The organism is Pseudomonas brassicacearum, from assembly GCF_003732265.1.
Classification (GTDB): Bacteria; Pseudomonadota; Gammaproteobacteria; order Pseudomonadales; family Pseudomonadaceae; genus Aquipseudomonas; species Aquipseudomonas brassicacearum_D.
In genome coordinates this window covers 282,891-339,238 of the sequence record NZ_MOBK01000007.1, presented here as the reverse complement: position 1 = coordinate 339,238, position 56,348 = coordinate 282,891, and the positions used below count along the sequence as shown (strand labels likewise).

The following is a 56,348-nucleotide window of genomic DNA, read 5'->3' as shown; positions in this document are numbered from 1 at the left end:
GGCGCGGGAGGAGGGGCTCAAGCCTTTCTGGAGGATCTGATTTTTGTGGTGTTCTTTAAACCGATTCGCGAGCAAGCCCGCTCCCACATTTAATTGCATTCTCATGGGCGACTCGGTCAAATGTGGGAGCGGGCTTGCTCGCGAAGGCGCCCGAAAGAGCGACATCAACCCCTCAGACCAACTCCTTAAGCCGATGCCACAACATCCCCAACGCCAACAACGGCGAGCGCAAATGCTTCCCGCCCGGAAAGGTGATATGCGGCACCTTCGCAAACAGATCAAACCCACCACTGTGCTGCCCGCTGATCGCCTCAGCCAACAACCTGCCCGCCAGATGCGTGGCATTCACCCCATGACCGGAATAGGCTTGGGCGTAATACACATTCGGCTGGTCTTTAAGCTGGCCAATCTGCGGCAGGCGGTTGGCGCCGATGCCGATCATCCCGCCCCATTGATAGTCGATCTTCACCGAGCCCAGTTGCGGGAACACTTCCAGCATCTTCGGTCGCATGTACGCGGCGATGTCTTTCGGATCGCGACCTGAATAGTGGCAGGCGCCCCCAAACAACAAGCGCCGGTCCGCCGAGAGCCGGTAGTAATCCAGAGCTACGCGCTGATCGCAGACCGCCATGTTCTGCGGCAGCAGTGAATGGGCCAGTTCTTCGCTCAACGGTTCGGTGGCGATGATGTAGCTGCCGGCCGGCAGCACTTTCCCGCTGAGTTCGGGGTTGAGCTGGTTAAGGTAGGCGTTGCAGCCCAGCACCAGCGTCTTCGCGCGGACCGAGCCTTGGGCGGTGTGGACCTTGATCTCGGGGCCGTAATCGATGCGGGTGACCGTCGAGTGTTCAAACAGTACCGCCCCCATTTCCTCGGCCGCCGCTGCTTCGCCCAGCGCCAGGTTCAGCGGATGCAGATGCCCGGAGCCCATGTCGATCAGGCCGCCGACGTAACGCTCGGAACCCACCACCGAGTGCATTTCATTGGCCTGCAGCAGTCGCGTTTCATAACGGTAACCGAGGCTGCGCAGTTCTTCGGCATCTTCGGCGAAACCTTCGAGATCGCGGGGTTTGTTGGCCAGGTCGCAGTAACCCCAGGTCAGGTCGCAAGGAATCTGAAAACGCGCGACGCGCTGGCGGACGATTTCCACCGCCTCCAGGCCCATGAGTTTCATCTGGCGCACGCCGTCGGTGCCGATCACGTTGGCGAATTGATCAAGGCCATGACCGACGCCGCGAATCAACTGTCCGCCGTTGCGCCCGCTGGCGCCCCAGCCGATCTTGTGGGCTTCGAGCAGGATGACATTCAAGCCATGTTCAGCCAGTTCCAGCGCAGTGTTCAGCCCGGAAAACCCGCCACCAACCACGCACACATCCGCCACCAGATCACCCCTGAGCGCCGGATAATCGGGCTGCGGAAGGCTGCTGGCGGCGTAATAAGAGGCAATGTGCTGGTGACTTTGAGCGGATGGCTGAGCACCGGCGTTCATGGGCGTGTTCCCGATTCTGGCGTCTTGAAAAGTTGACGGAGCATAAGCCGGACCTTCTGGCGCGGGCAACATTGGTCGGCTGCTGCTGTATGGATCGGCGCCTTTGCTGCAGAATCGCGCTCTATTCCGCTTTTGGTCACTGCTTCAAATGAGCTGCAACAGTCAGAAAATCCGTACGCTTCGACAGCAGATCCCCTCGTTCGAGTGCGTGCCCGGCTGCCATGACTGCTGTGGGCCTGTGACCACCTCGCCGGAAGAAATGTCTCGCCTGCCGCGCAAGACCCGCGCCGAGCAGGACGCGGCGATGGATGAACTCAATTGCGTGCACCTGGGGCCGAACGGTTGCACGGTGTATGACGAGCGCCCGTTGATTTGCCGATTGTTCGGCACCACCAAGACCTTGCCATGCCCGAATGGGCGGGGGCCGGTGGAGTTGATTCATCCGCGGGTGGAGAAGCAGATTCATGAGTACATGGCGTCTACTCGGCAAGTGTTGGTCTAGATGGTCCGAGTCGCCTGCATTCGCGAGCAAGTCGAAGGGGCCAGATCAGGCACCACAAACCCTCAATCCGGAATCGGCAAACTCAAGCTCTCTTTCACCTCTTCCATCACGATATAGCTCTTTGACTCGCGCACATGCGGCAGCTTGAGCAGGATGTCCCCCAGCAGCTTGCGGTACGAGGCCATCTCGGAAATCCGCGCCTTCACCAGGTAGTCGAAATCCCCTGACACCAAGTGGCACTCCAGCACATGGGGCAGTTTCAGCACCGCGCGTCGGAACTCTTCGAAGGTATCCCCGGATTTGTAGTCCAGGCTGATCTCGACGAACACCAGCAGACTACCCTTCAAATGCTGCGGATTGAGCCGGGCGTTGTAGCCCATGATGATCCCTTCCCGCTCCAGGCGCCGCACCCGCTCAGTGCAAGGCGTGGTGGAGAGCCCGACCTTTTCCCCCAGCTCCGTGAACGAGATGCGTCCGTCCGCTTGCAGGATCCGCAGGATGTTGCGGTCGATCTTGTCCAGCTCTCGTTTGGTCTGAGTGTTGGTACGCATAGGGGATGCGCCTCCGTGAAAAGGGTTTTTGCCGAGAATTGTCGCCAAATATAGCTGCTTATATAGTGAAAAACACTGGCAAATCTTTTTTACACTGCGCACATCACTGCTTGAATACAACACACGTCAGCGGTCAGCCGCGATGAGGGATATGAAAATGCGCGTTATGGTCTTGGGTAGCGGCGTCATCGGTACCGCCAGTGCTTACTATCTGGCTCGTGCCGGGTTTGAAGTGGTGGTGGTGGACCGTCAGCCGGCCGCTGCCATGGAGACCAGTTTCGCCAACGCAGGCCAGGTCTCGCCAGGCTATGCCTCGCCGTGGGCCGCGCCGGGCGTGCCGCTCAAAGCCATGAAGTGGCTGTTGCAGCGCCACGCACCGCTGGCGATCAAGGCCACGGCCGACATCGACCAATACCTGTGGATGGCGCAGATGCTGCGCAACTGCACCGCCAGCCGTTACGCGGTGAACAAGGAGCGCATGGTCCGCCTGTCCGAGTACAGCCGTGACTGCCTCGACGAATTGCGCGCCGAAACCGGCATCGCCTACGAAGGCCGCAGCCTCGGCACGACCCAATTGTTCCGCACCCAGGCTCAGCTGGACGGCGCTGCGAAAGACATCGCCGTGCTCAAAGAGTCCGGCGTACCGTTCGAACTGCTCGACCGCGCCGGCATTGCCCGCGTTGAGCCAGCGCTGGCCAGCGTCACCGACATCCTCGCCGGCGCCCTGCGCCTGCCGAACGACCAGACGGGCGACTGCCAGATCTTCACCACCCGCCTGGCCGAAATGGCTGTGAAACTGGGTGTGGAATTCCGCTTCGGCCAGGACATTCAGAAACTCGACTACGCCGGTGATCGCATCAACGGTGTGTGGATCGACGGCAAGCTGGAAACCGCGGACCGCTACGTGCTGGCGCTCGGCAGCTACTCGCCGCAATTGCTCAAGCCGCTGGGGATCAAGGCGCCGGTGTACCCGCTCAAGGGTTACTCGCTGACCGTGCCGATCACCAACCCGGCGATGGCCCCGACCTCGACCATTCTCGACGAGACCTACAAGGTCGCGATCACCCGTTTCGACAACCGCATCCGCGTCGGCGGCATGGCGGAGATCGCCGGTTTTGACCTGTCGCTGAACCCGCGCCGGCGCGAAACCCTGGAGATGATCGTCAACGACCTTTATCCTCAGGGCGGCAATTTGGCCGAGGCGAGTTTCTGGACCGGTCTGCGTCCGACTACGCCGGACGGCACGCCGATCGTTGGCGCGACCCCGTTCAAGAACCTGTTCCTGAACACCGGTCACGGCACGCTCGGCTGGACCATGGCCTGTGGCTCCGGTCGCTTGCTGGCCGACCTGATGGCCAAGAAAACGCCGCAGATCAGCGCCGAAGGCCTCGATATTTCCCGTTATGGCAGCAAGACCCAGGAGTCCGCAAAACATGGCAATCCAGCGCCAGCTCACCAATGAGCGCATGAGTCAGATCGTCAGCCACAACGGCACCGTGTATCTGGCGGGGCAGGTCGGCGATGACTTTGACGCCGGGATTGAACAGCAGACCCGCGATGTCCTCGGCAATATCGAGCGTTTGCTGGATTTGGCCGGGACTGACAAGCAGCATCTGCTGTCGGCGACAATCTACCTGAACGACATCGAGGCGCACTTTGCCGGGATGAACTCGGTGTGGGACCAGTGGCTGCCCAAAGGCGCCGCACCGGCCCGAGCCACCGTCGAAGCGAAGATGGCCAAGCCGAGCATCCTGGTTGAGATCTCCATCGTAGCCGCGTTGCCGTAACCGTTTCAAAGATCCCTCTGCCGGTGCTGTTGGCGGTTCACGCCGCCAGCCAGCGCCGGTTTTTTTATTCCCATGACCGCCTAGAAGTCTGCCGCCATGCGCCCAGCCCGTGCCCTGATCGACCTTCAAGCCCTGCGTCACAACTTCCGTATCGCCCGTGAACTCACCGGGGCCAAAGCCCTCGCGGTGATCAAGGCTGATGCCTACGGCCATGGCGCGGTGCGTTGCGCCCAGGCGCTGGAAGCCGAGGCCGACGGTTTTGCCGTGGCCTGCATCGAAGAGGCGTTGGAACTGCGCGCGGCGGGTATTCGGGCGCCGGTGTTGCTGCTGGAAGGGTTCTTCGAAGCCGATGAGTTGGCGCTGATCGTCGAGCATGATTTCTGGTGCGTGGTGCATTCGCTGTGGCAGCTCGAAGCCATCGAGAAAGCCGCCCTGAGCAAGCCGATTACTGTGTGGCTCAAGCTTGATTCGGGCATGCACCGCGTCGGCCTGCACCCAAAGGATTATCAGGACGCCTATCAACGGCTGCTGGCCAGCGGCAAGGTCGCGAAAGTGGTGCTGATGAGCCACTTCGCCCGGGCCGATGAGCTGCACGAACAGGCCAGTGTCGAGCAAGTCGCCGTATTTGAAGCCGCGCGTAAAGGCTTGTCGGCGGAAGTCAGCTTGCGCAATTCGCCGGCCGTGTTGGGCTGGCCGCAGATCCCGAGTGACTGGGTTCGCCCCGGCATCATGATGTACGGCGCGACACCGTTCGAAGAAGCCAACACCGTGGCCGCACGCCTGCAACCGGTGATGACCCTCGAATCCAAAGTGATTTGCGTGCGTGAACTGCCGGCCGGCGAGCCGATTGGTTACGGCGCCAAATTCATTACGCCCAAGCCGATGCGCGTTGGCGTGGTCGCCATGGGCTATGCCGACGGTTACCCGCGTCATGCACCAACCGGCACGCCGGTCTTGGTCGCCGGGCAGCGCAGCCAGTTGATCGGCCGGGTGTCGATGGACATGCTCTGCATCGACCTGACCGATGTACCGCAAGCCGGCCTAGGTTCGACCGTCGAGTTGTGGGGTAAAAACATCCTTGCCAGCGATGTTGCGGCGGCGGCGGACACAATTCCTTATCAGATCTTCTGCAACCTGCGCCGGGTGCCACTGCTCTATTCCGAGGGCTGACAGTCAGCGGGCCACACCGAAAGTCGCCTCGCCCCACGGGATTCAGGTCCAAGTGTTGTAAATACTGAACGCTGTCGCCATGATAACGCTCAATATTCCAACAACCTGAATCCTTGGAGGCGCAAGCATTGGACGTCGGTGAACGACTGCAATCCATCCGTAAGCTCAAAGGCCTTTCGCAGCGTGAGCTCGCCAAGCGCGCGGGTGTCACCAACAGCACGATTTCGATGATCGAGAAGAACAGCGTCAGCCCCTCGATCAGTTCGCTGCGCAAAGTACTGGGCGGGATTCCCATGTCCATGGTCGAGTTCTTTTCTGAAGAAATCCTGCAGGAAAAGCCGACGCAGATCGTCTACAAAGCCAACGAGCTGATCGATATTTCCGATGGCGCCGTGACCATGAAACTGGTCGGTCGGGCACACCCGAGCCGGGCTATCGCCTTTCTCAATGAAATCTACCCGCCAGGCGCCGACACCGGTGACGAGATGCTCACCCATGAGGGCGAGGAAACCGGCATTTTGGTGGAAGGTCGACTGGAGCTGGTGGTCGGGCTGGAAACTTTTGTGCTCGAAGCCGGCGATAGCTACTACTTTGAAAGTACCAAGCCGCACCGTTTCCGAAATCCGTTCGATGCGCCGGCGCGACTAATCAGCGCAGCGACACCGGCGAATTTCTAAGTAAAGAAGGCGCCCTGCCTATCAGGTCGAGGCACCCAGGCTGTTTTTCCGTCACCGTGTAAGACCCCTTCGACTTTGGGGTTGTTTCAGTGTGGCGGGCTTACCGCTATACTTGCGCCCGCCTGCGAACCGTGGCCGTAGGCGTGACTAGCCACCATTGAGGGTGAACGCGTGAATCTAATTATGAAAATGCTGGCTGTACCAGCAACCGTATTGGCCCTATGGGCTGTCAGCGCTCAAGCTGCGACGAACGACGATATTGCCAAACGCCTTGAACCGGTCGGTCAGGTCTGTGTACAGGGCAAAGAGTGCAAGGGGATGGAAGTTGCTGCCTCTGCTGGCGGTGGCGGCGGTGCCAAGACCCCGGACGAAGTGATTGCCAAACATTGCAACGCTTGTCATGGCACTGGCCTGTTGGGCGCGCCGAAAATCGGTGATGCAGCCGCTTGGGGCGAGCGTGCCAAGAAAGAAGGTGGTGTGGACGGGCTGCTCGCGAAGGCGATCTCTGGTATCAACTCTATGCCGCCAAAAGGCACCTGCGCCGATTGTGCGGACGCCGAGCTCAAAGGCGCGATCCAGAAGATGTCCGGCCTGAAATAAGCCCGCACCTTCAGCGAAAAAACCGCTTTCGAGCGGTTTTTTTGTGCCTGCGATTTGTGCGGGAGGCTATTCATTGCAGCAAAGACCCGGCAAGCTCGGTCCAACCCCGATTCACGGAATGTAAGGGAGGATCAGATGGTGCAGCTGTGTTCTATCGAGCAAGCGGTCGATGACGTGTTGGCGCGGTTGCCGGCGCACATTCACATGGGCTTGCCCCTTGGCCTGGGCAAACCCAACCATTTCGTCAACGCGCTGTACCGGCGCATCGCGCAACTGCCGCAGCGGCAGCTGACGATCTACACCGCCCTGTGCCTGGGCCGTCCGTCATTGGGCGACGGTTTGCAGAAGCGCTTTCTCGAACCCTTCATCGAACGCGTGTTTGGCGACTACCCGGAACTGGCTTTCCTCGCCGAACTGCAACGTGACAACCTGCCGCCGAACATCCACATCCAGCAGTTCTTCATGCAGCCGGGCAGCTTGCTGCATAGCGCATCGGCCCAGCAGGATTACGTCAGCAGCAACTACAGCCATGCCGCGCGGGATATCAATGCCGCCGGTTTGAACCTGGTCGCGCAATTGGTAGCGAGCCACTCCGAACATCCCGATCGCCTGAGCCTGAGTTGCAACCCGGACATCACCCTCGACCTGTTCCCGATGATCGCCAAACGCCGGGCGGCGGGGGAGACGATCCTGTTGGTGGGTCAGGTACACAACGACTTGCCCTACATGCCGGGCGATGCGGAAATCGGCATCGACACCTTCGATTTGCTGATCGATGAAAAGGACGACAGCACATTGTTCTCGACGCCGAACATGCCGGTCGGTTTCCAGGATCACTTCATCGGCCTGCACGCCAGCACGCTGGTCCGCGACGGCGGTACGTTGCAGATCGGCATCGGCTCCATGGGCGATGCGCTGACGGCGGCGTTGCTGGCGCGGCAAGCCGACAATGGCGGTTACAAGGCTTTGCTGGCGGACGTGAATTTGAGCCAGTGGGCACAGTTGATTGACCGCGAAGGCGGTGTCGAGCCGTTCGCCAAAGGCCTGTACGGTTGCAGCGAAATGTTCGTCAACGGCTTGCTGGTGCTGGCCGATGCCGGGATCGTGCGGCGCAAGGTTTATCCCGATGTACCGACTCAACAACAGGCGAATGCCGGCACCCTCGACGAAGCCGCGCAAACCGACGGCATCTCGGTGCACGGCGGTTTCTTCCTCGGGCCGCGCAGTTTCTACGAGCGTCTGCGCGAGTTGCCGCAAAGCAAGCGTCTTGAATTCAACATGACCCGCATCAGCTACATCAACGAGCTGTACGGGCAGGAAGAGCTCAAGCGTTTGCAGCGTCTGGATGCGCGGTTCATCAACACCGTGTTCACCATGACCCTGCTCGGTGCCGGTGTGGCCGATCAGCTCGAAGACGGACGCGTGCTGAGCGGCGTGGGCGGGCAATACAACTTCGTTGCCCAGGGCCATGCGCTGGAGGGCGCGCGTTCGGTGCTGCTGCTGCGCAGCTGGCGCGAGGCGGGCGGGGAGGTCAACTCGAACATCGTCTGGCAGTACGGTCACTGCACGATCCCACGGCATTTGCGCGACATCGTGGTCACCGAATACGGCATCGCCGACTTGCGCGGCAAGACCGATGCGGCCGTCATCGAGGCGTTGCTGAACATCAGCGATTCGCGGTTCCAGTCCGGGTTGATCCAGCAGGCACAGAGCGTGGGCAAGCTGCCGAAAGACTTCCGCATCGACCCACGCTTCGCCGACAACAGCCCGGAACGATTACAGGCGATTCAGGCGCGGCATCCGAACCTGTTTCCGGAATATCCGCTGGGCTGCGATTTCACCGAGGTGGAGCGCGACGTGTTGCGGGCGCTGAACTGGCTGAAGAGCAAGTTCAAGCTGACGGAGATTCTGGAATTGGGCAAAGCAGCGCTGGATGCGCCCGAGGCATCGATGTTTCCCGAGCATCTGGAGCGGATGCAACTGATCAGCACGGACGGGTTGAAGGAAGACTTGTTCCAGCGCCTGCTACTCACCGGCCTGAAAGCCACCACACAATAACAGCCCGCCCCAAAACAACTGTGGGAGCCAGCCTGCTGGCGATGGCTGTCTGTCAGTCATGAAGATTTTGACTGACACGACGCCATCGCCAGCAGGCTGGCTCCCACAGGGGAAATGCGATGCTGCTGGCTATTCGATGAAGGTGACAACGCCATCCTTCAGCGATTGCACGCGAGCGAGGGATTCCACGCGATAACCCTGTGCATCCAGTTCGGCACGACCACCCTGGAACGACTTCTCGATCACGATCCCCAGGCCCGCCACGGTGGCGCCGGCCTGTTTGATGATCGAGATCAGCGCTTGCGAGGCCTTACCGTTGGCCAGGAAGTCATCGATGATCAGCACGCGGTCGCTGCTGGTCAGGTGGCGCGGGGAGATCGCCACGGTGCTTTCGGTCTTCTTGGTGAACGAGTAAACGGTCGCCGACAGCAGGTTTTCGGTCAGGGTCAGGGACTGTTGCTTGCGGGCGAAGATCACCGGCACGCCGAGGTTCAGACCGGTCATGATCGCCGGGGCGATGCCCGAGGCTTCGATGGTGACGATCTTGGTGATGCCCGAATCCTTGAACAGTGCGGCGAATTCGTCGCCGATCAGCTTCATCAGGGCCGGGTCGATCTGGTGGTTCAAGAAGGCGTCGACCTTCAGGACCTGATCGGAAAGCACGATGCCTTGTTCGCGGATTTTCTGGTGCAGTGCTTCCATGAAGCTTTCCTCTACTGGCGCCAAATGCGCCTAGTTTGTAAAAAGTGTTTGGTTAAAAAGTAGGCAATTCTAGCGCTTTAACATCGCGCGTATATCCGCCAATGCGGTATTTCCGCGAACGGCTTTTACTTCAACCGGCGTGTCGTCGTTGCCTTCCCACGCCAGATCGTCCGGCGGCAGCTCATCGAGGAAGCGGCTCGGCGCGCAATCGATGATCTCGCCGTACTGCTTGCGCTTGGCGGCGAAGGTGAAGGCCAGGGTCTGGCGCGCGCGGGTAATGCCGACGTAGGCCAGGCGGCGTTCTTCTTCGATGGTGTCGGCTTCGATGCTGGAACGGTGCGGGAGGATTTCCTCTTCCATGCCCATGATGAACACGTAAGGGAATTCCAGGCCTTTGGAGGCGTGCAGCGTCATCATCTGCACACCTTCAGCGCCGTCTTCCTCTTCCTGCTGACGTTCCAGCATGTCGCGCAGCACGAGTTTGCCGATGGCATCCTCGACGGTCATCTCGCCTTCTTCGTCTTTCTCCAGCGTATTTTTCAACGCCTCGATCAAGAACCAGACGTTGCCCATGCGGTAATCGGCGGCCTTGTCACTGGAGCTGTTGGTGCGCAGCCAGTTCTCGTAGTCGATGTCCATGACCATGCTGCGCAGCGCCGAGATCGGGTCTTCGCCAGAGCACTGCTCGCGCACCTTGTCCATGAAGCGCTTGAAGCGCGACAGGCGATCGGTGAAGCGCGTGTCCAGATGCTCGCCCAAACCGATTTCGTCGGTCGCGGCGTACATCGAGATTTTGCGTTCGGTGGCGTAGTTGCCAAGCTTTTCCAGGGTGGTCGAGCCGATTTCCCGGCGCGGAACGTTGATCACCCGCAGGAAGGCGTTGTCGTCGTCCGGGTTCACGATCAGGCGGAAGTAGGCCATCAGGTCTTTCACTTCCTGACGCCCGAAAAAGCTGTTGCCGCCGGACAGGCGATACGGAATCTGGTGGTGTTGCAGCTTCAGCTCGATCAGCTTGGCCTGATAGTTACCGCGATACAGGATCGCGAAATCGCTGTACGGCCGGTCAGTGCGCAGGTGCAGGGTCAGCAATTCGACGGCCACGCGCTCGGCTTCGGCGTCTTCGTTGCGGCAGCGGATCACGCGGATCTCGTCGCCGTGGCCCATCTCGCTCCACAGCTGCTTTTCGAATTCGTGCGGGTTGTTCGAGATCAGCACGTTGGCGCAACGCAGGATGCGGCTGGTGGAGCGGTAGTTCTGCTCCAGCATCACCACTTTCAAGGACGGGTAATCATCCTTGAGCAACATCAGGTTTTCCGGGCGCGCACCGCGCCAGGCGTAGATCGACTGGTCATCGTCGCCAACCACGGTGAACTGGTTGCGCGTGCCGATCAGCAGTTTCACCAGCAAATACTGGCTGGCGTTGGTGTCCTGGTATTCGTCCACCAGCAGGTAGCGGACTTTGTTCTGCCACTTTTCAAGGATGTCGGCGTGTTCCTGGAACAGCTTCACCGGCAGCAGGATCAGGTCGTCAAAGTCCACCGCGTTGAACGCCTTGAGCGTGCGCTGGTAGTGGGTGTAGACGATGGCGGCGGTCTGTTCCTTGGGGTTGCGCGCGTTTTCCAGGGCTTCGGCGGGCAGGATCAGGTCGTTTTTCCACGAGCCGATCATGTTCTTGATCTCGTCGACGCCGTCGTCGCCCGCGTATTCCTTCTGCATGATGTCGGTCATCAAGGCTTTGACGTCGGTCTCGTCAAAAATCGAGAAGCCCGGTTTGTAGCCCAGCCGCACGTGTTCCTTGCGGATGATGTTCAGCCCCAGGTTGTGGAAGGTGCACACCGTCAGGCCACGGCCTTCACCGCCCTTGAGCAGGGTGCCGACCCGTTCCTTCATCTCGCGCGCGGCCTTGTTGGTAAAGGTCATGGCGACGATGTACTGGGCGCGGATGCCGCAATTCTGGATCAGGTGCGCGATCTTTCGCGTGATCACACTGGTCTTGCCGGAGCCTGCGCCGGCGAGCACCAGAAGAGGGCCGCCGACGTAGCTCACGGCTTCTTGCTGCCGGGGATTGAGTCGGGACATACGGAATTCAGGGAGTCATTTATGAAATGGGCCGGCATTTTAACAGGCTCAGCGAATTGTGCTGCTCTGTCCGACTTGTGACGTAACACGCTTTCTCCAATTGCCGGTTTTGTTACTTTCAAGCAGGATGCGCGGTGAATGTGCGGCTAATGTTCGTATTCCTGACACAAAGTCACGTTTGACAACTGATGTCATTTGGTCATTGGTGACTGGCGCGGCATAATGCCTGCCGCCTCCATCTTTGCAGAGTCTAGGGAGCTAGCTTGTCTACGCCTGTCGAACCCTTGCGTTTGCTGCTACTGGCCGAAGAGCCAGCGTGGGCAGCGTTGTTGCGCGAGTGTCTGGCTCCGATGGGGAGCTCGGCCGTGCTCATCAGCGCGCCGAGCTGGGAGTCGGTCAGCAGTCTGTTCGATGACAACCGCAACGCGGTGTTGTTGACTGTTCCTGCACTTCAGCCGCTACCAGGCCGTTGCAGCTTGCCGACGGTGCTTTTGCTTGAACACGAGCCACTGATGCCGCCCGATGGTGTGAGTGACTGGCTGGTGCGCGACCTGCTCGATGCCGGGATGCTGCGTCGTTGCCTTCGACATGTGCGCGAGCGCGGCCTGCTGGAAAACACCCTGCAACGGCTGGCTGAGCAAGATCCGCTGACCGGCATCGCCAACCGCCAGGGTTTCCAGACCCTGCTGGCTGCGCGTCTGGCGGAAAACGACGGCCGCGGCCTGGCCCTCGGTCACCTTGACCTCGACAACTTCCGTCACGCCAACGATGCCCTTGGCCACCAGGCTGGCGACCGCTTGATCCTGCAAGTGGTCGCGCGGCTGAAAAGCCAGCTTGAGGCCGGCGATCAACTGGCGCGCCTGGGCAGCGATGAATTCGCCTTGCTGATCGATACCCGCCGCGCGCCGCAGCGCGCCGAATGGATGGCCGAGCGCATCACTGAAGCATTGGCCGAACCTTACTGGGTCGACGGCGAAAGCCTGCTGATCGGTTCCAGCCTGGGCATCGCCCACGCCCGGGCCCAGGCCGGTGCCGACCCGCTGATGTGGCACGCACACATCGCCATGCAGCAAGCCAAAAGCACCCAAGGCTGCACCTTTCACATCTTCAACGAACGCATCAACCGCAACGCCCGAAGCATGGCCGACCTTGAAAGCGAGCTGCGCCGGGCTTTGCGCCGTGACGAGCTGGAACTGCATTACCAGCCGCGCCTGAACATGGCTGACGGCCAGATCGTCGGCCTGGAAGCCCTGGTGCGCTGGCGTCATGCCGAGCGCGGCCTGCTGCCGCCGAGCGAATTCGTGCCGCTGGCCGAGCAAAGCGGTCTGATCGTGCCGCTCGGTTACTGGGTGATTTCCCGGGCGTTGCGGGACATGCAAGCCTTGCGCGAACAGGGTTTGCCGGCGCTGCACATGGCGATCAACCTGTCATTCCGGCAGTTCCAGGACAGCCAATTGCTCTCGACGCTGAGCCGGTTGATTGCCGAACGCGGCGTCGAAGCGCAGTGGCTGGAGTTCGAACTGACCGAAACCGCCGTGATGCGCCGCAGCGATCTGGTCAAGCAAACCATGGACGCCCTCGGACGTTTGGGCGTGCGCTTCTCGCTGGATGACTTCGGCACCGGGTTCTCGTCCTTCGTGCACCTCAACAGCCTGCCGATCGCCTTGCTCAAGGTCGACAAGAGCTTTGTCGGCGGTATGGAAGAACGTGAAGAGAACCGCAAACTGGTTCACGCGATGATCAACCTGGCGCACAACCTAAATCTTGAGGTGGTTGCCGAAGGGTTGGAAACAGTGGAACAGCTCGATTTGTTGCGCGGGTTTGGTTGCGATCAGGTGCAGGGGTATCTGATCAGCAAGCCGTTGCCGTTGGCGGAATTGGTTGAGTACCTGACCTACGGCAGCAGCCAACAGTCGATGATGGAAGTCGTGAACTAACCACAATCTAAATGTGGGAGCGGGCTTGCTCGCGAAGGCGGCGTGTCAGTCGATATTTTTGTTGACTGACACGCCGCCTTCGCGAGCAAGCCCGCTCCCACATGGATTTCACTCAGCCTGAGCGATCTTGAAGCCTTGGGATTGAGGCTCCTGCCGAATCATCCGTTTCATCTTCCATTCAAACGCCAACGTCAAACTCACCGCCGCGCACGCCAGCCCCAGCGCCAACCCCCACCAGACGCCCGTCGGCCCCCAGTGCAGATGGAACGCCATCCACCACGCGGCCGGTGCGCCAATCAGCCAATAGCAACCCAACCCGACCAGGAACGTGGTCTTGGCGTCCTTGAGCCCGCGTATGCAGCCCATGGCGATGGTTTGCGTGCCGTCGAACAGCTCGAACCACGCCGCCACCGCCAGCAGGCTCACAGCCAGTTCAATCACCGGGCGGAACGCCGGATCGTTGTGGTCCAGGAACAGGCCGATCAACTGATTCGGCAGGAACCAGAAGACCATCGCAAACCCCAGCATTGCCGCCGCGCCGAAGGCAATACCGACCCGACCGGCCAACCGCGCATCCAGTAACTGCCCGGCGCCGTAATGTTGGCCGATGCGCATGGTGATCGCATAAGACATCCCCGCCGGAATCATGAACGCCACCGAAACGATCTGCAGGGCGATCTGATGCGCCGCCAGTTGCGTGCTGCCCATGGTGCCCATGCACAACGCGGCGAACGCAAACAGCCCGACTTCCACCGCGTACGTGCCACCAATTGGCAGGCCAAGGCGCCACAGCTCTTTCAGGTATTGACGGTTCGGCCGCGACAGGCCCTGGCGCAACGGATAGGCGTCATACGCGGGATGCCGACGGATGTGCAGCGCCAGTGCCACCGCCATCAGGTTGGCGACAATCGCCGTCACCAGACCGATGCCGACCAGGCCCATTTTTGGCAGGCCGAACATGCCCGTGATCAACGCATAGTTGAGCAGGAAGTTGGCCACGGTGCCGCCGAGGCTGATGACCATCACCGGCGTCGCCCGGCCGATGGCGCTGGTGAAACCGCGCAACGCCATGAAGCTCAAGTAACCGGGCAGGGCGAACGGCAGGATCAGCAGAAACTGCCCGGCGGCGTGGACGTTGGTTTCGGTCTGGCCGAACAGCAGCAACACCGGTTTGAGGTTCCACAGCAGCAACCCGGCCACCAGCGCCATCAACCACGCCAGCCACAATCCGGCCTGGGTCAGTCGTGCCGCGCCGACAATGTCACCCGCGCCCTGACGAATCGCCACCAAGGTGCCGACCGCCGCAATCACGCCGATGCAGAAAATCGACACGAACGAGTACGTCGCCGCACCCAGACCGCCGCCGGCCAACGCTTCGGGGCTCAGGCGCGCCATCATCAAGGTGTCGGTGAGGACCATCAGCATGTGCGCCAACTGCGAGGCAATCAGCGGCCCCGCCAGCCGCAGGATGGCCCAGAGTTCAATACGCGCTGGATGCTTCATGGTCATCACGCTCGATTATCAAAGAGGACGGGAAAGCGTCGATTCTCGGCGCTTCACGGGGTTAACACAAAGGGATAAAAAGGATGGGTAGCATGAGTCAGACTCATGCTGGACAGATTCTGCTACGGTAGCCGGATTGCGCTATAGGAGCTTTCCTCATGTCCCGTCGTCTTCCTCCCTTGTATGCCTTGCGCGCATTTGAAGCGGCGGCGCGGCACAGCTCGTTCACCCGCGCGGCGGAAGAACTGTCGATCACTCAAAGCGCGGTGAGCCGGCATATCCGGACCCTGGAAGAGCATTTCGCCTGTCGGCTGTTTCACCGCAGCGGGCGCAACTTGCAACTGACCGAGTCGGCGCGGTTGATCCTGCCGGGCATTCGTGACGGCTTCACCGCCCTTGAGCGCGCCTGCAATACCTTGCGCGCCGAAGACGACATCCTGCGCATGAAAGCCCCGTCGACCTTGACCATGCGCTGGTTGCTGGCGCGGCTTAGCCGTTTCCGGCACCTGCAACCGGGCAATGAAGTGCAACTGACCAGCGCGTGGATGGACATCGACTCGGTGGACTTCAATCAGGAGCCGTTCGACTGCGCCGTGATCCTCAGCAGCGGGCATTTTCCGCCGGATTGGGAGGCCACGCTGCTGTTCCCCGAGGAGCTGATCCCCGTCGGCGCGCCGAATCTGCTGAACGACCAGCCATGGGACGTCGCGCGCCTGGCCAGCACCGAGCTGCTGCACCCGACACCTGATCGGCGTGATTGGCGCAGTTGGCTCGACCGCATGGGCCTGACCGATCAGGTCTCGCTCAAGGGTGGCCAGGTGTTCGACACTCTGGAGCTGGGCATGATCGCCGCCGCGCGAGGCTACGGCGTGTCCATGGGGGATTTGCTGATGGTGGCGGAGGATGTCGCGCAAGGGCGCCTGAGTCTGCCGTGGCCGACGGCGGTCGCCAGCGGTGAGAATTACTACCTGGTCTGGCCGAAAACCCGGCCCGGAGGTGAACGTTTGCGCCGCCTCAGCGATTTCCTGCTGGGTGAAGTCCGGGCCATGGATTTGCCGGTCGTCGCGCGTCTGAGCTGAATCGATAGAGCCCTCGCAGTAGAGGCCTTGAGCCATATCCCCGTTAATTACTCAAGTATTCAGTTTTGCCGCCGAATATCTGCAGGTGGAACCTTCGTGCAGGTTCGACGCTTTTCCCCATTATCTGGAAAATTTTGCTGAGTGTTCAGCCCGATCAAGCAGGATCAGGTCGCTCGGCCAGGAGCTGTCATGTCTCAACCCCGTGCCCGGATCGCCTCACAGCTTGGTCTTGCGCTTGCCGTGATTCTGGCGATTGTCATCACTGGCAGTACCGTGTTCGCCCTGCGTTCGCTGGACACTGCCAACCTCGCCACCCGCGAAGAGCACCTGGCCAGTGAAGCCCGGTTGCTGGCCGATCAGTTGAGCACCTTTCACGGCACCCTGCGTGAAAGCACCCAGCGTCTGGCCGGTCTGTTCGAGAAGCGCTTCAGCGCCGGTCTGAGCGTGCACCCGGATGAGCCGGTGGCCGTGGCAGGCACGCAGACCCCGGGATTGCACCTGGGCAGCGAAGTGTTGAACAACAACTTCAAGGAAGTCGACGAGTTCAAGCAAATGACCGCCGGCGTGGCGACGTTGTTTGTGCGCAGCGGCGAAGACTTCATCCGGGTCAGCACCTCCCTGACCAAACAGGACGGCAACCGCGCCATCGGCACGCTGCTCGATCACGCTCACCCGGCGTACGCACGCTTGATGGCGGGGCAGAGCTATGTCGGTCGCGCCTTGCTGTTTGATCGCTCCTACATGACGCAATACACCCCCGTGCGCGACAGCAGCGGCAAGGTGATTGCCGTGCTGTTCGTAGGGTTCGATTACACCGACGCGCAGAACGCGCAGTTCGAGAACCTCAAGCGCTTCCGTATCGGCCAGACCGGCTCCTTGGCGTTGCTCGATGAGCAAAGCAAATGGCTAGTGCCGATTGCCGGTGTGCAAGCACTGGATCAAGCCGTCCCGGCCATCGTCGGGCTGGCGAAGACACCGGGCAAAGGCCAGTTCTGGAGCGACAAATCCGAGGATTTCTACAGCGTGTCCGTGCCGTTCGATGGCGGCCCATGGTCGGTCGTGGCGAGCATGCCAAAAGCTGAAATCAACGCGGTGACCTGGAGCGTCGGCATTCAATTGGCCATCGGCAGTCTGCTGGCGATGTTGATCGCGGTCGGTTCGGCTGTCTGGTTGCTGCGTAGCAAACTCGCGCCGCTGGGTGATCTGGTGCGTCAGGCCGAAGCCTTGGGCGCCGGTGATTTGAGCGTGCGCCTGAACGTGGCGAGCAATGACGAGATCGGTCAACTGGCCCGCGCGTTCAACCAGATGAGCCAGGCCCTGTCGACCATGGTCGAGCACATCCGCAAGGCCTCGGCCGAGGTCAACAGCCGTGCCCAGGCCTTGTCCGGTCTGTCCGGTGGCGCCTATGAAGGGATGGAGCAGCAGTCCGGCGAGATCACCAGCATGGCCGGCGCCGTGGAAGAGTTCAGCGCCACGTCCCTGAACATCGCCGACAACATGGGCAACACCCAGCGTCTGGCCCAGGAAAACGCCCAGCAAACCCAGATCGGTCGTACCTCGATGGACGAAGCGTCGGCATCGCTGGAACAAATCGCCGGCGCGCTGAACAGCACCGCGACGGTGATCAATACCTTGGGTCAGCGTTCCCAGGAAATCGGCGGCATCGTCGGCGTGATTACCGCGATTGCCGAGCAGACCAACCTGCTGGCGCTGAACGCCGCCATCGAAGCGGCCCGCGCCGGTGAGCAGGGTCGAGGCTTTGCAGTGGTGGCCGATGAGGTGCGTAACCTGGCGTCGCGCACTCGTCAGGCTACCGACGAAATTTCCGGGATGATCAGCAGCATCCAGCAGGAAACCGGCAACGCCATCAGCACCATGGAACAGGGCAATGTGTTGATGCAGGAAGGCCTGTCGCGTAACGCCAATGTGGCCTCGGCGCTGGCGCGGATCGATGAGCAGAGCCGTTCGGCCGGTCAGCAGTTTGCGGCGATTACCACAGCGACCCAAGAGCAAAGCAGCACCGCGACGTTGCTCAGCAGCAACCTGCAGAGTATTGCGTTGGCCAACAGTGAGCAGCGTGAGGTGGTGTCGAACCTGGCCGTTACTGCTAAAGAACTGGAGAGCCTGGCGGCGGACTTGCGTCAGGAGGTTGACCGGTTTCGTTGAGGTGCATTTGAAATAGCTTTCGCGAGCAAGCCCGCTCCCACAGGGTTATGTGTCGTTCCGATCTTTTGTGAACGACACAAAACCTGTGGGAGCGTGGCTTGCCCGCGATGGGCTCACCTCAATATTCAAGCCGAGTGACTAGTCGCACTTGGCATTGCTCGACACTTCCTTGGTCGCCTGTTTCAGCTGGCTACCCAGCTCAGCCGCATTGGTGCTGCTGTAAACCCGGCCACCGGTGTTTTCAGCGATGCAGCGTGACGGACCACCGGCACCGATTTTCACCACGTTGACCCGCAGGCGTGGTTGTTCCCTGGCGATTCGGCGGGACACCGCGCAAGCGTCTTTCTGGCAACCGTCCTCACCGTCGACAAACATCACGATCACCGCATCGTTATTGCGCCCGTCGACCGTGCTCGCCGCGTAGGCCAGGCTGTCGGCCAGCGGTGTGCCGTCGTTGGGCACCAGGCCGCGAATCCCGTTGATCAAGCGTTGGCGGTCGCCAAACCGGAACACACCCTGGTCCGGTGTTCTTTCGCAACCGGCGAAGGTGATCAGGCGTGTGTCGATCTTCGGATCGAGCCCGTTGATCATGCCGGCTAGCGAGTCCTTGGCGACGTCCATGCGGCTGGGTTTAGCGAAGATCGCCCGGGTGCGGTTCACGTCCAGGTACTTGTTCATCTCATTGCCGAAGAACCAGTCCTCATCGGATTTCACCGACCTGATGTTCAAGTCCATCGAGCCCGAGGTGTCGAGTACCACCACAAATTGCGGGGGCACGGCATCCGGCGCTTTTTTACGGCACGCGTAGTTGTCCAGCGTCGGGGCTGGAGGTGGCGGCGGTGGTGGGGGTGGCGGTGGCGGCGCGGCCGGTTTTGGTGGTGGGACCGGCTTGGGCGGCGGCACTGGTTTGGGTTCGGGCACCGGCTCTGGTTCCGGAACAGGTTCCGGTTCCACAACAGGCTCGGGAACGGGCTCTACCGGTTTCTCAACCGGTTTCTCGACCGGCGTCACCACGGGCGCGACCGGCGCAACCGGTGGCACCACGACCACCGGCTCACGGTGCAGGAACCACCAGAGCCACAGCGCCAGCAGCAGCAACAGCAACGCAAGCAAGGCCGCCGCGATCCACCAGCCACGACGCGATGGTGGAACCACCGGCACCACTGGAACCACCGGCGGCACGATCGGCTTGGGCGGACGCTGATGCCAGCGCACCACCAACGGCTCACCGTTGAGGCTGTAGAGTTTGTCCAGCTCCGGCGTGCCGAGCAGGCTGCGCAGGCCTTCGGCTTCCGTCGGTTGACCGCGTCGTTGCAGTTCGTCCGCCAGCTGTCCGAGGGACGTCTGACGCACTTCATAGGTTTGCAGCAAACGTCGTTGCGCGTCCTCGTTGAGGTCGGCGTAGGGCGTGGGTTGGCCACCCAGTTCGGTCCACCATTCCAGCACGTCGCCGCTGCCCATCCGCGGGATGGCAAACAGGCTGGCGACGGTCGGCGGAAAGTGTTTCTGGATGAGGGCGACTTTGGCTTGCAGCGCACTCATCCCCTCCGGTGTGGCTTGCGCATCCCTGATGACCCGCTGCATGACGACGATTCCTGAAAAAGTGCAGGCCTCCATAGGGAGGCCAGCGGGGTGAAAAGTTACTCTTCGTAGCCGAGGCTGAATTGCAGCTGATTGACCTTCTTCTGCAACGCCTTCAGCTCTTGCTGCTTGGCCGCCAGGGTCGCAGGCGTTGATTTGGTCACTGGCGCCGCTTGCGAAGCCTTGAGCTGCTGCTCTAGGCCGGCAATCTGCTTCTGTACCGAGCTTTCATTGGCATGCCGGGTCTTGAGCGAGCTCAGCAGTTGCCCCAGCGATTGATTCAGCGCCGCCTGGGCTTTCTGCTGGCTGGCCAGGTCGGTCTTGGTGCTCAGCTGCTGGGCCTGAATGTTCTCGTACACCTGACGGAACATCGCGTTTTGTTGACGGGACTCGCTCAGGGCCAGTTCCTTCTGCTTGACCTGATCGCTGTAACCACCGGAGTAGTCGCAGTTCATCTTGGTCAGCATGCTGCTGTCGCGATTGGTCGCATCGCATTCGCCCGGCTTGGTCGCGCAACCGCTCAAGGCCAGGGCGGCGGTGAGGACCGCCAATTGTCGTAGCGTCATGTGCTTAGCCCAGGGTGATGGCGGAGCGTTGGCTGTACAGACCGTCGACTTCCTTCTGCAGGGCGGCGACTTTCTGGTTCAGTTTCATGATGTTCATGTCCACCTGCTTGATCTCTGCACCGGAAGCGCCTTGTGCACGCTCGGCGTCTGCCACTTTGGTGTACTCGGTGACTTTGGTGCGCATGTTGCCGAGGTCTTTGCGCAGGCGCGCGATGTTCGAATCAATCTCGGCGATTTGCACCTGGGCCTTGGCCTTGTCGACTTTCTTGTTGGCGATGTCCTTTTTGATCTGGGCGATTTGCGCCTGGTCGTCATTGATCACTTGCTGAGCGGTCGCGGTACGGGCGATCACGTTCTGCGTGTCTTGTTCGACGTCGCTGTTCATTTTAGCCAGGCGGGTGGTGGTGTCGGCGTATTCGCTGCGACGCTGATCCAGATAGTAGTTCGCGCCCATGGCCACGCCACATGCAGTAATACCGGCGGCGACGGCGCACACGGCTTTGTTGCTGCTGTTGGACAGCGCGCAGGCGAGGATGCCGACACCGGCGCCCATGGCGCAGGCCTGGTAGCCGGACTTGCTGAAGAACTCTGCGTCCTGGCCCTGAGTCAGGCGCGGGTCGGCCCCACCGCTTTCGCCGAGCATGGAGCTACCGGTGTTGGCGCAACCGCTCAGCAGCAGGCTGCCGGCCAGTACGAAAGCGATCTGTAGCTTGAAGCGAGTCCAAAGGCTGCGCGACATGGTGAAACTCCTAGGTGACGGTGTTGACGTGTTGTTATTGGGTAACGGCTTTGCAGCTGCTCAGCCAGGCTTCAGTGTCAATTTTCTGCTTTTGCAGGAACGCTTTCTGATTGGCCCAGTGGGTGCGCAAGTAAGGTTTCAGGTCTTGCAGCTGTTTGTTGCGGGTGATGATTTCTTCCATCACCGGGACCTGTGTTTCAAGCAGTGGCTGGCCGTACAAGGTCGCCGATTCCACCAGGCTGCTGGCGTAGTAACGGCTGAGTTTGTGCAAGCGATCCTTCTGCTCGTCGAGCTTGGTCTTACGCATGTCGCAGCTCGCGTCTTTGTCCGCGCTTTCGCAATTGAGCTTGTAGTTCTTTTGCAGGAAGTCCACGTACTGGCCGTCGTCGAGCATCTTGGTGCACAAGAATGCGCCCAGATTGAGGCTGGCGCGAATCGCCTGGTCGCGGGTTTCTTCCTGCTGCTGGTTGCTGGCGCGCAACTGGTTCTCCAGGCCCTTGAGTTTTTCCTTGAGCGCTTTGTCTTCGACGCCCGAAGCCAGATTGTTCAAGGATTGCACCGTGCCTTTGTCGGCGGACTCGGTTTCCTTGCTGCCGGTGCCGAGTTTCTTCCAGCTGTTTTCGATGCTGGCGACCCGTTCGCGAGACGTCAGGGTCGGTGAGACCATGACCAGGCGCATGCCCGTGGTTTTGTTCTTCACCTGGCCTTCGGCGTTGTAATACGGCTCTTCCTTGCGCAACGCGGTGCGCAGGTCGGCCTGAGCGGTCAGGTAATTGCCGCCACGTACCACGTAGCCGCCGGCCTGACCGTGCTGGCGGTCGAGTTTGTTCAGGCGAAACGGCTCGAACATCATTTCGTCGACGTTGCCGAGCATATCGTGCAGACCCAGCGGATTGGGCTTTTGCAGACCGGACAACTGGACTTTGCCATTGGACGATTGCGCCCCGGCGAACCATTCGTAGGCATTGATGCCGTCCGGCATCGGGTAGTGCGTATCGCGAAATTCAGCGGCGCTGACTTCCAGCCCGCCGCGTGCGGCGAACTCCCACTCGACTTCAGTCGGCAGGCGCAAGAAGCCCTGCGCGCCGTCTTCCTTGGGCAACTTGTCGGCCGCGTTTTTACGCAGCCACAGGTTGTACTTGTCGGCGGCTTCGATGGCTTGCACCCAGCTCACGGCCGTTTGCGGCACGCGCAGTTTGGTGGCGGCGGTGGGGCAGGTGGCTTCGGTCAGCGCGGCGTATTGCAGCTGACTCATCTCGTACTTGGCCATCAGGTAATAGCGGGATTTGTCGTTCTTGCCGCCCGTGAAGCTACCGGCGATGAACGTCGGTCGAGTCTGCTCGACGTAGCCATATTCCGCGCCGTCCTGACCGATGTTGATCGGGTAGTCGTCGAGCGGCCCGGCGACCGGGATGAACACCTTGCGAAACACCATCGAGCCTTCGCAGGGCATCGGCAGCACCACGTCGGCGGCGTCCGGCATCGGGTTGTAAAACTTCTCTTCCCAGCCCGCCGCCGAGGCGTCGAGCAAATAGCCGAGGCTCAGGGGGAACAGCAAGCCAAAACGTTTATAGCTCACGCAGACTCTCCGCAGGTTGGATGTTGATGGCTCGCAGGGCGCCGATCACGGCCACCAATGCGGCGACCAGAAAGGTCAGGAGCAGGGCGGCCACGCCATGCCAGACGGTAATGTGGCAAACGAAGGTGCCGGTGGCCTGGCTGCTGCCCAGCAAGTAATCGAACAAATGGCTGCCGACAGCATAAAACCCCAGCCCGCCGATGTAACCGGCCAGGCTCAGTATCAGTGCTTGCAGGACCACAAAACCGCCGACGGCCCGACGCTTGAACCCCAGCAGACGTAGAACCGCCAGGCTTTTACGCTTGCGGTCGATGTTGGCCAGGAACGCGCCAACCATCGACGCCACGCAGCCGATCAGCGCCGCCACGGCGATCACGCCGAAGATCAGTCCCAGCACGTGGTTGATGGCTTTGACGTTGTCGATGTCGGCCAGCCGGCTCGAGGTTTCGATGTGTTGTTCGTTGAGCCAGTGCTCCAGCGGTGCGACCTGATCGATGTCGCGTGCATACACGCGGGCGCGGGCGTACAGCGGTTGCAGATTGCCCAGCGGCTTGCCGGTGGAGAGGCCGAACGTGCTGACCTGAAAACCGTCGCGAAAGTGCTCCAGATCCAGCAGCAGCGGCGGGGCGACAAACCCGGCTGCACGCCCGAACCGGGCGCCGTCGAGCACCGCCAGTACCGTCAGCGACATCTCGCCGCGTTCATTGACCCCTTCCAGGCGTCGCAACGCCCGCAGTTGCACGCTGTCACCGACCTTGGCCTGCAAGCGTTGCGCGGCGCTGGCGCTGAGGATCACTTGATTGCCGACCGGACTAAGCGACGACAGGTTGAGCTGTGGATCACCCGGCTCGGTGGCGATGATTTCCGCACCTTCGACAAACCGCTGCATGCCGATCAGCAGGTCTGCCTGGGTATTGAGCGAGCGGGTCTGGCCGAGGGCAAAACCGGTTTCGGGGCGCAGGCGCAAACGCTCGATCCAGGCCGTGTCGTAGTTGCCGTTGCTGAGCATCTTCACTTCAAGGTTGCGCGGGTCGCGCAGCAGCTCGTCCTGCAACTGGCTGACCACCCCGTGCTTGAGCCCGAACAGCAGCAACAGCGGCGCAATCACCGCCACCAGGGACGCGGCGATGCACAGCGAGACCTTGCGGTCGTGCCAGAGGTCTTGCAGCGCCAGTGAGGTCAGCAGGCGCAAGCGGTCAGTCCATCGGTTCAAACAGTGTTTCTCCCTGACGGCTGATAGCGCCGAGTCGCGGCAAGCCGAAATCCTTCAGCAAGGCCCAGTCATGGGACACCACGAGCGCACTTAAACCCATGCTCGACACCAGGCTCAGCAGCAACTCGAACAAACGCCGGGCGCTGAGCGGGTCGAGCGCGGCGGTCGGCTCGTCGGCCAACAGCAACAGCGGTTCATGGGCAATCGCGCGAACGCAGGCCACGCGCTGGCGTTCGCCGATGGACAAGGCCTGCGGTTGTTTATCCAGCAACCCTTGCAGGCGCAACACGTCAACGGCGTGGTCGATGTGCTCGCTCTTCGCCGACATCCCGAGCAATCGGCGCGGCAGGCTGATGTTGTCGCGCACACTCAGGAACGGCAGCAAGCCGCCGCTCTGCAAAATGAAGCCCAAGTGCCGTGAACGCACCGCGGCGAGCGCGGGTTGGTCGTCGGTCGCCAGCAGTTGGGCGATATCCTGAGCGTGCGTCGGGCCCAGCCTAAAGCGCTCGAGTTCCACCGGCGCGAGCAACAGGCCGATGGCTTCGAGCAACGTGCTTTTGCCGCTGCCGCTCTCGCCGGTGATGGCGAGGATTTCCCCGGCACCGACCTGCAAGTTCGGCAGACGCACATGATGAGCCTGTGCGCCTTCACCACGGCGCACCAGCAGGTTCTTGATATCGAGCATCAGCGTCTCGTTAAGGCATCATTTCCAGTGGCACGGGGTACACGTTGTCCCGCGCATCGCTGTCCTTGGCCAAAGCCACCCAACGGTCGACGTCAGCGTTATAACGCTGGTAATGCCGCAGTTTGGTGTTCAGCGTGCGGATGAATTTCTCTTGCGCCAGACCGTCCCAGCTCTTCCAGGTCTCTTCATCCAGGTTCAGCACTTCGCTCTGGTAGGGCAGGTCTTCGAGGTACTCGCCGAGCACGCCCATGTTCGCCAGTTTGGCGTTGCTGTTCTGCTTGAGCTGATTGGGATCGGCGCCCATGGTCGCCGCCACTGTGCGCAGGCGATCGAACATTTCCGTCGGTGAAATCAGGCCTTCGTTGGCGGCATCGAGGATCTTTTTCATCACGTCGCTCAAGTCGCTGAGCTGCGACTTGGTCAACAGCACCCGCACATCGGTGGTCGGGATGTTTTGCTTGATCAGGTCGCGGTCGGTGATCCACGCCTTGAACACCGGCGGGGCCTTGCTGTTGGTCTTCTCGCCGAGGTAGGCCAGTTGCATGGCATGGCCGATCAGCGCCGCGTCCTCGAGCATTTTCTTCTCGGCCGGGTCCTGCTTGGCGTTCGCCGCACTGCCGATAGCGTCTTCGCCCATGTAGGCGGCTTTCACCTGGGTGGTGATCGCGGCGGCCAGTGCGTCGACCTTGCGTCCAAATTCCTGCACATCGCCGGCGTTCACCGGGTAGTACAACGAGGTGTTGGTGCCCGGGTAAGTCGACAGGTTCCGGTACTGCGCCTCAGCCTTGGCGTGGTCCTTGGCCCCGGCCGGGGTTTTCAAGTGCAGGGTGTAAATCGCCACGCCCGGGTTGGCGGCTTCGATACGCACCTGTGCGGCGCTCAAACCGGTCTTCGACAGTTTGTCGTCGCCTTCGATGGCGCCCGCGTCGGTGATCAACACCACGTAGCGCGCGCCGAACTGGCTCCAGTCAACCTTGTCGATGCTTTCCATGACGCCGGCAAACGAGTCTTCATCGAAGCTGCTGCTCGACACGGAGGCCTGTTTGAGGTCGGCGATCTTGGCAAAAAAGTCGGCGCTGTCTTTTACCTTGGTCGGGTCGGCGTACATCTTGGTGGTGTATTCCAGCCCCGGCACCGCCTGGGTATTGGAGCGGAAAGCGACCATACCGAACTTGACCTGCTTGCCGAGGTTCTGCGCTTCGATCTGCTGATAGACCTTGCGGATCGCCTCGCGGGTGCGGTCGATGTACGGGTCCATGGAAATCGTCGAGTCGATGACAAACACTACCGCCGCACTGAATTCCTTCAGTTGGTTGGCGTTTTTGTCCTCGGCTTCCTTGCCGCCGGCAGCGCTGTTGGCAGCACCGGCCTTGGCAGTCTTGTCATCCGGTTTGCTGACCGATGCGACGTTGAGCAGGCGCGTGCGGAAACCGCTTTCGGTCATGACTTCTTCGCCGCTGAGCACCGGCAGCAGGTAGAACTGCTTTTGCAGGTCGACGAAAAATTCAGGTTCTTCAGCCAGTACGCCTGGCGCCTGCTGGCCCTTTTTCAACTTGGCCCGCAGCGGTGCAACTTTGCTCACCGGGTCCGGCGCATCGAGGATGGCTTCGACGGTGGCGCGGTCCTTGAAGAACAACAACCGGTCGCGGTTGGCCGGGTTGGTGAAGGCGAGTGTCAGCTGCATCTTCCAGTCGGTGGTGCAGCCGGCCGGCAACCAGCCAATGGTTTTGCCGTAGCTGTCGGGCCCGACTTTCAGCCATTCGGCGTTGTTCGCTTGGGCGCGCTCGTACACGTAAAAGCGGCTGAACACCGGCTGTTCGTCACCGGCGGCACCGCCCGCCGTCGGACTGATCTTGCAGCCGGGGGTGGTCAGTACGCGCTGGAACAGGGTCTTTTTACCGGCCTGGATCAGCGGTTTGTCATCGGCCTGGGACAGCGGGCTGATGCACAGCGCCAACAGGGCGGCGCCGCTCAACAGGAATCGACTCAGGGGAGAACGCATCACTTCTGCAACTCCTCGAAACGCTGCTTGGCTTCGGCGTTGTTCGGGTCCTGGGTGAGGATGGTTTCGTACCAATAGGCGGCAGTGGCGTTGTCCGCGGTCGGGAAGCACTCGCTGGCCTGCAGGTATTTAGGGTCGTATTCACGGGCGTAAGCGTTGGCGATCAGCGCGTCACCGGCCTGGGCACGGTTGGCGTAGAGGCGCTGGGCGACGCCGCAGTGTTTGCCGGCCTTGGCCTGGTTGATGATCTCCAGCAACTTCGCACTGTCGGGTGCAGCCTTGATGCAGGTCTGGACAAAGGTCAACTCGGGCAGGCTGTTCATGCTTTCGAGGGTACAGGCTTGAGCGTCGGCGCCGGCCGGTGCGGCGGCAGGGTTGGCGGCCACCGGGGCAGGCGCCGGGGTGCGTTTGTAGAACCAGAATCCGCCACCCGCGGCGAGCAGCAACAGCACGACAATCAGCAGGCCGATCAGGCCTTTGTTGCTTTTCTTCACCGGTGGGGGAGGTGGTGCGTAGTCGGGCTCGTGGGGTACGGACTCCAGCTCAACCTCGGGCTCGGCAGTGGACAGGACCAGTTCAGGCAGCTCCGGGATTTCCAGGATTTCCGGTGCTGGTTCCGGTGCACTCGGCGCGGTCAGGTCGGCGCCGCCATAGGTCGAGCGCGTCTGGCCGCCGGCCGTGGACGGCAATACGCCAACGCCTGGGCGAACCACGCCTTTGTCGGCATGGCCGTGGCTCTGTTCGCGCAGTTCGATCTGGAATTGCGAGTTGGCGCCGCCTTCCAGCAGCGGGTCGACCACGTCCGGGCCGACCTGCGCTTCCAGGCTATCGCCGCTGGCGGTGACGTTGAAGCGCGAGACCTTGAACCAGAATGGATTGTTGCTCCAGGCCTTGTGGTCCTGGAGGTAAAAACCGTCCTGGTTACGCTGAATGGAAAACTCCAACAGTTCCTCGCCACCCTGCCATTTCTTCACAGTAAGGCGGGCCTTGCCAGGCACATTGGGCTCTAACGCGAGCAGGTCGACACGAATTGGCATTGCTTATCTCGCTGCGAAGGCTGTGAGCACTTTGCCCAGCCGTTCGTTCTGTTCAGGGGTGATTTCACGTCCGGCACCATGGCCGGCATTGTCCTGCGTGATATAGGCCAGGCCCGAGAGCCAGTCGCCGAGATACCGCTGCGCCTGGTTCGCCGGTTGTGCCGGCAGCACGGGCACTTGTCCCGGACCCACGTCGGTGTAGAACGAGAACAGCGGCGCCTTGGCACCGGCGCGGCTGTTCGGGCGCTCGCTCACCGGCTTCTGCAGGTAGCCGAACCAGGACACGAAATCGCGCAGCACACGTTGCACTTCGAATACCTGACGCTCGACCAGTTGATCGCGCCGCGCGCCGCTTTGTGCACGCTTGAGGACCGCGCGGCTCAGTTGCCCCGGCAAATCCTGGCGATAGCCGGCGGTGATCAGCTCATCGACCACCGCTTCGAGCAAGGCCTTTTCCAGACCGAGCAGATTGAGCAGGCTTTGGCGGGTGGTCAGCTCACGCAAATGGGCGATCCAGGCCTTGAACGCCGCTTTGGCGAATCGGTGCTCGTTGCTTTGCAGCTCGGGCGCCGGGGTGCCGGTGTTGTTGCTGACCGGTGCTTCAGGACTTGTGTCGTCACCGAAATCGAAATCGAAACCGGTGTCGTTGCCGTACAGGCTCTGGCTCGGTGTCGGGGCGACCGGTTCATCATCCGCGGCCGGCTCGTCATCAGTTTCGTAGACGCCGCTGAGGTACAGGTCGCGCACCTCTTCGCTCGGCATGTCGAGTTGATCGATCAGCTCGCCGAGCACTGCCGGGCGACGGCCGAGGCCGGTCAGAATCATCTGCGCCTGGGCTTTCTTGGCGGCGGCGGCACCGTCGGCGTCGGCGTGGTACCAGGTGCTCAGGCCGTGAGTGGTCAGGCCTTCGAGGCATTCGCTCAATTGCTCGCGGATGCGCTGCAATTTGAATTCGATGTTGGCCACGCCGGTGAAGCTGCTGCTGAAGTGGCTGATACCGCCGTCATCGTTGCGCAGCATTTCTGCCCAGGCGTTGACCGGGTTCTTGATGTGTTTGCACACGAGGGCGTTGCTGGCGAAACTGCTGCCCAGCGCGTCGACACGTTCCTGATAAATGGCATTGAGGCCGGTTTCCGCACCGCTCGCGTCTTGCTCGATGAACGCCGCGTCCATGCGCGGTTTGCGCACCAGGAAGGTGTTCTGGAACGGTGTGCCGGCCCAGTCGCTCATCCAGCTCAGGCTGCCGAAGCGCTCCAGCATGGTCAGCTTGACCATGCCGTTCCAGCTCTCGTCGTACTGATCCGGCGTCAGGCTCAGGGAGTTGGTGATGCGCAGGTCGAGCATGGTCAGCGCCCAGATCAGACCGGTGTCGCGTTTGCTGCGAGCGGCCGAGTCGGCGCCTTGGGTCTTTTCGATCCAGCGGGTCAGCACCGGGCCCACGTCGTTGACGTCGCTCTGCTTGGTCGAACCGGTGCAGACCACCAGGGCGTTCATTTCCTGGTTGTCGGTGTAGCGCTCGAACAGGTAGGCGACCTTGCCCCGCAGGATCAATTGCGAGACGGAGTTGTCCTTGGTGGCGGACTGCGGGTCGTTGGAGTCGGCGATCTCGTGCAGTTTCTTGCGTCCGCGATAACCGGGGAAGTCCAGCAGGTCGACCTGGTTGACGATGTCATCCAGCGGCGCTTCGATCAGGCGGAAGGTCATTTCGGCCGTCAGTGCCGCCAGTTGCGCGACCGGGATGCCCTGGCTGTTTTGCAGGCGACCGCCAATCAGGGGGCGAACCTCGATCGGCAAGTCTCGTGGGCTGCCGAAGCGTTCGAGGATGTCGACGTTCATGATGCTGTCGCGCTGGCTGTAAGTGTCGTTTTCGAAACTGACCAAGGCCTTCAGCGGTGCGAACACGGTTTCGGGCAGGCCCAGCGCGTGCAGCGCACCGGCCAGTTGCTGGTACACCCGCGTCAGCTCGCCTTGTTCACCCCAGAGGATCGAAAACAGCTCGGCCCGTTCCTGGAAATTCAGGCGTGGCGCCAGTTGCAACGCCTTGGGCCAATACAGGTGCTCAAGTTTTTTCACCGAGTTGCGGAAGTTGTCGCGCAGGTAATCCCACAGCGACACGAGGTCGTCAGCGTTGACACCGGTTTGCAGCGGCCCGGTTTCGCGGCCTTCGAACGGTTTGAGCACACGCTGGATGCGCTCTTCGTCGATCTCGTAGGAAATGCGCTCAAGGTCGAAATCCTTGAACCAGGAGTTGGCGAGAATCTTCGCCAGCTCGATTTCCTTGAACAGCGTGAGCTGTACCGGAAAGTCTTTGTCCTGGCTTTCCGTCGCCCGACGGCTGAAGCGCGTCACCAGGCCGGTGGCTTCCTTGCCGCCACCCACCGGGTTGATGTGCTTGATGAAGTCCAGGCGCTGGCCGCCGAAATCGGTTTCCAGTTTGCCGTTCTGACCCGCCGCGAGGGCCGAAATCAGGTAGGACTTGCCGGCCTGGGACAAGCCGAAAAAGCCGATTGTCATCGGCGTGCAGGCCACGCGGCCGAGGCTGTGAGCCAGGTTGCGGGCACGGTGCAGGCGGATGTTCAGGTTATCGGCTTCGCTGTCCAGGCGCGGCGCGTTGCCGCGTGTCTGGGCAATCCAGTCCAGCGCCTGACCGGCGCCTTCATAAACAGCGGCCCAACTGGCAGAGAGCTGAGTTTGATCGGGGGTCAGGTCATTCATTTGCGTTTCACACTTCCACTGTCGAGCCAGTACTTGGTCTCGCTCAGGCCGGCGTCGAGCATGGTGTTGAGTTCCAGCTCGAGGTCGCTGCGCGGGTTGAAGTTGACGTTGTTACAGTTGGATTCGATGTTGCGAACCGAGAGGCGGTCGCTGACCAGATCCTGCTTGCGGGTGTACTTGTCCGCCGGTTTGACCTCGAACCGTACCTTGAGCAACGGCGCACTGCCGTTTTCACCGATCGCCCGGGAAAACTTCTCCCGACCGGCCTTGGTGAACCGCAGGGTGTACAGCGGCGAGGCGGCCCAGCGGTCAGTGGCCAGTTGGCGGAAACCGAGGCGCAGATCGCCGCGCATTTCCAGTTGTGGGGTGTCGGCGGCCTCGCCCGTGCCGATTTCCGGCAGCTTGATTTTGTAGTCTTCGGACTGGATGTCGCGGTACAGCACGTCGGCATCCTTGATCACGTTGTTCAGGTCGATCACGCCGATATGCTTGACCGTCGAATACGGCTTGAGCGCCGATGCACGGAAGTAGAAGTTCGGCACGCTATGGTTGGCGCACAGCAGGCAGAGCATCGCGCCGACCGACGCGGTGCTTTTCGGGTCGTCGATCCGGCCGTTCTTGTGGAACGGATACCAGCCGCCAGTGCGGTAGTTTTGCAGCGCCAGAATGCGCCCCGGTGGCAGCGGCAGCACCTTGCGGATGAACGCCTGGATGCCGGGCAGGCGCGAAGGGCGGCCGGTCAGCAGCAGGACGTCGCACGGGTAATGCGCGACCACTTCACACAGCGCCCCGAGAATCTTGGTGATATTGATCTGGTCGTTGAGGAACGCAGCGTGGAGCTTTTGCAGGTCGAAGCTGACCGGCGCGGCATACAGGTCGAAACCGCTCTGAGCACCGACATCGCGGCGCACGGCGGCGTTGACGTAGTCGAGCACGGTCTGGCTGATCGCGTTGTCACCGAGCAATTGGCGGTAGCTTTGCGGGGTGACTTCTTGCGGGACCTGCGGGTCGTAGTGCTCGTACGCCTTGAGCAGGGCCAGGCCCAGCGGGACGAACACCTGCAGGTTCAATTGCTGGCGCAGGATCATGTCCTGAGCACTGACCGATTCATCGCCACACAGACGCGACATCAGTGAATCCGGGGCTTTCACGCCGGCGTTCTGCAAGGCTTTTTCGAAGCTCGGCAGGATGAAGTCCTGAATCACGTCCAGCAGGATGTCGTCACCGGCCACTTTGAAACCATCGCGGAAACGCTGCTCGGGCACGATGTGCACGTTGCTGCCGCTGCCGGTGTTGCCGGCGCGGTCGAGGCGGTAGTCGGTGATGACGAGGTCGGTGGTGCCGCCGCCGATGTCGATGGTCGCCAGGGTGATGCGTTCTCGGTCGGTCTTGTCCGGCCGGGCAATGGTGTCGAAAAACTCTTCCGGGTGACCGGCGAAGTTTTCGTTGACCTCGGTGTACAGGTACACCAACTGGCCGCAGGAGGCTTCGTCCCATTCCACGCGAATGCTCGGGATCGGCGTGCGCGGGCTGACGGCCTGATCCAGATGCGGGTCTTCCTCGCCGGCATGCCAGCCGAGGCTTTTCCACACCAGGCCGATGGCTTGCAGCATGCGTTCATTGAGAATGCTGCGCTCGGCCTGGGGCATGCCCGGCGGCACGGTCAGGGTGATGCTGTTGAGCTGGCGCGGCACGCGGGTATGACCCTGGCGCGAGCGTTGGGCCGGGCTGTTGATTTGCGACAGCGCCTGGGCCAGCACTTCGGCGAGCATGAAGGTCATCAGCGAGCTGCGCGAATAACGCGGCATGAACACCGGCAGGCGATCGTCTTCTTCGAGGCTGTAAAGCGCTTCGCCGGTTTCGTTGATCAGGTGCGAGAACGGTGCGGCAGTAGCGTACGGCTCACTGTCGGTCTTGATGTACGAGCAGTTGAACCGCCAGCCGTGGCCGTAGGCGTTTTCGTCCCACAAGTAGCGTTTCGGGCTGGACAGGCCGGTGGAGCCTTCGGTGCCGCGACGACGGCTGGCCAGGCGGCTGGCCTCATTGCCGACGCGGGCAATCGTCGCCCACTGGAACGCATCGTGCCGGCCGCTCTTGACCGAGCAGTGATCCTTGCCGAAATACGCCTGGGCGAATTCCACCCGGCTTTCGAAGGGCAGGTTGTAGGTGTGTTCGGGGGTGATCAGGTCACGTAGTTCCAGCACGTAGTTCTGCTTCAGCCCGGAGCCGGCCTGACCGTGGTTTTCGATCAGGATGCCGCAGGTGCGCGAGTTGCCGACGTCCAGCACCAGGTCCACCGGAATCGGTTTGACCAGGCCATTGCTGTCGTTGGCGACCACTTTCAGTTCGGGGATTTCAACTTTTGCACGGACCGTCGATTGCTGGGCAGCGGACGGCGTGCTCAGCAGACTGAGCAAATTGAGGTAGTGCGCCAGGTGATAGTTGGCGCGGATATCGGTGTCCAGCTCTGCGCGCGAACGGTGGGCGTTGCCTTCGTTGAAGACTTCCAGCAGCCACTCGTTGACCCACGGCTGCGCCAGGAACCAACGGGTTTCGCTGGCCTTGGTCGCCAGTTTGAAGGACACGCCGGAGCTGATGTCTTCTTCGTTTGGCGCCAGGTAAGCGGTGCCGTCACGCTTGGGCATCACACGGCTGTCGAACGCCATCGTCAGGCGGTGGGTGTTGCCGTCAATGTCGGGTGTCGCCAGTTTCACCAGGCGCATGCGCGACCAGTTGGTCGGGCCTTCATCGAAGCGATGGGGCGGCATGAAACGGAAAAACGGAGTTGGCAGCCAGACACCGTCGAGCAATTCGAGGCTGCTTTTCATGTCGACGCTGAATGCAGGCTTGGCCTTCTCGATTTTTTCCGGTTCGGGCTCGTAGAAAAAGAAGTCTTTCTCTTCGTTGTACGCCAGGCGGCAGATCAGTCCGCTGATCATCGGCGCGAATTCGCCTGCGGGTTCCTTGCGGGGATCCAGGCGCAGGGCGAAATCCATGAACTGGATGCCGGTGTCGCTGACCAGCGTGACGGTGTCTTCGAATTGGGTGACTTCAGGCAACATGTCGGGTTATTCCGTTTTATTCGGCCGCGTGCCGCATGGACATGGGGAATTGTTCTTTGCCGTAACCGCCGGTGCAGTCCGCGACCGTGGTCGCCCCTTTGCGGCAGTTGACCTTGGGCATGTCGTAAGTGCTGCCGTCGGCGCACACGGCCTGACCCTGACTGTCGATGGCCAGGCTGCCTCCCTTCATGGTAGCGCTCACTGGCCCGCTGCACTTGGTGCCGTCGGCCTGATGTACGGTGACTTCGCCCTTGCCGTCCTTGAGCTGGTACTCCAGGCGCAGCGGTTTGCCGGTCCGGCGATCCTGAATACCCGCCCCGGCGCGGTACTGACCGTCGAGGAACTTGGCGGCACCGTCGGCGGCGTCTGGCGGAATGCTCAGGGGAGGGCCGGGTTTTGTGGCGGGTTTTTCTGCCTCGGGCGATGTGATATCCGGTGGCGCGGTTTTATTTTCGGGTGGTGTGGTTGGTGATTCGGCTGCCGGATCTGCTGCCGGGTCTTTGGCCGGGTCTTTGCCGGGGTCTTGGGTCACGCCGGCGGGCGCTGAGTCAGCCTCGCTACCTTCGACCGCGGGCGCTTCCACGCCATGGGTTCCGGTCACGGCGGTGCCAGTTCCCGTGGTGGAGCCCACAACCGTGCCATTCACCGGAACGCCATTCAACGTCGTGACATTGCCAGGCAGTGTCGGCTCTTCCAGTTGTTTTTCCACCGGCACGATGCCCTCGGGCAGCAGGTCTACCGCCACCGACGGAATCGGCACGCAACCGCGCAGGCCGAGCAGCAGCCACAAAAGCAGCAGCAGGAGCGGCAGCAGCAACAGCCACCACCAGCGACGCCACCATGGACGAGCAACCACCGGCACGACGGGCGCAACGACAGGCGCGGGTTCGACTTCAGGTGGAAGCGTGAATGCTGGCGGGACCTGATAGAGGCAGTGCAGGGGGTCGGGAGTGCCGTTACCGGCATGCTCGAAACCCCAAAAGGTCAGCACCGGTTTGCCTTGCACCAGGTAGACGAAATTCTCGTCGGGGAAATGAATGACGCGCTTGAGCAGCTTGCCGAACACGGCTTTGTCGCCTTGCTGCGGTTCGCCGGAATCAGTCACCAGGAAACGTTGGCTCAATTCCTCGAGCGCAGTTTTCAGCGCTTCAAGTTGGAGGCGGGCAGGGGCGCGTTCTTCTTCGGTCGCACTGCTCCACGGAATTACATCGCCGTCGAGGCCGCTGTACCAGTCGATCTGGTTGCCGAGCTCATCGCTTTGAGGGATGGCCAGATGATCGACCAACTCAGGATTTTTGCGGCGAATGGCTTCGCGCAATTGCAAGGCAGCCCGGTAGACCGGTTGACCTGTTTCGCCCAGGGCAATAAATGACCCGCTCTTACCGCTGCGTAATAGTGCCCCGCGCATTCAAACTCCATATGTTCCGTTGCGCAAAATTGACAGACAAAAACGTCTGCGCTTGCTCCTGCAATTGGCTGGCGACCTTAATGGCATAGTGATGTCGCCGTCAATTAGCGGAGGTCCAAAACCGTATGAGACTAGCGTAAGTGTGCGGAGGTTGCATGAGGTCAATTTGAATTGACTCGGGAAGGTTCGGACGTGTGCTTTTTTAAGCTTGCTGAAACGTTTCATCAGCGCTATAAAAAATGCACAACTCCAAGAAAGGCTTTCCCCATGACCTCGCTCAACTTCGCTGTCGCCCTCGGCGCGCTCACCGCGGCCTCTCACGCCCTGGCTTGGGATTACGTGCTGCTCGACAGCGACAAGGCTCCCCAGAATTGGCAAATCACCAGCCAACAACTCGGGGTGAAAACCGACCGACCTTTTTCCGTGACCCTTCGCACCTTGCACGGCGGTCGGCAGGAAGGCGTCAGCATCGTCGACATCGATAACGGCACGATGAAACTTTCGGTGGTACCGACTCGCGGGATGAACGTGTTGCAGGCGTCGGTCGGTACTGTGCGCATGGGTTGGGATTCGCCGGTCAAGGATGTGGTCAACCCGTCCTTCATCGAACTCAATGGTCGCGGCGGCCTCGGCTGGCTCGAAGGCTTCAACGAACTGGTCGCCCGCTGCGGTTACGAATGGGTCGGCCATCCCGGCATGGACAACGGCGAACTGCTGACCCTCCATGGCCGCGCCGCCAACATCCCGGCCAGCAAAGTCACCCTGCACATCGATGAAAAACCGCCTTACGCCATCAGCCTGCGTGGCGAACTGAAAGAGCAGGCGTTCAAGAAAGTCGACTTCTCGGTGATGACCGAACTGGTTACCGAGCCCGGTAGCGTCACGTTTGCCCTCAACGACACCCTGACCAACAACGGAGATTATCCGAAGGAATACCAGGCGCTGTACCACAGTAATTTCAGCACCCCATTCCTGGAGCAGGGCGCCCATTTTGCTGCGCCGGTGAAACAGGTTTCGCCGTTCAATGACAAGGCCAAAGGCGATTTGCCGGATTGGCAGACTTATCGCGCGCCGACCAAGGATTATGACGAGACCGTTTACAACGTTGTGCCTTATGGCGATGCCCAGGGGGACACGTTGACCGTGTTGCATAACAAGGCGGGAAGCCTTGGGGTGTCGGTCGGGTTTAATACCCGGCAGTTGCCGGTTTTTTCGTTGTGGAAGAACACCGATACGCAAGGGCAGGGGTATGTGACCGGGCTGGAGCCGGGGACGAGTTTTTCCTACAACCGTCGGTATCAGCGGCCACTGGGGTTGGTGCCGATGATTGGGGTTAAAGAGCAGAAGCAGTTTCAGATCAGGTACAGCTTGCTGGCGGATAAAGGGGCTGTGGATAAGGCGTTGAAGACGGTGAGTGATATTCAGGGTGGGCGGGAGACTGAGGTGAGGCAGGCGCCGTTGGTGGATTTGACCAAGGAGTAAGCGGCGGTTCGAGATGAGCAGTGATGCCGTCATGTGGTGGTCACTGCTTTTTGAAGGGTCAAAAGGGGAGCTTCATTTTTGAGGCTTGTGCGGCATCAAACAACCGCCGGATGAAATCGAAGTCATTCCAGGATTGATTGGTGTAAAACCGGTATTCCTTGTCTTCGATATCGTCGAAGTAATAGATGACGTACTCCGCATATTTTTCATCGGCGTTGAAGCTGTAGCGTAGTGAAAGAGAAAAGGCTTGTTCTTTTAATTTCACAAGCGAGTTGTTGTCGTCATAACTCCAAGAGAATTCGCCTTGTTCTGTTCTCGCGGTGAGTGCTTTGACGAAATCGAGAAATCTAGGCGGTAACATATTGTCGCCCTCTGGCTGGGTTAACCTTTTCAAGGTTTTCTTTTATGTTTTCAAGATTGTGGTGAATAAGAAATCTGGTCGGCTTTTCGAGCGGAGCGCTTGCGGATGCGAAAACCCCTTTTCTGATGGCTGTCTCTGTTTCCCCAAGGATTTTGTCAATCCTTTCGAACGCCTGACCTGTGCCGGGTATTTTGGCAAACAGAATCCTGAAATGCTGATAGCACTTCAGCGCCAATGGATAGTTTTCAGTGTCCACATAACCTGCTGCTTCATTGAGCGTCGCAAGGCATTCGCTTACGGCTGAGGCGCCTTCTACAGCTTTTGCTTCCTTGAGCACTTTCTTGGCTTCTGCACTGATGCTTCGTGAGTAACGAACACTGTGCAGAACTTCAGCTATTGAAATGATGAGCGCAACGATAGTTATCACCGTGCCAACGTAGGAAAAGTTGTTTAGAGACGTCGGAGAGGCGACAACGATTTCCTGCTGCAGGAGCGCAGTCCACACGATGGCAATGCTCATCAGGCAATAGACGAATCTGATCCAATGACTCTTTAGTAACTCCATGTATTACTGACGCTCTCTCTGAATAGTGATCTGAATGAATGATTTGCTGTGACAGTCATTGGTTACGCTGAGGCAGGTCGGTATTGCAGGGCTTCCGCCAAATGCTCGCGTGTAATTGCATTGACCTGTTCAAGGTCCGCCAGCGTTCGTGCGACCTTGAGCAGTCGATGGGCTGACCTGAGTGACAAGGTCAAACGCTCGCAGGCGGTTTCCAGCCATGCTTCGTCGGTTGTGGATAACTTGCAGTGTTGGCGCAGCCCTGGCAAATCAAGGAATGCGTTGGCACAGCCTTGGCGTTTGTTTTGACGCTCCCGGGCGTCGGCGACCAGTACCGCAGCAGTGGCGGTGTCATCACCGGGTTTGAGCGCAGGATTCAGAGCCGTGGCTTCTCGGGCGACAGTCAGGTGCAGGTCGATCCGATCCAGCAGCGGCCCCGACAATTTGTTGCGATAACGCTGGACCATGTCCGGTGTACAACTGCATTTGCCGCTGGGTTCGCCAAGATATCCACAGGGACACGGGTTCATCGCGGCGACCAGTTGAAAGCGTGCCGGAAACCTCACGCGATCCTTGGCGCGGGAAATCACGATGTGGCCGGATTCCAGCGGCTCCCTTAAAACCTCCAACACCTTGCGATCGAATTCCGGAAGTTCGTCGAGGAACAGCACGCCATGATGGGCGAGGGTGATTTCGCCGGGTTGCGGCTTCGAACCACCGCCCACCAACGCCGGGCCCGAGGCGGAGTGATGGGGTTGGCGGAAGGGTCTTTGCGGCCAGTGGCTCAAGGGCACGCAACTGGTGACGGATTGAATGGCTGCGACTTCCAGCGCCTCGTTTTCGGCGAGCGGTGGCAGCAAACCTGGCAACCGACTCGCCAACAACGTTTTCCCGGTCCCCGGCGGTCCGCTAAATAGCAGGTTATGAGCCCCAGCCGCCGCAATCAGCAATGCGCGCTTGGCCGAGATTTGCCCCTGCACTTCATTCAAGTCCGGATAGGGTTTGCTGGCGTAGAGCAAGCCATTGGAAACGTAGGGCTCGACCGGCGTATGTCCATTGAAGTGCGCAACGGCTTCCAGCAGGTGATCCACGGCAAACACCTTCAACCCCGAGGCCAGGCACGCTTCCTCGGCGTTCGCCCGCGGCACCATCAGCGAGCGCCCGGCCTTGCGTGCAGCCAGCGCAGCCGGCAACACGCCTCTCACGGCACGTACTGCGCCGGACAACGCCAACTCTCCCAGGCATTCAATGTCATCCAGCGTCAATGTCGGAACTTGCACGCTGGCGGACAGAATCCCCAAGGCAATCGCCAGATCGAATCGGCCGCCGTCCTTCGGTAAGTCCGCCGGGGCCAGATTCAGGGTGATACGACGAGCCGGGAATTGCAGGCCTGAGTTGATAATCGCGCTGCGGACCCGATCCTTACTTTCCTTCACCGCCGCTTCGGGCAAACCGACCATCGTCAGCGATGGCAAGCCGTTGGCCAGATGGACTTCGACGGTAACGGCGGGCGCATCCACGCCAATCTGGGCGCGGCTGTGGACGATGGAGAGGGACATGGTCGTTCCTTGAGCTTCACGGGAACCGCTTCCTGCGGTTTTTTGAAGGGTAGTCGGGGGCGCGTGATGGCGCAGGTGCCAAATCTTCGCAGGATGTTGCGAGTGTCTTTCTGAAGGGTGAAGCGTAAGGGAGTGGGGATTTGCGACGTAATCAGTCGCGGGATGAGGTTGTTGTAGGACGTTGCCTGGATTGATGAAGGACGGCGGCGAAGCTGAATTGAGGGCGAAAAAAAACCGCCTGAAAAAGCGGTTTTTATGTGCAGGCTTCGGTGAGGCCAAGACCTGCGCATCCTCAACGGACACATTGACGGTGCTGAGATTATTCACCTTTTTTTGTCGAATCAAGCGTAGCGGGTGCCCTGTAGCCGGCAAGCCAACCGCTTGGTTCCAATTCTTTACCGCAAGCCACAGCGACCTCACAAAAGCGACGTTGAGTAGCCGATACGTTCCCGGCCAGCCGGAGTGCCTCCGCATGATATCCAGCGATGAGTGGAAGTTTGGCTTTTCGTTTTCCGGGTTTCATAGCGATCGCTTTTTTTGGATTTGAAGATGGCTTTACAGGTCGGTCAGCTTAAGAGGTAAGCGCGGTGCTGATGCAATGAGAATTGGTGCTCCTTTTCGTAGGAAACGTCTGTGTTTAAAAGGATTCTGAAGGCCTTTGGTAGTCCTTTTCCTAAAGCTTTGAAGGGATGGCCAAGAGTCGCATTGGCGCATTTGCATAAGTGAATTCAGGTTATACACTCAAGATTAATGCATAACGTTAAGCTTTAAATTATGATCGTTAGCTTTAAGTGTTCTGAGACCGAGTACCTGTTTCGCAACGGTAAGACCCGTATGTGGTCAGCCATTATGAGTGTCGTGGAACGAAAGCTGACGATGCTTGATGCTGCTGCCGTACTGATTGACCTTCGATCGCCGCCGGGTATTCGCTTGGAGGCACTGGGGGGAAATCGAAAAGGTCAGCACAGCATCCGTATCAACGCTCAATGGCGAATTTGCTTTGTTTGGGGTCTTAACGGGCCAGAGAATGTCGAAATCGTCGATTATCACTGAGGTGAGTAATGACTAAGAATGGTATGCGTCCGGTTCACCCCGGCGAGATCCTCAAAGAGGAATACCTGGAGCCTCTGAGCCTTACGGCGGCAGCCTTGGCTAGAGCATTGAGCGTTTCGACACCAACGGTGAACGATATCGTGCTCCAGCGCCGGGGTGTCAGCGCTGATATGGCTTTAAGGCTATCTATCTGTCTGGACACGACCCCAGAATTTTGGCTGAACCTGCAATCGACTTACGATTTGCGCAAAGCCGAGATTGAGCGAGGGGCAGTGATCCGGGATCAGGTTGAGCGGCTTCCGCACTGCGCCTGATCCTCAATTCCTGGACGAACCCCACGCTATAACGTGGGGTTTTTTTGTCGTTCAGATTGCCATGAGTATTCTGGACGCTCGCTTCCACCACGGTGCAATGACCGCACGCTGTGGCCGTTCACCCTCTGCCAGCATATGCGGAACATCCTGCAACCGAATCCACGGCTGATTATCCCAGTGCAGCAAACTCAATGACATCTCGGGCCAGTTCAGCAGGCTCAAAATCGGGCGTTCGTTTGTGGGCGATTGCTGTGCGTCCCTGAGGGCGGGGACGACGTCGTGGGTCAGCCATTCGCGCAGGGCTCGGTATTCGGGGCAGTAGTGGTAGACCAGCAGGGCGTAGACGCCGGATTCGCTGATCAGCAGGGTGTCTTCGATGACGCCGTGAATGAGGATTTTCGCGGACTGGTGTTGGTCGGGGTCGAGTTTTCGGACGGCGCGTTCGTCGAGGAAAAGGCGGAGCAATCGGCCGAGGTCGCGGGCGCTGAACCAGGCCTGGTTTTCGAGGAGGAGGGCGTGGAGATTGAGTTTGTGGCGGGTGAAGACGTGGGGGATCGGATAAACGACGTTGCTATTCATTGATACAACTCCTTTTGCTAAAGGGGCTGCCGTCAATCGTCGCCAAACGATTGGGTGGCAGCTGTACGCGGGTTGGCGAACCGGAGCAAAAGGAACCCGGCAGACCCGAAGGTCTCCCACGCACAACCGCCATGACTCGATGTGGCGGAAGTAAACCCGCCATCGGATGGTCGTAATGCGCCTTAAGCTTCCGGGTCGCCAAACCCAGTGCCGAACATTCAGCATTGGGTGAGCTTAGGAACTGGAGCTTTGCGGCGCTATCGGACGGCGGATGAGATTGTTGTAGGACTCTGCCTTGAATCAGCGCTGAATCCGGAATGGCTGGAAGGTCGTTCCGACCTTATCGCGAGCAGGCTCGCTCCCACAATGGATTGGGCTTTATCGTAGGATCGACTGTGTTACTCGCTTGGCGGATTCAGCTTCGCTTCCAGCTCCGCCACCTTGGCTTCAAGACTCTCCAGTCGTGCCCGGGTGCGTGCGAGCACGACCATCTGGCTATCGAACTCTTCCCGGCTGACCAGATCGAGCTTGCTGAAGCCGCTCTGCAGCAATGCCTTGAACTGGCTTTCGATTTCGCTTTTCGGCAGCGGGGTTTCGCCGCTGAAGAGGCGGGAGGCGGTGCCCGTCAGGGCGTCGAGGAAGTCTTTGGGCGCGAGCATGGGAAAGGTCCTGGAAACAATGGCGGGCAGTGTATCACGCAGTGTCTATAGTCAATTCCGGCGGGTGGCCGGCGCACGCTTTTCGCGCATGCGGACGGACGGCAGCGCACTGTTGTTGTGCGTTAGTTCGCGGGTAATGGAGGGCGCCGGCTCGTGGTATCGGCCAAGGGATTGAATTCAGGGGTTTTTGGCGAGATGGCAAGCTTTCTGCTTAGTGACTATCAACCCATGCACTGATGCAGTCGCTGTGACGAATGCAGTGCGCCAGGCGAAACGGGGAAGTGTTTCGTACGGGGTGGTTAGCTGGGGTCGGACGGGCATTCAAGGCCGACGATGCGTTACAAAGCCAGGCACTGCGCTTAGACTTGAGACGGGTTTGTTTTCCTGGGGCAAGTCCACCAATTCGGGAGAGAGTTTTCATGAAGCTAGTCACTGCCATCATCAAGCCGTTCAAACTGGACGACGTGCGCGAGTCGCTGTCCGAGATCGGCGTGCAGGGCATTACCGTTACTGAAGTCAAAGGCTTCGGTCGGCAGAAGGGTCACACCGAGCTGTATCGCGGCGCGGAATACGTGGTCGATTTTCTGCCCAAGGTGAAGATCGATGTCGCCATTGACGACAAGGATCTGGACCGGGTTATCGAGGCGATAACCAAGGCGGCCAACACCGGCAAGATCGGTGACGGCAAGATCTTCGTGGTCAATCTGGAACAGGCGATTCGCATCCGTACCGGCGAAACCGATACCGACGCGATTTAAAAGCCGCCACAAACCCAACGCCCCAGGAGAAAACAATATGACTCTGCGTAAATTCGCAGGGCTAGGAGCCCTGTTGTCCCTCGTAATGCCCGGCCTGGCCATGGCGGCAGACGAAGTGGCGGCCCCAGTCCTCAATTCCGGCGACACCGCCTGGATGATGACCTCGACAGCCCTCGTGCTGTTCATGACCATTCCCGGCCTCGCGCTGTTCTACGGCGGCATGGTTCGGTCCAAAAACATTCTTTCCGTGATGATGCAGTGCTTCGCCATTACCGGTTTGATCAGCGTCCTGTGGGTCATTTATGGCTACAGCATCGCGTTCGACACCACCGGCATGGAACAGGGCGTCATCAATTTCAACTCGTTCTTCGGGAGCCTGAACAAGGCGTTCCTCGCCGGCATCACGCCAGCCAGCCTGACGGGTCCTGCGGCGCTGTTCCCTGAGGCGGTGTTCGTCACCTTCCAGATGACTTTCGCCATCATTACTCCTGCATTGATCGTCGGTGCTTTCGCCGAGCGGATGAAGTTCTCCGCCATGCTGATTTTCATGGGCGTGTGGTTCACCCTGGTCTACGCACCGATTGCGCACATGGTCTGGTCCGGTAACGGCGGCCTGTTGTGGGACTGGGGCGTGCTCGACTTCGCCGGCGGCACCGTGGTGCACATCAACGCCGGTGTGGCCGGTCTGATTGCCTGCCTGGTACTGGGCAAGCGCAAAGGCTTCCCGACCACCCCGATGGCCCCGCACAACCTCGGTTACACCCTGATGGGCGCCGCGATGTTGTGGGTCGGCTGGTTCGGCTTCAACGCCGGTTCTGCTGCGGCGGCCAACGGCACCGCCGGCATGGCGATGCTGGTGACCCAGATCGCAACCGCCGCGGCTGCACTGGGCTGGATGTTCGCCGAGTGGATGACTCACGGCAAACCAAGTGCACTGGGTATTGCTTCGGGTGTAGTCGCCGGTCTGGTCGCTATTACGCCAGCCGCTGGCACCGTGGGCCCGATGGGCGCTCTGGTGATCGGTCTGGCAGCGGGCGTGGTGTGCTTCTTCTGCGCCACCACCCTGAAACGCAAACTCGGTTATGACGATTCCCTGGACGCCTTTGGTGTGCACGGTATCGGCGGTATCCTCGGCGCGATCCTGACGGGTGTGTTCGCTGCACCGTCCCTGGGTGGCTTCGGCACCGTCACCGACATCGCCGCACAAGTCTGGATCCAGTGCAAAGGCGTGGGCTTCACGGTGATCTACACCGCGATCGTCACTTTCATCATTCTCAAGGTCCTCGACGCTGTCATGGGCCTGCGGATCACGGAAGAAGAAGAGGCTGTCGGTATCGACCTGGCACTCCATAACGAACGCGGCTACAACTTGTAAGACGCGCATAAAAAACTTGCCCGGCTTGCCGGGCATTTTTTTGTCTGGCGTTTGTCAGTGAAGGACCTGCTGAAAGGTTTTTTCGTACGCGTTCAGGGACGTTTACGACGGGCGTTTTTCTGCGGCCAATGGCTTACATGATTGAAGGAATATTAGGGCCTTTGTTTTTTCCCAGAGCGCGCTAGAATGCGCCCCGAACGTGCGGAGAACTGTATGTGGCAACAGACTCTGATTACCCTGCGGGCACGGCCCCGGGGCTTTCATCTGGTAACGGACGAGTTACTCGCTGGCTTGCCTGAACTCAAGGCGTGTCGGGTCGGTCTGTTGCATTTGTGGCTACAGCATACCTCGGCGTCGTTGACCATCAACGAGAACGCCGATCCGGCGGTACGTCGCGACTTCGAACGATTTTTCAATCGTCTGATCCCACAAGGAACAGACGGCTATGAGCATAACGACGAAGGCCTGGACGACCTCCCGGCGCACTTCAAGGCCAGCGTGCTTGGCTGTCAGCTCAGTTTGCCGATCTCGGCAGGCCGACTGGCGCTGGGGACCTGGCAAGGTGTTTATCTGGGCGAGCACCGTGATTTTGGCGGTGCCCGTAAAGTCCTTGCCACCGTGCACGGTGAAGAGGCATGAACCGCTGGTCACCAACGGTTATTGAATTTTTCCGGCAGCTGTCGACAGACGGTAAAGCTGGGCTATAACTAATCTGCTTTTCGCAAGAGTCATGAGGTAGAACATGAGCGACGATGATCTGGAAAACGACGACCTCGAAGTAGGCGACGACGACGAAACCGAAGAAGGTCTGGAAGCAGCGGCCGAAGACGTCGCTGAAGACGACGGTGGTGAAGCGCCCGTTCCGACCGCCAAAGGCAAAGCCAAGGCAGCGGTGTCGGTCGATGAGCTGCCGAGTGTCGAAGCCAAGAACAAGGAACGCGATGCTCTCGCGCGGGCCATGGAAGAGTTTTTGGCCAAGGGCGGCAAGGTGCAGGAAGTGGAGGCCAACGTGGTCGCCGATCCTCCCAAGAAGCCTGACAACAAGTACGGCAGCCGGCCTATCTAAGCGTCTGCCCTTGCTTGCTGAAAAAGCCCGCCGTCGCTGCGGGCTTTTTCATGGGTGGTACAAAAGCATCAAATGCAGCGCGATCCAATGTGGGAGCGAGCCTGCTCGCGAAGAGGCCCTCATATTCAAAATCCATGTCGGCTGATCCACCGCTTTCGCGAGCAGGCTCGCTCCCACAGGGTTTGCGTCAACCCGACACGGAATTCCACAGGGCCAGCAACGCTGGCAATTCGGTCAAACTGCGAATCTCGGCATCTGGAGCCTTCTGCGCTTCCCACGCTTTACCCTGCGGGTTAAACCAGATCGCCCGCAGCCCCGCCTGCTGCGCTCCGGCAATGTCATCCCCCGGATGATCGCCAATGTGCACGGCCGTTTCAGGCGTTGCGCCACCACGTTGCAATGCCTCATGAAACAAGCGCGCATCCGGTTTGGCAATACCAATATCTTCAGCGCACAACGCAAACTTGAAGTAATCCGCCAGGCCTAACCGACGGACATCGGCGTTGCCATTGGTGACCACGCCGAGGGCGTAGTGCTTGGCCAGGGTTTCCAGGGTCGGCTCGACTTCGGGGAACACCTCGATCTGATGCCGCGCATGCAAAAACACTTCAAAGCTTTTGTCGGCGAGATCTTTGGCCTGGTCATGGGCGTAACCGGCTTCCTCCAGCGCATGGAACAACACGCGGCGACGCAACGCGCTGATGCGGTGCTTGAGCCCCGGCTCGCTGCCTAGGATCCGCTCACGAATCGCCCACAAATGCTCCACCGGCACCGCCCCGAGGTTCGGCGCATGCTCGGTCAGCCATTCACGCAATACGGCTTCGGCGCTGAGGATCACCGGGGCGGTGTCCCACAGGGTGTCGTCGAGGTCGAAGGTGATCAATTGGATGGTCATGAGTCATCGCCTTTAATGCGTTTGGCCCGTGGATGGGCGCTGTCGTAAACCGTGGCCAGGTGCTGGAAATCCAGGTGGGTGTAGATCTGGGTGGTTTTGATGTCTGCGTGGCCGAGCAGCTCCTGCACCGCGCGCAGGTCCTGCGATGACTCGAGCAGGTGGCTGGCAAAGGAGTGTCGCAGCATGTGCGGGTGCAGGTTTTGCCCCAGCTCACGCGCGCCGGCAGCCTTGACCCGCACCTGAATCGCCCGAGGCCCGAGGCGCCGGCCTTGCTGGCTGACGAACACGGCGTCGTCCGCCGGGTTGGTCATGGCCCGCAACGGCAGCCACAGCTCCAGCGCTTCGCGCGCTTTCTTGCCGACCGGCAACAGACGGGTTTTGCTGCCCTTGCCCAGCACTTGAACCATGCCGTCGGCCAGGTCCAGCTGATCGAGATTGAGCCCGGTCAGCTCTGAAAGGCGTAATCCCGAGGAATAGAACAACTCCAGAATCGCCTGATCCCGTCGCGCGAGGAAATCATCCTCCACCGCGCCTTCCAACAGTTGCAGCGCGCGGTCGGTGTCGAGGGTTTTCGGCAGGCGGCGCTCACCTTTGGGTGGCGCCAGGCCGTTGGCCGGGTCGTGGTCGCACAGGCCTTCGCGATTCAGATAGTGATAGAGCCCGCGAACCGCTGACAGCAGTCTCGCGAGGCTGCGGGACGATTGACCCTGTGAATGCAGGCGGGCGATCAGGCTGCGCAGGCGCTGGATATCCAGCGCGGCCCAGCTGCCGATGTTCTGTTTGACACAGAAGCCCAGCACTTTATCGAGGTCGCGGCGGTAGGCGTACAGCGTGTGCGGCGACACCTGTCGCTCACTGCGCAGGTGTTCGCAGTAAGCGTCCAGTTGCCGTTCCATGCTCAGCGGACCGAGCGCAGGGAGCTGTTGACCCGTGGCAGCACGCGGCCCATGACTTCGGCGATGTAGCTCAGGAACAGGGTGCCGACCGAGCTTTTGTAGTGCTGCGGATCACGGCTGGCGATGGCCAGGATGCCGTGAATGCCTTGGTGGCTGATCGCGACAACGGCGGTGGAGCCGATCTGCTTGCGCTGTTCTTCGCCGAACAGGAAATCCAGTTCGTGTTCGCGCAGGCTGCCGCTGACGCTTTTATCTTCCGAGAGCAAACCACCGATGGCCGTTTGCGCCTCGGCGTGAGTCACCCAGCGACCCACCGGCATCGGGTTGTCACCCAACAGGATCAGGCTGACAAAAGGCACCTGGAAATCCTGGCGCAAGCTGTCTTCGACGCTGATCACCACGTCTTCCAGGCTGGTGGCGTCCATCAGCGCGAGAATCAGGCGGCGGGTCTTGTCGAAGAGGCGGTCGTTGTCGCGGGCCACGTCCATCAAGTGCGACAGGCGATGACGCAGCTCGATGTTGCGCTCGCGCAGGATGGTCATCTGGCGCTCGACCAGCGAAATGGTGTCGCCGCGACGGTGCGGAATACGCATGGCCGGGAGCAGTTCTTCGTGCTCGATGAAGAAATCCGGATGAGCCTCCAGGTACGCGGCAATCGCCGCCGCCTCAAGGCTTTCGGAAGGAGATTCGTCGGGCTGCAGGGCGGGAACCTGGGGCTTGTCGGTCATGGATTTCGCTCACTCAAAGACGCACTTGTCCTTCGTATACGCGGACTGCCGGGCCGGTCATCATGACCGGATGGCCAGGGCCTGCCCACTCAATGGACAAGCGCCCGCCAGGCAGGTCGATCAATAGCGGCGAATCCATCCACCCCTGGCTGATCGCGGCCACTGCGGCTGCGCAGGCACCGGTGCCGCACGCCTGGGTTTCCCCGGCGCCACGTTCCCAGACGCGCAACTGTGCGCGGCTGCGGTCGATGACCTGGAGAAAACCGACATTGACCCGCGCCGGGAAGCGCGGGTGGTGTTCGATTTTCGGCCCCAGTTCATGCACCGGTGCGTTATTGATGTCGCTGACCCGCAGCACGGCATGGGGGTTGCCCATGGACACGGCGGCCAGTTCGACCGGCGTGCCATCGACGTCGACCGGATAGCTTAGCGCCTGTTCCGGGGCCACAAACGGAATGTCCGTCGGCACCAGGCGCGGTGCCCCCATGTTGACGCTGATCTGGCCGTCGCTACGCACATCCAGTTCAATGATGCCGCTTTTGGTTTCGACGCGAATCTGCCGTTTTGCGGTCAGGCGCTTGTCGAGCACGAAGCGGGCAAAACAGCGCGCACCGTTGCCGCACTGTTCCACTTCGGAGCCGTCGGAGTTGAAGATCCGATAACGAAAATCCACGTCCGGGTTGCTCGGCGCTTCGACGATCAACAACTGGTCGAAACCGATGCCGGTATGCCGGTCGCCCCATTGTTTGGCGTGCTTGGGCAGGATGTGCGCGTGCTGGCTGACCAGGTCGAGGACCATGAAGTCATTGCCCAGGCCGTGCATTTTGGTAAAACGCAGCAGCATGGGGTTACTCCGGCAGCAGGCTTTCGCCAGCAAACAACTCGGCTACCGTCTCACGGCGACGCACTTCAACTGCCTGATCACCGTCCACCAACACTTCAGCGGCGCGGCCGCGGGTGTTGTAGTTGGAACTCATGACAAACCCATAGGCGCCAGCCGAATGCACGGCCAGCAGGTCGCCTTCTTCCAGGGCCAGTTGACGATCCTTGGCCAGGAAGTCGCCGGTTTCGCAGATCGGGCCGACGATGTCGTAGGCACGCGCCGCGGTCTCGCGCGGGCGCACGGCAGTGACGTCCATCCAGGCCTGGTACAGCGCCGGGCGGATCAAGTCGTTCATGGCCGCGTCGACGATGGCGAAGTCTTTGTGTTCGGTGTGCTTGAGGTACTCCACCTGGGTCAGCAGCACGCCGGCGTTGGCCACGATGAAGCGGCCCGGTTCGAACACCAGCGCCAGGTCACGACCGTCGAGACGCTCGCGCACAGCCTTGATGTAGTCGCCAGCCAATGGCGGCTCTTCATCGCGGTAACGCACGCCCAAACCACCACCGAGATCGATGTGGCGCAGGTAGATGCCGCAATCGCCGAGGCGGTCGACCAGGCCCAGCAGGCGGTCGAGGGCGTCGATGAAGGGCGGCAGGGTGGTCAATTGCGAACCGATGTGGCAATCAACGCCGACGATTTCCAGGTTTTGCAGTTGCGCGGCGCGGATGTACACGTCTTCGGCGTCGGCAATGGCGATGCCGAACTTGTTCTCTTTGAGACCGGTGGAAATGTACGGGTGCGTGCCCGCATCAACGTCCGGGTTCACACGCAGCGAGATCGGTGCGCGAACGCCCAGCTCGGCGGCGACCACTTGCAGGCGTTCCAGCTCATCGGTGGATTCGACGTTGAAGCAATGTACGCCGACTTCGAGGGCGCGACGCATGTCGTCACGGGTCTTGCCGACACCGGAGAACACGATCTTGTCGGCGCTGCCGCCAGCGGCCAGCACACGTTCCAGCTCGCCACGGGAGACGATGTCAAAACCGGCGCCCAGACGCGCCAGGACATTCAGTACACCCAGGTTGGAGTTGGCCTTGACCGCAAAGCAGACCAGGTGCGGCATGCCGGCCAGCGCATCGGCGTAAGCCAGGTATTGGGCTTCGATGTGCGCGCGGGAGTAGACGTAGGTCGGTGTGCCGAAACGTTCGGCGATGGCCGACAGGGCCACACCTTCGGCAAACAGCTCCCCGCCACGGTAATTAAAAGCGTCCATGGCGTTCCCTTATTGGTAGACGTCGTGCTTGTGTGCTTTGGAGGCAGGCTGCTTTTGCGAGGACTGGGCCTGCTCGGCAGGGTCCTGGTCTGGATCAGGCAGATACAGCGGGCCTTTTTGACCACAGGCCGACACAAGGCAGGCAACCGCGAGGAGCGCAGCAAGGGAAGAGATCAGGCGCTTCATGGCGAAATCCTTGAAAATGCGTTAATTGCGCCGGAGTATACCGGCCACCCGTCAGCTTGCCTATGCGACGGGGCTCCCGTCCGGCGGGGCTTGGCACGATGCCGGTCAGCCAGGCGCAATCCCTGTGGGAGCGGGCTTGCCCGCGAAAGCGGTGGTTCAGTCAACAAAGATATTGAATGTGCTGGCCTCTTCGCGGGCAAGCCCGCTCCCACAGGTACAGTGTTTGCTGTACCTATATCGGTGCTTGATCGTTATCCTTTGCAATCACCGGGGCTCGCCCGTATCTTGCGGCGCTTGAGCGTGAACAGACACTTTTTGAGGTTGCCGCAATGAGTTTGACCGAAGCCCGTTTCCACGATCTGGTCGATGCCACCCAGCAGACGCTGGAGGATATTTTTGACGAGTGTGACCTGGATATCGATCTGGAGAGCTCGGCCGGTGTGCTCACCGTCAAGTTCGAAAACGGCAGCCAGTTGATCTTCAGTCGTCAGGAACCGCTGCGTCAGCTGTGGCTGGCGGCGGTTTCGGGTGGTTTCCACTTCGACTACGACGAAGAGAGCGAGCGCTGGATGTGCGACAAGAGCGAAGAGCAGTTGGGCGAAATGCTCGAGCGCATCGTCAAGCAGCAGGCTGACGTCGAACTCGATTTCGAAGGTCTGTGAGATTGTGACCGAGCCCGCCGTCGTTCGCCCGCCCAAGCCGCTCTACAGTAATGTCAGCCCGGCGGTGCCTTCGCCGTGCAGCGGTGTGTGCCGGCTGGACGAACAGAAGGTGTGCCTGGGGTGTTTTCGCCATGTCGAAGACATCCGCGAATGGCGTTCGGCGGATGATGACCGCAGGCGGGTTATCTGTGCCCAAGCGGTCCAGCGCAAATCCTTGGCATAAGAGCTTTTGTGCTCTGCACAGGGCCATGGTCGCACCTGACTTGTATATTTATTGAGCTGTGATAGTGTCCAGAAACGCCTCAACTCATCGAGGCTCGTGAAAACCCCGCCTTTTTCTGGCGGGGTTTTGCTTTTTCTGTGCAGAAGAAAGGAGTCTGCCTCAATCATGACCGCACCTTCCATCACCCTTACTCGTCTGGACGTGCAACGTCTGGAGCGCCTGATCGACAGCCTGGATGACACGCTGCCGGGCGTTATCGCGCTGCAAACCGAACTGGACCGCGCCGATACTCTGGTCGGTCACGATGAAGTGCCCAACGATGTTGTGACCATGAATTCCCGTGTGCACTGCCGCGAAGAAGGCAGCGGCAAGGACTATCACCTGACGTTGGTTTACCCCAAAGACGCCAATGCCGACGAAGGCAAAATTTCTATTCTGGCGCCGGTCGGCAGCGCGCTGCTCGGTCTCAAGGTTGGTCAGCACATCGACTGGCCGGCACCCGGCGGCAAGACACTCAAACTGACCCTGCTGGAAGTCGAATCGCAGCCGGCCGAGGGCGGACACTTTCCGGAGTAAACCCCTCAGACCTGTTCGAGCGCCTCGTTCAACGAGCGCTCCAGGTCAGCCTTGTAACGCAGATACAGATTGCTGGAACTCTGACCGTCACCGAGCAGGCCCGAGAGGTCCAGGTCGGTGATGTAGCAGCGATAGCGTTCGGTTTCGCGCCGCTGATCGACAATCTCCTGCGCGACCACGCTGAACAGTTGGTCGCCATGTTCCAGCTCTGAAAACTCTCGCTGATTGCAATACAACGTCACCTGCACCTCGCCCGGCGCGGCTTTGCCGATGATGGCCTGCACGTCGTAGAACGGTTTATTGACCGGCGTTTGTGGCGCAGGCCGCGCTTCGACCCGACGCGCCCGCCCGGGGCCGGACGGCAGCAGTTGGTAGTACAACGTGTCCATGCTCACGGGTTGAGCGGCATCCATCGGCAACAAGGCATCGCGCCGGTACTGGATCGATTGCAGGAAGCGTTGCAGCGGCACCAACAGGCTCTGCTCGTCGTGATAGGGCAGGCGTTGTTGCCACAGCGCATTGAGCTCATCCAGCACGTACAGATCAGCCTGATCCTCATTGATTCGGTAGAACACCTGAATGCACTCGGGCTGGCCCATCGGCAGGATCAGCGCGAGGTCGTGGTCTTCCAGCGCCATCGGGTCCAGGTGCAGCGGGCTGTAGCCTGCCAGTTCCTCACCCAGGTAATCGATCAGCGCCGGCAAGGTGGCGATGGCGACGTGATTGACCTGGCCCGGCACCAATTCCAGCACGTGATAGTGCTGCTGGACCTGGATCAGGTAACGGTGATTGAGGTTGCTCAGCAGCAGGTTCTGCGCGGTGTCGATCACCTCTTCTACCCGGCGGGCAATGAACTGCGCGCGGTTATGGCAGAAGCAGCGAACCCGCAGCTTGGGCTGCTGTGGCCCGCTCGGCAAGTTGTTGAGGTAAGCCCGCAGGCAGTCGAGCAGGGCGTGAGGGCCGTCGTAGCGGCTGACCAGCACTTCGTTCCAGCTGTTGAGCGTGACCTGGTCCAGCGTCAGCACCAGGTTCTCGCGAACCCCGGCATAGCTCAGCGAGTCGGTGCGCTCGGTGGTCATCAGGATGTTCAAGTCGCGATGGTGCTTGAGCGGATCGACACCCACGTTCACCAGGATCAGCACCTCGCTCGGTACGCTGGCACGCAGCAAGGGCTCTTCCGCCACGGTGGTCAGGGGCAGGGCGATGCTCTGTTGCAGGCTGCCGAGCAGGTTGAACAGTTCAAACTCGCTCAGGTCGCTGGTGCCGGGGTGCAAGGCGAGCCGGGTGCTGCTGTCGATCACGCCATTGCGGTGGCACCAGGTCAGGAGTTCCAGCAATTGGCGGCTGCGCTTGATCGGCGCGAAATGCTCCCACTCCTGAGCAGTCAGACTGCCGTTGTACAAACCCCACTGGGTTTGCCCCGGTTCCTTCTTGTTGGGCGCCTGCACCAGCGTCAACGTGTCTTCAGCCAGGTCCGGGGCAATGCCCGGGTTGATGAATTCGACCTTGTCGGCTTTGCGCTCGAAGGCGGCGTACAGTCGGCGACCCAATACGTTGAGGTCGCGTTTGTTGATCAGGCTGACAGTCTGTTCAGTGCGGGCGAACTGGGTCAGGAAGCGGTAGCTGTAGTTCAGCTCGTTGACCAAGGCGCGACGTTCAGCGCTGACTTGGCGGACTTTCCACTGGCTGCGGCTGTCGAGCAGTGCCAGTTGCCGCTGATCCCAGCCCCATTCCTGGGCCAGCCGCTCCAGCAATGAACGCTGCCAGCTCTGGGTGCGGGTGTTGCCGGTGAGTTTGCGATTGACCTTCAGGTACAGCGCGCGCCGTACCAATTCCAACCGTTCCGGTTCGCCCCGGGCCTTGAGGTATTCCTCGATGCGCCGGTAGACCACGATGTACGGGTCCAGCTCATCGAGGTCCAGTTGATTGGCGAACACGGCTTGCTTGAAACGCAGGCTCAGGCAATGAACCTTGGGGTGCTCGCTGGCGTAGACCTCGGTCAGCAGCAGCTTGAGCAAGGACTTGTAGGGCGACTCGATGCCCTTGAACAACTGCCAGAGTCCGGCGCCGATGAACTCCCCCGGCGGTATGAATGCCAGATGCCCCAGATCCAGGCTTTCGTCGGCACGGATGAAGCGTTTGGACAGCAGCGTGTGGGTGTAGCGGTCGTAGGCTGTTTCTTCGTAGACCGGCACCAGCCACCAGATCGGCGTGCGGCCGGCCAGCCAGATGGCAGTGCGATAGAACTCGTCCAGCAGCAGGTAGTGTTGGGTAGTGCCGCAGTCTTCGGAGCTCAACTGGGTATCGCGCTCGCCGAGCACGAAGCGCATCGGGTCGATCAGGAAGAAGTGCGCTTCGGCGCCCAGGCTCGCGGCCCAGATCTCCAGCAGTTGGCACTTTTTACGCAGCTCGGCGAGTTCGCTTTCGCTGAGGTCCGGCGCGTGACAGACCCAGACGTCCATGTCGCTTTGATCGGCTTGAGCCAGCGTGCCCAGGCTGCCCATCAGGAACAGGCCGTGGATCGGTCGCGGCGGATTGCTGCCGTGGCGCGGTTTGTAAGAGAACGAGCGGGTCAGGCGTTGGGCTTCAGCGAGGGCAGTGGCGTCCGGCTCGAAGTTCGACAGCCCGGCCGGCGTAGCGCCGGAAACATACCCCGGCAATAACGGATGATTGACGTGGAAAAACAGCGGTAGCAGCGTCAGCACCGTTTGCTGGCGGGTCGACAACCCTTCCATGGCCCGGGCCATGCGGCCTTCATTGAGTTTTAGAAAGCGTGCGCGCAGTTGGCTGAGAACCTTGCGGTCGATTCCCTCGTCCAGATCGGGGCGGATTTCATGGGTGCGGGTCATGTCAGCTCAAACCGGCTCGCGAAGCTCGGACGTGGGGGCGGCGAATGAGGGGCAGTTTAGCGCCTCGGGCCTGCCACTTTTAAGCTGAATTTGTATTTTTGACGTCAGATTTTTATCGCGGGGCGACAGCAGGTCGCCGGGTTTGCCCGCGGAAATCCCGTGACAGGGGTTTCCGTGGGCGAAGCGGTGTTCTTCAGGCTGTTTCTTCGGCGCGCAGAATGGTCAGCACGGTTTGTACATTTTGCGCGGCGTCACGACCCAGGCTGGTCAGGTAACCGCCATCGGGCTGGTCGGTCAGTTCTTTTTCAAAAAGGCGTTGGGCGGCGGCAATGTGTTTCGGGGCAGCGGTCTGATGAATTTTCAAACCTTCCTGGGAACTGTCCAGGTTGAAGAGCGCGAGGACTTCCAGTTCGGCAACCAACTCAGGGGTAAGCGACATAAGGACTCCAGACTTTCTAGGAATTGGACGACAGCGCCCCTAAGGTGAGCCCACTCGTGCGGCATGTCCAGTGCCTGCATCAGGGTTTTTTCACCTCGGGAAGCATTCCCCGGCGGGTGGTGCGGCAGCGGGGTGCGTTCCAGTGTAGTCAGGGTCTGGGGGAAGGCAGTATTGATGGGTGACAATTTGTGTAGGAGCGGATTGTGTGGCGAGGGAGCTTGCTCCCGCTGGGGCGCGGAGCGGCCCCAAAAGTTTTGCGACTGCTCCGCAACCGAGCGGGAGCAAGCTCCCTCGCCACAGAAGCTTGCTGCCCATCAAATCGGGTTTATTTCTTTTCCGGCGGCAATTCCGGCAGCGCGCGAAGGGCTGTTTCGTACCATTCGGTGTTGAACCCGCGGTCTTCTTCGAGGATCGCGTCGATTTCTACCGCCAACACGTGTGCCATCAAGTTGAGAATTTCTTCACGCTCGTAACCGACCAGCGTCAACTTGTTGAAAGTTGCCTTGGCAGCCGGCGGGTTGTCGCTTTCAATCTGGTTTTCGATGGCTTCGATCAGGGTGTTTTCGGCGAACTCTTCTTCGTCGATTTCGTCGTTGTTGATGCCGGGGGTTGGCTCGCTCATGGCAGGCTCCTCAAGTTAAGGCGGCCAGTTTACCTGCATTCAGCGCTGTGATGCTGCTGGCAAGAATCGCCCGGGCGATCTATAAAACAGGACTGCCAACCCCGCACGGCCTGGAGGCTTTGTGATGCTCAAGCTTTATGGATTTTCCGTCAGCAACTACTACAACATGGTGAAACTGGCGCTGCTGGAGAAGGGAGTGCCGTTCGAAGAAGTGCTGTTTTACCCTGGCCCGAGCCCGGAAGCGCTGGCCATCAGCCCGCGCGGCAAGGTGCCCGTGCTGGGCGTCGAACAGGGTTTCGTTAATGAAACCGCCATCATTCTTGAGTACATCGAGCAGAGCCAGAAAGGCACGCCGCTGTTGCCAAGCGATCCTTTCGAGCGCGCCCAGGTGCTGGCGCTGGCCAAGGAAATCGAGCTGTACATCGAGTTGCCGGGACGCATGTGCTACGGCGAAGCGTTTTTTGGCTCGCCGGTTCCGGAAGCAATCAAGGAAAGGACCAAGTCGGAGTTGCTGCTGGGGTTCGCCTCGCTGGCGCGGCACGGCAAGTTCGCCCCTTATGTGGCAGGCGACAGCCTGAGCATTGCCGATCTGTATTTCCTGTATAGCGTGCCGTTGGCCGCTGCGGTGGGGCAGAAGTTGTTTGGCCTGGATTTGTTGGCCGAGATGCCGGCGGCCAAGGCGTTGCTTGAGCGTCTGGGAGAGAATTCGAATGTGCAGCGAATTGCAGCGGACAAGGAAGCGGCGATGCCAGCGTTTATGGCGATGATCGCGTCCAAGAAGTAGGTTTTGTAGCGTTTTTGATATCGCTTTCGCGAGCAAGCCCGCTCCCACATTTGACTTGGTGAACACATAATTTGTGAGCACTGGAGATCAAGTGTGGGAGCGGGCTTGCTCGCGAAGCTTTTAGCGATTTAGCGATTTAGCGATTTAGCGGCTGGCGAGTAGCGCCTGGCCGCGAACCACTGCCTGCTTGACCTGTGCCGGCGCAGTGCCGCCGATATGGTCACGGGCATTCACCGAACCTTCCAGGGTCAGCACGGCAAACACGTCCTGATCGATCTGGTCGCTGAACTTGCGCAGCTCTTCCAGGCTCATTTCCGCCAGATCCTTGCCGCTTTCCACACCGTACTTCACCGCATGGCCAACAATTTCGTGACAGTCACGGAACGGCAGGCCACGGCGCACCAGGTAGTCGGCCAGGTCGGTGGCGGTGGAGAAGCCGCGCAGGGCCGCTTCGCGCATCATTGCGTGCTTGGGTTTGATTGCCGGGATCATGTCGGCAAAGGCCCGCAGCGAGTCGCGCAGGGTATCGGCGGCGTCGAACAGCGGCTCCTTGTCTTCCTGATTGTCCTTGTTGTAGGCCAACGGCTGGCCCTTCATCAAGGTCAGCAGGCCCATCAGTGCGCCGAAGACGCGGCCGGATTTGCCGCGAACCAGTTCCGGCACGTCCGGGTTTTTCTTTTGCGGCATGATCGAGCTGCCTGTGCAGAAGCGGTCCGGCAGATCGATGAACTGGAATTGCG

53 protein-coding genes (2 of these 53 cut by a window edge) are annotated in these 56,348 nt (G+C 60.4%); 22 read left to right on the top strand and 31 right to left on the bottom strand.

The annotated features are described in order from the left end of the window. Positions 1–40, top strand: the 3' portion of a protein-coding gene (locus BK660_RS20965) for a DUF1127 domain-containing protein (RefSeq protein WP_123434907.1). Its footprint begins 206 nt before the window's first position; 40 of the gene's 246 nt are visible here — the last part of the coding sequence; its start codon lies beyond the left edge, outside the window; its stop codon occupies positions 38–40. Positions 41–172: 132 nt separating this feature from the next. Here BK660_RS20965 and BK660_RS20960 read toward each other — a convergent pair whose 3' ends face one another. Next, positions 173–1,486 carry an NAD(P)/FAD-dependent oxidoreductase gene (locus BK660_RS20960; RefSeq protein ID WP_123434906.1) on the bottom strand — a complete coding sequence of 438 codons (1,314 nt, stop codon included), beginning with the start codon at positions 1,484–1,486 and terminating at the stop codon, positions 173–175. A 148-nt stretch (positions 1,487–1,634) separates the two neighbouring features. Here BK660_RS20960 and BK660_RS20955 point away from each other — a divergent pair, with 148 nt between their 5' ends. Continuing rightward, entirely contained in the window at positions 1,635–1,988 is a 354-nt protein-coding gene (locus BK660_RS20955; RefSeq protein ID WP_007947437.1) for a YkgJ family cysteine cluster protein, read from the top strand. 62 nt (positions 1,989–2,050) lie between these two features. On the opposite strand, the gene BK660_RS20950 is transcribed toward BK660_RS20955, so the two are convergent. Beyond that, positions 2,051–2,539, bottom strand: a complete 489-nt coding sequence (locus BK660_RS20950) for an Lrp/AsnC ligand binding domain-containing protein (RefSeq protein WP_003177284.1) — start codon at positions 2,537–2,539, stop codon at positions 2,051–2,053. Positions 2,540–2,696: 157 nt separating this feature from the next. On the opposite strand from BK660_RS20950, the gene dadA reads away from it, so the two are divergent. The 6 genes from dadA to BK660_RS20920 all read left to right on the top strand — a co-directional run bounded on the left by dadA (position 2,697) and on the right by BK660_RS20920 (position 8,831). Continuing rightward, the gene (dadA, locus tag BK660_RS20945; RefSeq protein WP_123434921.1) at positions 2,697–4,001 is read left to right on the top strand and encodes a D-amino acid dehydrogenase; all 1,305 of its coding nucleotides are present in this window, start codon (positions 2,697–2,699) and stop codon (positions 3,999–4,001) included. Beyond that, a complete protein-coding gene (locus BK660_RS20940) occupies positions 3,973–4,326 on the top strand; it encodes a RidA family protein (RefSeq protein WP_123434905.1) in 354 nt (117 codons plus the stop codon). The genes dadA and BK660_RS20940 overlap by 29 nt, the downstream gene beginning before the upstream one ends. Positions 4,327–4,422: 96 nt before the next feature. Then, positions 4,423–5,496 carry an alanine racemase gene (alr, locus tag BK660_RS20935; protein WP_123434904.1) on the top strand — a complete coding sequence of 358 codons (1,074 nt, stop codon included), beginning with the start codon at positions 4,423–4,425 and terminating at the stop codon, positions 5,494–5,496. Between the two features lie 128 nt (positions 5,497–5,624). Beyond that, positions 5,625–6,173, top strand: a complete 549-nt coding sequence (locus BK660_RS20930; RefSeq protein WP_007947433.1) for a cupin domain-containing protein — start codon at positions 5,625–5,627, stop codon at positions 6,171–6,173. 183 nt (positions 6,174–6,356) lie between these two features. Next, positions 6,357–6,773: a c-type cytochrome gene (locus tag BK660_RS20925; RefSeq protein WP_123434903.1), complete on the top strand. Its 417-nt coding sequence runs from the start codon at positions 6,357–6,359 to the stop codon at positions 6,771–6,773. 135 nt (positions 6,774–6,908) lie between these two features. Next, complete coding sequence (locus BK660_RS20920) at positions 6,909–8,831, top strand: acetyl-CoA hydrolase/transferase C-terminal domain-containing protein (RefSeq protein ID WP_123434902.1); 1,923 nt, start codon at positions 6,909–6,911, stop codon at positions 8,829–8,831. A 129-nt stretch (positions 8,832–8,960) separates the two neighbouring features. Here BK660_RS20920 and BK660_RS20915 read toward each other — a convergent pair whose 3' ends face one another. After that, the gene (locus BK660_RS20915; RefSeq protein ID WP_123434901.1) at positions 8,961–9,533 is read right to left on the bottom strand and encodes a xanthine phosphoribosyltransferase; all 573 of its coding nucleotides are present in this window, start codon (positions 9,531–9,533) and stop codon (positions 8,961–8,963) included. 69 nt (positions 9,534–9,602) lie between these two features. Continuing rightward, on the bottom strand, positions 9,603–11,612 hold the full coding sequence (gene rep / locus BK660_RS20910) for a DNA helicase Rep (protein ID WP_027926371.1): 2,010 nt from the start codon (positions 11,610–11,612) through the stop codon (positions 9,603–9,605). A 263-nt stretch (positions 11,613–11,875) separates the two neighbouring features. On the opposite strand from rep, the gene BK660_RS20905 reads away from it, so the two are divergent. Beyond that, on the top strand, positions 11,876–13,549 hold the full coding sequence (locus BK660_RS20905) for a putative bifunctional diguanylate cyclase/phosphodiesterase (RefSeq protein ID WP_123434900.1): 1,674 nt from the start codon (positions 11,876–11,878) through the stop codon (positions 13,547–13,549). A gap of 108 nt (positions 13,550–13,657) precedes the next feature. On the opposite strand, the gene BK660_RS20900 is transcribed toward BK660_RS20905, so the two are convergent. Next, entirely contained in the window at positions 13,658–15,052 is a 1,395-nt protein-coding gene (locus tag BK660_RS20900; RefSeq protein ID WP_123434920.1) for a NorM family multidrug efflux MATE transporter, read from the bottom strand. Between the two features lie 158 nt (positions 15,053–15,210). On the opposite strand from BK660_RS20900, the gene BK660_RS20895 reads away from it, so the two are divergent. Both BK660_RS20895 and BK660_RS20885 read left to right on the top strand, forming a co-directional pair. Next, on the top strand, positions 15,211–16,131 hold the full coding sequence (locus BK660_RS20895) for a LysR substrate-binding domain-containing protein (protein WP_123434899.1): 921 nt from the start codon (positions 15,211–15,213) through the stop codon (positions 16,129–16,131). Positions 16,132–16,320: 189 nt separating this feature from the next. Beyond that, positions 16,321–18,297 (top strand): methyl-accepting chemotaxis protein, encoded by a 1,977-nt coding sequence (locus BK660_RS20885; RefSeq protein ID WP_123434898.1) that lies wholly within the window; start codon positions 16,321–16,323, stop codon positions 18,295–18,297. Between the two features lie 138 nt (positions 18,298–18,435). Here the strand turns inward: BK660_RS20885 and BK660_RS20880 are convergent, their stop codons facing one another. The 11 genes from BK660_RS20880 to BK660_RS20830 are packed head-to-tail and all read right to left on the bottom strand — an operon-like array spanning position 18,436 to position 34,884. Next, positions 18,436–19,881: a vWA domain-containing protein gene (locus tag BK660_RS20880; RefSeq protein WP_123434897.1), complete on the bottom strand. Its 1,446-nt coding sequence runs from the start codon at positions 19,879–19,881 to the stop codon at positions 18,436–18,438. Between the two features lie 56 nt (positions 19,882–19,937). Beyond that, the gene (locus tag BK660_RS20875) at positions 19,938–20,444 is read right to left on the bottom strand and encodes a hypothetical protein (RefSeq protein WP_123434896.1); all 507 of its coding nucleotides are present in this window, start codon (positions 20,442–20,444) and stop codon (positions 19,938–19,940) included. Positions 20,445–20,448: 4 nt separating this feature from the next. Next, positions 20,449–21,183, bottom strand: a complete 735-nt coding sequence (locus BK660_RS20870; RefSeq protein ID WP_123434895.1) for a hypothetical protein — start codon at positions 21,181–21,183, stop codon at positions 20,449–20,451. A gap of 34 nt (positions 21,184–21,217) precedes the next feature. After that, positions 21,218–22,762, bottom strand: coding sequence for an SUMF1/EgtB/PvdO family nonheme iron enzyme (locus BK660_RS20865; protein WP_185045154.1), 1,545 nt, complete (start codon positions 22,760–22,762; stop codon positions 21,218–21,220). After that, positions 22,752–23,975 (bottom strand): ABC transporter permease, encoded by a 1,224-nt coding sequence (locus BK660_RS20860; protein ID WP_123434894.1) that lies wholly within the window; start codon positions 23,973–23,975, stop codon positions 22,752–22,754. Before BK660_RS20860 ends, BK660_RS20865 begins: the two co-directional genes overlap by 11 nt. Then, complete coding sequence (locus BK660_RS20855) at positions 23,959–24,660, bottom strand: ABC transporter ATP-binding protein (RefSeq protein WP_123434893.1); 702 nt, start codon at positions 24,658–24,660, stop codon at positions 23,959–23,961. Before BK660_RS20855 ends, BK660_RS20860 begins: the two co-directional genes overlap by 17 nt. Positions 24,661–24,670: 10 nt before the next feature. After that, positions 24,671–26,662, bottom strand: coding sequence for a vWA domain-containing protein (locus BK660_RS20850; RefSeq protein WP_185045152.1), 1,992 nt, complete (start codon positions 26,660–26,662; stop codon positions 24,671–24,673). Further along, positions 26,662–27,699, bottom strand: coding sequence for a hypothetical protein (locus BK660_RS20845; protein WP_123434892.1), 1,038 nt, complete (start codon positions 27,697–27,699; stop codon positions 26,662–26,664). Before BK660_RS20845 ends, BK660_RS20850 begins: the two co-directional genes overlap by 1 nt. 3 nt (positions 27,700–27,702) lie before the next feature. Further along, the gene (locus BK660_RS20840; protein ID WP_123434891.1) at positions 27,703–30,414 is read right to left on the bottom strand and encodes a putative virulence factor; all 2,712 of its coding nucleotides are present in this window, start codon (positions 30,412–30,414) and stop codon (positions 27,703–27,705) included. Beyond that, positions 30,411–33,476: a virulence factor SrfB gene (locus BK660_RS20835; protein ID WP_123434890.1), complete on the bottom strand. Its 3,066-nt coding sequence runs from the start codon at positions 33,474–33,476 to the stop codon at positions 30,411–30,413. The genes BK660_RS20840 and BK660_RS20835 overlap by 4 nt, the downstream gene beginning before the upstream one ends. Positions 33,477–33,492: 16 nt before the next feature. Then, positions 33,493–34,884 (bottom strand): SrfA family protein, encoded by a 1,392-nt coding sequence (locus tag BK660_RS20830; protein WP_123434889.1) that lies wholly within the window; start codon positions 34,882–34,884, stop codon positions 33,493–33,495. A gap of 267 nt (positions 34,885–35,151) precedes the next feature. Here BK660_RS20830 and BK660_RS20825 point away from each other — a divergent pair, with 267 nt between their 5' ends. Beyond that, the gene (locus BK660_RS20825) at positions 35,152–36,366 is read left to right on the top strand and encodes an aldose 1-epimerase family protein (RefSeq protein WP_123434888.1); all 1,215 of its coding nucleotides are present in this window, start codon (positions 35,152–35,154) and stop codon (positions 36,364–36,366) included. Positions 36,367–36,424: 58 nt separating this feature from the next. On the opposite strand, the gene BK660_RS20820 is transcribed toward BK660_RS20825, so the two are convergent. The 3 genes from BK660_RS20820 to BK660_RS20810 all read right to left on the bottom strand — a co-directional run bounded on the left by BK660_RS20820 (position 36,425) and on the right by BK660_RS20810 (position 38,848). Then, a complete protein-coding gene (locus tag BK660_RS20820; RefSeq protein WP_123434887.1) occupies positions 36,425–36,727 on the bottom strand; it encodes a hypothetical protein in 303 nt (100 codons plus the stop codon). Further along, positions 36,714–37,247 carry a hypothetical protein gene (locus BK660_RS20815; RefSeq protein ID WP_123434886.1) on the bottom strand — a complete coding sequence of 178 codons (534 nt, stop codon included), beginning with the start codon at positions 37,245–37,247 and terminating at the stop codon, positions 36,714–36,716. The genes BK660_RS20820 and BK660_RS20815 overlap by 14 nt, the downstream gene beginning before the upstream one ends. Positions 37,248–37,354: 107 nt before the next feature. Then, the gene (locus BK660_RS20810; protein ID WP_123434885.1) at positions 37,355–38,848 is read right to left on the bottom strand and encodes a YifB family Mg chelatase-like AAA ATPase; all 1,494 of its coding nucleotides are present in this window, start codon (positions 38,846–38,848) and stop codon (positions 37,355–37,357) included. A gap of 774 nt (positions 38,849–39,622) precedes the next feature. Between BK660_RS20810 and BK660_RS20800 the strand changes: the two genes are divergently transcribed. Both BK660_RS20800 and BK660_RS20795 read left to right on the top strand, forming a co-directional pair. Beyond that, the gene (locus BK660_RS20800; protein ID WP_123434883.1) at positions 39,623–39,901 is read left to right on the top strand and encodes a type II toxin-antitoxin system RelE/ParE family toxin; all 279 of its coding nucleotides are present in this window, start codon (positions 39,623–39,625) and stop codon (positions 39,899–39,901) included. Between the two features lie 8 nt (positions 39,902–39,909). Beyond that, positions 39,910–40,215: a HigA family addiction module antitoxin gene (locus BK660_RS20795; protein ID WP_123434882.1), complete on the top strand. Its 306-nt coding sequence runs from the start codon at positions 39,910–39,912 to the stop codon at positions 40,213–40,215. 51 nt (positions 40,216–40,266) lie between these two features. On the opposite strand, the gene BK660_RS20790 is transcribed toward BK660_RS20795, so the two are convergent. Both BK660_RS20790 and BK660_RS20785 read right to left on the bottom strand, forming a co-directional pair. After that, complete coding sequence (locus tag BK660_RS20790; protein WP_123434881.1) at positions 40,267–40,794, bottom strand: BRO-N domain-containing protein; 528 nt, start codon at positions 40,792–40,794, stop codon at positions 40,267–40,269. Positions 40,795–41,192: 398 nt separating this feature from the next. Beyond that, positions 41,193–41,453: an accessory factor UbiK family protein gene (locus tag BK660_RS20785; RefSeq protein WP_123434880.1), complete on the bottom strand. Its 261-nt coding sequence runs from the start codon at positions 41,451–41,453 to the stop codon at positions 41,193–41,195. Between the two features lie 419 nt (positions 41,454–41,872). On the opposite strand from BK660_RS20785, the gene glnK reads away from it, so the two are divergent. From glnK to sutA, 4 genes are all read left to right on the top strand, one after another. Next, a complete protein-coding gene (gene glnK, locus BK660_RS20780; protein WP_002555808.1) occupies positions 41,873–42,211 on the top strand; it encodes a P-II family nitrogen regulator in 339 nt (112 codons plus the stop codon). Between the two features lie 37 nt (positions 42,212–42,248). Next, complete coding sequence (locus tag BK660_RS20775; RefSeq protein WP_123434879.1) at positions 42,249–43,586, top strand: ammonium transporter; 1,338 nt, start codon at positions 42,249–42,251, stop codon at positions 43,584–43,586. Positions 43,587–43,799: 213 nt separating this feature from the next. Beyond that, positions 43,800–44,225: a secondary thiamine-phosphate synthase enzyme YjbQ gene (locus BK660_RS20770; RefSeq protein WP_008030499.1), complete on the top strand. Its 426-nt coding sequence runs from the start codon at positions 43,800–43,802 to the stop codon at positions 44,223–44,225. Positions 44,226–44,328: 103 nt separating this feature from the next. Further along, entirely contained in the window at positions 44,329–44,652 is a 324-nt protein-coding gene (gene sutA, locus BK660_RS20765; protein ID WP_007942370.1) for a transcriptional regulator SutA, read from the top strand. A gap of 187 nt (positions 44,653–44,839) precedes the next feature. Here sutA and BK660_RS20760 read toward each other — a convergent pair whose 3' ends face one another. The 6 genes from BK660_RS20760 to lptM are packed head-to-tail and all read right to left on the bottom strand — an operon-like array spanning position 44,840 to position 49,453. Next, positions 44,840–45,547, bottom strand: coding sequence for an HAD family hydrolase (locus BK660_RS20760; protein WP_123434878.1), 708 nt, complete (start codon positions 45,545–45,547; stop codon positions 44,840–44,842). Continuing rightward, positions 45,544–46,443 (bottom strand): tyrosine recombinase XerC, encoded by a 900-nt coding sequence (xerC, locus tag BK660_RS20755; protein WP_123434877.1) that lies wholly within the window; start codon positions 46,441–46,443, stop codon positions 45,544–45,546. Before xerC ends, BK660_RS20760 begins: the two co-directional genes overlap by 4 nt. A 2-nt stretch (positions 46,444–46,445) precedes the next feature. Continuing rightward, entirely contained in the window at positions 46,446–47,171 is a 726-nt protein-coding gene (locus tag BK660_RS20750; protein WP_123434876.1) for a DUF484 family protein, read from the bottom strand. 13 nt (positions 47,172–47,184) lie between these two features. After that, positions 47,185–48,015: a diaminopimelate epimerase gene (gene dapF, locus BK660_RS20745; protein ID WP_123434875.1), complete on the bottom strand. Its 831-nt coding sequence runs from the start codon at positions 48,013–48,015 to the stop codon at positions 47,185–47,187. Positions 48,016–48,019: 4 nt separating this feature from the next. Then, complete coding sequence (gene lysA, locus BK660_RS20740; protein ID WP_123434874.1) at positions 48,020–49,267, bottom strand: diaminopimelate decarboxylase; 1,248 nt, start codon at positions 49,265–49,267, stop codon at positions 48,020–48,022. Between the two features lie 9 nt (positions 49,268–49,276). Next, positions 49,277–49,453, bottom strand: coding sequence for an LPS translocon maturation chaperone LptM (gene lptM, locus BK660_RS20735; RefSeq protein ID WP_123434873.1), 177 nt, complete (start codon positions 49,451–49,453; stop codon positions 49,277–49,279). Positions 49,454–49,782: 329 nt separating this feature from the next. Between lptM and cyaY the strand changes: the two genes are divergently transcribed. The 3 genes from cyaY (at position 49,783) to rnk (ending at position 50,914) form a co-directional block, all read left to right on the top strand. Beyond that, complete coding sequence (gene cyaY, locus BK660_RS20725) at positions 49,783–50,115, top strand: iron donor protein CyaY (protein ID WP_123434872.1); 333 nt, start codon at positions 49,783–49,785, stop codon at positions 50,113–50,115. Between the two features lie 4 nt (positions 50,116–50,119). Then, positions 50,120–50,338: a DUF1289 domain-containing protein gene (locus BK660_RS20720; protein WP_185045150.1), complete on the top strand. Its 219-nt coding sequence runs from the start codon at positions 50,120–50,122 to the stop codon at positions 50,336–50,338. Positions 50,339–50,503: 165 nt separating this feature from the next. After that, positions 50,504–50,914, top strand: a complete 411-nt coding sequence (gene rnk, locus BK660_RS20715; RefSeq protein WP_123434871.1) for a nucleoside diphosphate kinase regulator — start codon at positions 50,504–50,506, stop codon at positions 50,912–50,914. A 5-nt stretch (positions 50,915–50,919) separates the two neighbouring features. Here rnk and BK660_RS20710 read toward each other — a convergent pair whose 3' ends face one another. The 3 genes from BK660_RS20710 to BK660_RS20700 all read right to left on the bottom strand — a co-directional run bounded on the left by BK660_RS20710 (position 50,920) and on the right by BK660_RS20700 (position 54,824). Continuing rightward, on the bottom strand, positions 50,920–53,763 hold the full coding sequence (locus BK660_RS20710) for a class I adenylate cyclase (protein ID WP_123434870.1): 2,844 nt from the start codon (positions 53,761–53,763) through the stop codon (positions 50,920–50,922). Between the two features lie 193 nt (positions 53,764–53,956). Continuing rightward, positions 53,957–54,202, bottom strand: a complete 246-nt coding sequence (locus BK660_RS20705) for a TIGR02647 family protein (protein ID WP_123434869.1) — start codon at positions 54,200–54,202, stop codon at positions 53,957–53,959. 325 nt (positions 54,203–54,527) lie between these two features. Continuing rightward, positions 54,528–54,824 (bottom strand): hypothetical protein, encoded by a 297-nt coding sequence (locus BK660_RS20700; RefSeq protein ID WP_123434868.1) that lies wholly within the window; start codon positions 54,822–54,824, stop codon positions 54,528–54,530. A gap of 124 nt (positions 54,825–54,948) precedes the next feature. On the opposite strand from BK660_RS20700, the gene BK660_RS20695 reads away from it, so the two are divergent. Beyond that, positions 54,949–55,608 (top strand): glutathione S-transferase family protein, encoded by a 660-nt coding sequence (locus BK660_RS20695; RefSeq protein ID WP_123434867.1) that lies wholly within the window; start codon positions 54,949–54,951, stop codon positions 55,606–55,608. 144 nt (positions 55,609–55,752) lie between these two features. On the opposite strand, the gene argH is transcribed toward BK660_RS20695, so the two are convergent. Next, positions 55,753–56,348, bottom strand: partial view of an argininosuccinate lyase gene (gene argH, locus BK660_RS20690; RefSeq protein WP_123434866.1) — the end only. Its footprint extends 799 nt past the window's final position; 596 of the gene's 1,395 nt are visible here — the last part of the coding sequence; its start codon lies off the right edge, out of view; its stop codon occupies positions 55,753–55,755.

Coding starts and splice junctions, on each gene's coding strand:
- BK660_RS20915 (WP_123434901.1), bottom strand. CDS start 9,533: ATGGAAGCACTGCACCAGAAAATCCGCGAACAAGGCATCGTGCTTTCC.
- BK660_RS20855 (WP_123434893.1), bottom strand. CDS start 24,660: ATGCTCGATATCAAGAACCTGCTGGTGCGCCGTGGTGAAGGCGCACAG.
- glnK (WP_002555808.1), top strand. CDS start 41,873: ATGAAGCTAGTCACTGCCATCATCAAGCCGTTCAAACTGGACGACGTG.
- lptM (WP_123434873.1), bottom strand. CDS start 49,453: ATGAAGCGCCTGATCTCTTCCCTTGCTGCGCTCCTCGCGGTTGCCTGC.
- alr (WP_123434904.1), top strand. CDS start 4,423: ATGCGCCCAGCCCGTGCCCTGATCGACCTTCAAGCCCTGCGTCACAAC.
- BK660_RS20800 (WP_123434883.1), top strand. CDS start 39,623: ATGATCGTTAGCTTTAAGTGTTCTGAGACCGAGTACCTGTTTCGCAAC.
- BK660_RS20825 (WP_123434888.1), top strand. CDS start 35,152: ATGACCTCGCTCAACTTCGCTGTCGCCCTCGGCGCGCTCACCGCGGCC.
- BK660_RS20775 (WP_123434879.1), top strand. CDS start 42,249: ATGACTCTGCGTAAATTCGCAGGGCTAGGAGCCCTGTTGTCCCTCGTA.
- BK660_RS20955 (WP_007947437.1), top strand. CDS start 1,635: ATGAGCTGCAACAGTCAGAAAATCCGTACGCTTCGACAGCAGATCCCC.
- lysA (WP_123434874.1), bottom strand. CDS start 49,267: ATGGACGCTTTTAATTACCGTGGCGGGGAGCTGTTTGCCGAAGGTGTG.
- BK660_RS20870 (WP_123434895.1), bottom strand. CDS start 21,183: ATGTCGCGCAGCCTTTGGACTCGCTTCAAGCTACAGATCGCTTTCGTA.
- BK660_RS20820 (WP_123434887.1), bottom strand. CDS start 36,727: ATGTTACCGCCTAGATTTCTCGATTTCGTCAAAGCACTCACCGCGAGA.
- BK660_RS20840 (WP_123434891.1), bottom strand. CDS start 30,414: ATGAATGACCTGACCCCCGATCAAACTCAGCTCTCTGCCAGTTGGGCC.
- sutA (WP_007942370.1), top strand. CDS start 44,329: ATGAGCGACGATGATCTGGAAAACGACGACCTCGAAGTAGGCGACGAC.
- rnk (WP_123434871.1), top strand. CDS start 50,504: ATGACCGCACCTTCCATCACCCTTACTCGTCTGGACGTGCAACGTCTG.
- BK660_RS20960 (WP_123434906.1), bottom strand. CDS start 1,486: ATGAACGCCGGTGCTCAGCCATCCGCTCAAAGTCACCAGCACATTGCC.
- BK660_RS20895 (WP_123434899.1), top strand. CDS start 15,211: ATGTCCCGTCGTCTTCCTCCCTTGTATGCCTTGCGCGCATTTGAAGCG.
- BK660_RS20815 (WP_123434886.1), bottom strand. CDS start 37,247: ATGAGCATTGCCATCGTGTGGACTGCGCTCCTGCAGCAGGAAATCGTT.
- BK660_RS20830 (WP_123434889.1), bottom strand. CDS start 34,884: ATGCGCGGGGCACTATTACGCAGCGGTAAGAGCGGGTCATTTATTGCC.
- BK660_RS20900 (WP_123434920.1), bottom strand. CDS start 15,052: ATGAAGCATCCAGCGCGTATTGAACTCTGGGCCATCCTGCGGCTGGCG.
- cyaY (WP_123434872.1), top strand. CDS start 49,783: ATGAGTTTGACCGAAGCCCGTTTCCACGATCTGGTCGATGCCACCCAG.
- xerC (WP_123434877.1), bottom strand. CDS start 46,443: ATGGAACGGCAACTGGACGCTTACTGCGAACACCTGCGCAGTGAGCGA.
- BK660_RS20920 (WP_123434902.1), top strand. CDS start 6,909: ATGGTGCAGCTGTGTTCTATCGAGCAAGCGGTCGATGACGTGTTGGCG.
- BK660_RS20925 (WP_123434903.1), top strand. CDS start 6,357: ATGAAAATGCTGGCTGTACCAGCAACCGTATTGGCCCTATGGGCTGTC.
- BK660_RS20695 (WP_123434867.1), top strand. CDS start 54,949: ATGCTCAAGCTTTATGGATTTTCCGTCAGCAACTACTACAACATGGTG.
- BK660_RS20750 (WP_123434876.1), bottom strand. CDS start 47,171: ATGACCGACAAGCCCCAGGTTCCCGCCCTGCAGCCCGACGAATCTCCT.
- BK660_RS20835 (WP_123434890.1), bottom strand. CDS start 33,476: ATGTTGCCTGAAGTCACCCAATTCGAAGACACCGTCACGCTGGTCAGC.
- BK660_RS20850 (WP_185045152.1), bottom strand. CDS start 26,662: ATGCGTTCTCCCCTGAGTCGATTCCTGTTGAGCGGCGCCGCCCTGTTG.
- BK660_RS20795 (WP_123434882.1), top strand. CDS start 39,910: ATGACTAAGAATGGTATGCGTCCGGTTCACCCCGGCGAGATCCTCAAA.
- BK660_RS20770 (WP_008030499.1), top strand. CDS start 43,800: ATGTGGCAACAGACTCTGATTACCCTGCGGGCACGGCCCCGGGGCTTT.
- BK660_RS20880 (WP_123434897.1), bottom strand. CDS start 19,881: ATGCAGCGGGTCATCAGGGATGCGCAAGCCACACCGGAGGGGATGAGT.
- BK660_RS20790 (WP_123434881.1), bottom strand. CDS start 40,794: ATGAATAGCAACGTCGTTTATCCGATCCCCCACGTCTTCACCCGCCAC.
- BK660_RS20785 (WP_123434880.1), bottom strand. CDS start 41,453: ATGCTCGCGCCCAAAGACTTCCTCGACGCCCTGACGGGCACCGCCTCC.
- BK660_RS20885 (WP_123434898.1), top strand. CDS start 16,321: ATGTCTCAACCCCGTGCCCGGATCGCCTCACAGCTTGGTCTTGCGCTT.
- BK660_RS20700 (WP_123434868.1), bottom strand. CDS start 54,824: ATGAGCGAGCCAACCCCCGGCATCAACAACGACGAAATCGACGAAGAA.
- BK660_RS20810 (WP_123434885.1), bottom strand. CDS start 38,848: ATGTCCCTCTCCATCGTCCACAGCCGCGCCCAGATTGGCGTGGATGCG.
- BK660_RS20875 (WP_123434896.1), bottom strand. CDS start 20,444: ATGACGCTACGACAATTGGCGGTCCTCACCGCCGCCCTGGCCTTGAGC.
- BK660_RS20940 (WP_123434905.1), top strand. CDS start 3,973: ATGGCAATCCAGCGCCAGCTCACCAATGAGCGCATGAGTCAGATCGTC.
- dapF (WP_123434875.1), bottom strand. CDS start 48,015: ATGCTGCTGCGTTTTACCAAAATGCACGGCCTGGGCAATGACTTCATG.
- BK660_RS20845 (WP_123434892.1), bottom strand. CDS start 27,699: ATGCCAATTCGTGTCGACCTGCTCGCGTTAGAGCCCAATGTGCCTGGC.
- BK660_RS20950 (WP_003177284.1), bottom strand. CDS start 2,539: ATGCGTACCAACACTCAGACCAAACGAGAGCTGGACAAGATCGACCGC.
- BK660_RS20760 (WP_123434878.1), bottom strand. CDS start 45,547: ATGACCATCCAATTGATCACCTTCGACCTCGACGACACCCTGTGGGAC.
- BK660_RS20705 (WP_123434869.1), bottom strand. CDS start 54,202: ATGTCGCTTACCCCTGAGTTGGTTGCCGAACTGGAAGTCCTCGCGCTC.
- rep (WP_027926371.1), bottom strand. CDS start 11,612: ATGTCCCGACTCAATCCCCGGCAGCAAGAAGCCGTGAGCTACGTCGGC.
- BK660_RS20710 (WP_123434870.1), bottom strand. CDS start 53,763: ATGACCCGCACCCATGAAATCCGCCCCGATCTGGACGAGGGAATCGAC.
- dadA (WP_123434921.1), top strand. CDS start 2,697: ATGCGCGTTATGGTCTTGGGTAGCGGCGTCATCGGTACCGCCAGTGCT.